The sequence below is a fragment of the Vibrio sp. D173a genome (assembly GCF_030248475.1).
Window position 1 is genome coordinate 1 of record NZ_JAHGAH010000070.1, and the last position, 52,455, is coordinate 52,455.

Genomic DNA, 52,455 nt, shown 5'->3' on the forward strand with positions numbered 1-52,455 from the left:
GTCCATCTGTGCAGCACCAGTGATCATGTCTTTAACGTAATCCGCGTGTCCTGGACAGTCTACGTGTGCGTAGTGACGAGTTGGAGTGTCGTACTCTACGTGAGAAGTAGCGATTGTGATACCGCGCTCACGCTCTTCTGGAGCGTTATCGATAGATGCGAAGTCACGAGCAGCACCGCCGTATACTTTAGCAAGTGTTGTACAGATAGCTGCAGTTAGAGTAGTTTTACCGTGGTCAACGTGGCCGATAGTACCAACGTTTACGTGCGGTTTTACACGTTCAAATTTTTCTTTAGACACAATCGTGTTCCTTCCTAGTTATGATTCGCCGTGATCATTATTGATCTCGACGCGCCAGAAATTGTTATTTTATGCGCCAACGCTTGTTAGCGCAATATTTGGACGCATTGATCTTTAAAAAAAGCTGGACTTTTTTTCAGCTCAAAGCGTTTTAATTAGTAACCACGGTCTGCAATGATTTTATCTGCGAAGTTTTTCGGTACTTCAGCGTACTCGTTAAACTCCATAGAGTAAGACGCACGGCCTTGAGTTGCAGAACGTAGGTCCGTTGCGTAACCAAACATCTCAGATAGTGGAACTTGAGCACGGATGATCTTAAGACCAGCCACACCTTCATCCATACCTTCGATCATACCGCGGCGACGGTTTAGGTCACCAACAACGTCACCCATCCAATCTTCCGGCGTAGTTACTTCAACATTCATCATTGGTTCTAGAATCACAGGTTGTGCTTCTAGTGCACCTTTCTTGAATGCCATCGAGCCAGCGATCTTGAACGCCATCTCGCTTGAGTCAACATCGTGGTAAGAACCGTCAAATAGTGTTGCTTTAATATCTAGAACAGGGTAACCCGCTAGAACACCACTATTCATTTGTTCTTCGATACCTTTCGATACCGAGCTGATGTATTCCTTAGGAACCACACCACCCACAATCTCGTCTACGAATACGAAACCTTCACCAGGCTCTGAAGGTTCAAGTGTGATCCATACGTGACCGTATTGACCGCGACCGCCAGATTGACGAACGAACTTGCCTTCAACTTCCGCTTTGCCACGAATGGTTTCACGGTAAGCAACCTGAGGTTTACCAACGTTACAGTCAACGCTGAATTCACGCTTCATACGGTCAACGATGATATCTAGGTGAAGCTCACCCATACCAGAGATCAGAGTCTGACCTGTTTCGTCATCCGTTTCCACGCGGAATGATGGGTCTTCCGCTGCCAGTTTACCTAGCGCGATACCCATTTTCTCTTGGTCTGCTTTAGAACGAGGTTCTACAGCGATCTGAATTACAGGCTCAGGGAACTCCATGCGCTCTAGAATCACTTTGTAGTTCTGGTCACATAGCGTGTCACCTGTTGTAACGTCTTTCAGACCGATAGCAGCTGCGATATCACCAGCGCGAACTTCTTTTACTTCTTCACGCTTGTTCGCATGCATCTGAACGATACGACCGAAACGCTCTTTCTTGTCTTTTACTGAGTTGTAAACAGCATCACCTGAGTTTACAACACCTGAGTAAACGCGCATGAAAGTTAGCGTGCCCACGAATGGGTCAGTCGCGATCTTGAATGCTAGTGCTGAGAACGGTTCGTTATCGTCTGCGTGACGTTCAACTTCGTTCTCTTTTTCGTCGATACCTTTAATTGCAGGAACATCAACTGGCGATGGCAAGAACTCGATCACTGCGTCTAGTACTGCTTGAACACCTTTGTTTTTGAACGCACTACCACAAGTAGCCAGTACGATTTCGTTGTTTAGTGTACGAGTACGTAGAGCTTGTTTGATTTCAGCTTCAGACAGTTCACCTTCTTCAAGGTACTTGTCCATTAGCTCTTCAGTTGCTTCTGCTGCCGCTTCAACTAGGTTGTTGCGCCACTCTTCAGCAAGCTCTTGCATGTCAGCTGGAATTTCGTCGTATGTAAACGACATGCCTTGGTCAGCTTCATTCCAGTTGATCATCTTCATCTTGATAAGGTCGATAACACCACGGAAATCATCTTCTGCACCAACGTTCAGTTGGATTGGAACAGGATTCGCACCAAGACGGTTTTTGATTTGGTCCACAACGCGTAGGAAGTCAGCGCCTGCACGGTCCATCTTGTTTACAAATACCATACGTGGAACGTGGTACTTGTCAGCTTGACGCCATACAGTTTCAGACTGAGGTTCAACACCAGATGAACCACAGAACACAACAACTGCACCATCAAGTACGCGTAGAGAACGCTCTACTTCGATAGTAAAGTCAACGTGTCCAGGAGTGTCGATGATGTTAACGCGGTGCTCTTGGAATTGTGCTTCCATACCACGCCAGAAGGTAGTAGTCGCCGCAGACGTGATTGTGATACCACGTTCTTGCTCCTGCTCCATCCAGTCCATGGTTGCTGCGCCATCGTGAACTTCACCGATTTTATGAGACAGACCAGTGTAGAACAGAATACGTTCAGTAGTGGTTGTTTTACCTGCATCTACGTGAGCACAGATACCGATGTTACGGTAGCGCTCAATAGGAGTTTTGCGAGCCACGATTGAATCCTCTTAACTTAGAGATAGGGACTATTGCTATAACTAAAAAATGCTATCCCCTAGATATAGCAATAGTTCCTAGCATAGGCATAGGAACTAAAGAAGTGCTGCAAGGAACCTTGCAGCACTGAAAAGGTATTACCAACGGTAATGAGCGAACGCTTTGTTTGCGTCAGCCATGCGGTGAACGTCTTCACGTTTCTTAACCGCAGTACCTTTGTTCTCAGACGCGTCTAGCATTTCAGCAGCTAGACGTTGAGCCATAGATTTTTCACCACGCTTACGCGCAGCTTCAACCAACCAACGCATAGCAAGTGCGTTACGGCGAACCGGACGTACTTCTACAGGTACTTGGTAAGTTGAACCACCTACACGGCGAGATTTAACTTCTACCGCTGGGCGAACATTTTCAAGAGCTTCTTCAAAAATAGCTAAGTGGTCTTTACCAGACTTTTCAGCCATAGAATCTAGTGCAGTGTAAACAATTTTTTCTGCAGTAGATTTTTTACCGTCAACCATTAGGATGTTAACGAATTTTGCCAGCAGTTCAGATTTGAACTTTGGATCTGGAAGGATCTTACGCTGACCAATGACGCGACGACGTGGCATGGATTTTCTCCGTTGTCTTCTTCAGGTTTTATCCAAAACTTTTCAGTTTTTTCAAAAAATTAAAAATAATTTAGTGTTTGGCCTTACTTAACGGAATCCATTAAGACTTAGGACGCTTCACACCGTACTTAGAACGACCTTGTTTACGGTCGTTAACGCCAGCACAGTCAAGTGCACCGCGAACAGTGTGGTAACGTACACCCGGAAGGTCTTTTACACGACCGCCACGGATTAGTACAACACTGTGCTCTTGAAGGTTGTGACCTTCACCGCCGATGTACGATGTAACTTCGAAGCCGTTTGTCAGACGTACACGACAAACTTTACGAAGTGCTGAGTTAGGTTTTTTAGGTGTAGTAGTGTAAACACGAGTACATACACCACGTTTTTGTGGGCACGCTTCTAGTGCAGGCACGTTGCTTTTAACAACTTGCTTTGCACGTGGCTTACGTACCAACTGGTTAATAGTTGCCATTAACTAGCTCCTGATTTACTTGAAAGTAAGCTTTGTGAAAAATCTATCCCTAACAGCGGTTGGCAGTTAGGGACGCAAAATTCTATGCAGCAGTGAGAGGTGTGTCAAGAAATATACGGATCTTTTTTGTTCAATTAGGACAATTAATCCGTAAAGCTCAATCGACAGGAAAGAAGGGTTAATCCCAAGTCAGAGATTTGGCTTGTTTTGCTGTTAGTTCAACAAAGCCAGTATAGCCAACCACTTCAATAGATGGGCTGATACGATTGCTCATGCCACGGGCTTCAATATCGCTTTGCAGCGCATACACTGATGGACCTTTTACCTTGCTGAACGCCTTATGCTGAGGGTTCGCAGCGTACACGGCATCTTCAATCAACAAGACATCATCTTGCTCACTGTACAGTGCCATTGCATCGTCTAATGCAGCTACGGATTTGATGATATGTAACATGGCTTCCTCAGAATGACAGCAGTTTGCCCGCTTGTTGCAGTTTAACTTTTAGTTGCTCAGTATTTAGAGCCTCTGCATCAATGACTAAATCGGCTTGAGCCAAGCCACGCTCGGCAAGCGAATCGGCACAAACAAATACTTGCTCAATGTCGTACAAGTCGAACAGCTTGAGCATTGGTGCGTAGTCTTTGCTTAAGATGCCATTAGGCTCTTGCCCAAGCAGCAATTGGTAAACACCATCACCAACAAATAGGACGGTGATGTCCTCACAGTACGCAGATGCCGCTAGCAGCGCATCCACACCTTCACGTCCTGCATTGCTACCATGCGGAGCACTACGAAATAGGTAAGTTAGCTGACTCAAAACTGCACCACTCTATCTTGGGTTAACATGGCTTCGGCTAAGCTCCCCAAACCGGCTTGCTCAAACCCTGTAGCTAGGTTGTTCTGCTCAAGACCATGTTGATTCGCCTCATCTTCGCTGACGATGCCGCGACGTAAAGCTGCTGCAACGCAGGTTTCCAAACGAACATCGTGTTGCTGTGCGAGTGATTGCCATGCTTTGGTTAGGTCAAACTCGTCGTTGGCAGGCACGCTCAAAGCCGTACCATTAGTGACGCCATCTTGGTAAAAGAACACACTCACCAGAGTATGCCCTTGTTCAATTACCGCTTGTGCGAATTGATATGCGCTGCGTGCCGATTGGCTGCCGTAAACCGGACCATTCACGACCAGTGTGTAAGTTAATCCACTCACGCTTATTCGTCCTCAGTTTTACGCTGACGAATGTATAGGTAAACGGTGTGCTTAGAGATGTTCAGACGATCTGCTACGCGGTTGATAGCGTCTTTGATATCGAAGATACCTTTGTCGTACAGCTCCATGACGATCTGACGGTTTTTGGTGTTATTCGATACCGATTTGTCAGCGTTGATCTCTTCAATCGTGCGCTCAACCGTTTGGTCTACGAGTTCTTCAACATCACTTGCAAAGTTAACGGATGACGCCGCTTCTTTCGCTTCTTGCGTTGGCATGAAAGATTGCAGCACTTGAGAGAAAGGCGCATCAAGATTGACGTTGATACAAAGCAAACCAATCACGCGGTTTTCGCCGTTACGAATCGCAACGGTGATCGACTTCATTAATACGCCGCCTTTTGCGCGGGTGAAATACGAACGTGAGAAGTTACGCTCAGAACCTTCGATGTCTTTCAGCATCTTAAGTGCTAAGTCAGTGATAGGAGAACCTACCTGACGACCGGTGTTCTCACCGTTAGCGATTTTGATTGCAGAGGTATTGAGGTCTTCCAGTGAGTGAAGAACGATCTCACAGAACGGACCAATAAGACTGGCAATGCCGTCAACGACCGCTTCGTAAGATCTCAAGATGATTTTATCGTGCTCGGTAAATGGCATCACGTTGACAGATTCCATTTCGAGCAACATTTCCGCATTTATTGTTTCTGTAGTTGTCATAAGCCTTCGAGCGAAAAATCAACAAATTGGTGTAAGTTTATCAGAAAATTTGAAAGGCAACCTAGCAAACTCACCAACTAGTGACCTAGAACAAAAAAGGCCCGTAAAACGGACCTTTTTTCATTGAGTTATCGCTAAAGATAATTATTGAGCAGCGTTATCGCTCTCAATTTTCAGTAGCTCAACTTCGAATACTAGCGTTGAGTTAGCAGGGATGCTTGGTGTGTCTTGGTCACCGTATGCTAGCTCTGGTGGGATAACGAATTTGAACTTAGAACCTACAGGCATTAGCTGAACACCTTCAGTCCAACCTGGTATTACGCGGTTTAGTGGGAACGTTGCTGGTTCGCCACGATCGTAAGAACTGTCGAACTGAGTACCATCGATCAGAGTACCTTTGTAGTGTACTTGAACTGTGTCAGTATCTTTTGGCTTCTCACCTTCAGTTGGCGTTTCAACTTTGTATAGAAGACCAGATTCTGTCTTCACTACGCCTTCTTGCTTCTCGAATTCAGCACGGAAATCATCGCCAGCTTTCTTCGCTTCAGCCGCTTTCTCAGCCGCTTGCTTTTGCATTGTTTCAGCAACACGCTTGTCTAGAGATTCTAGAGCTGCACGAGTTTCTTCTTCGTTAAGCGCTGCGTTGCCTTTGAATACGTCTTCAATACCTTTAAGAACCAGGTCTTTGTTTAGGTCGATGCCAATCTCGCTTGGTTTTTCAATGCTAGTGCTTAGGTAGTTAGCAAATGAAACACCGATCGCGTAAGCCGCTTTGTCATCGTCTGTTTTAAAGTGAACTGCTTTACCAGTTTCTGCTTGAACTTGCTCTGCTTGAGGTGCTGCTTCTGGTTTTGTTTCTTCTTTTTGACAACCTACCGCTAGCATTACTGTTGCAGCAAGTAGCGACACTTTTAAAACTGATTTCATTAAATTCTCCCAATAATGGCTTAGCCACTGGTTGTTGTGCACAAATCTTCTATGAGACTAGTGAAGACAATCGTTATACCAATATACTAGCTATATGTCTTAAGACACAAACCGGATTATTAGATGTGATGCAAAGAATTTCTCATTTATTCCTATATTTAATTGTCATCACCACGTTAAATGGATGCTTTTTTACCGATCGCGATGTTCAACGTTGGTCACTCGAACCACAAGGTTCCACCAGCTTTGCGCTCAGCCGAGATGGTCGATTTGCGCTGCTGTACTCCAAAGAGCACCAATTGGTTCTTTGGGATTTGGAGCAAAACAAACAACTCGCAAAGCTGGGTGAACTCGATCAAGCTGCCAATGTGGTCTCCCATATTCGCATTTCGGACAATGGTCGTTATGCAGTCACAGCTAGCCAAATGAACTTCGCTGTGTGGGATCTCGGGTGGACTCAAGCCGAAGGACTTTGGTCTATCGATGACGCGCTGATTCGAGACGTTGATATCACCAGTAACGGTGAACAGGTGTTACTTGGACTGTCCAACGGTAAAGCGATTCACGTCAATTTAGTCACTGGTCGTCGGCTAGAGTTCCTTGCGCACCAAGAAAAAGTCAATTCTGTCGCTATCTCGCCCAACGGTCGCTTCGCTCTCACAGGTGGCAACGACTACAAAGCGTATCTGTGGGATACCGAAACCGGGCTAGTATTGCGTACCTTTGAACACGACCAGCGCGTTGTTCGAGTCGCCTTGCAGAGAGATGGAAAACTGGCCATGACCTCAGACGGTGGCAACCAAGCCATCATCTGGAATTTAGAGACTGGCGAAGAAGCCACGCAACTGAGCAGTTGGTCTCGTCAGTTAATCTTCTCGACGGCGCGCTTCTCCGATGATGGCAACTGGTTAGTAACTGGCACGCCCTCCGGTCGCGTAATGGTGTGGGATACTCAAACTGGTAAACGCGTCGATGGATTTGAAGTTGAGCCGAAAAAAGATACTCGCCCTCCTCGTGCGGTCGTGTATGATGCAGCCTTTGATTCCAAGCAACGTGTAATTACTGCCACTTCTGCGGGCATTGCCCAAGCTTGGCAGCTAGAGAACGGATCATGACAGATAAAATCATTCAGCAATTGGAAGCTCGCATTAATGACTTAGAATGTCAGCTTGCGTTCCAAGAACAGACTATTGAAGATCTGAACGGCGCCTTGTCGCAGCAGCAACTGCAAATTACCAAGATGCTCGATCAGATGAAATATGTGGTAGGTAAAGTGAAAAATATGGACTCGTCGAATTTAGCCGATCCATCGGAAGAAACACCACCACCGCATTATTAAAGTGCAGGTAAAAATTGCATAAAGCCCAGAACGTGTTCTGGGCTTTGTTGTATTGGCGACTTCAAAATGCAGCTTAGGAATGAGGGGACGAAATTATTCGTCTGCGTAGATTTTCACGCTCAACTCACCTTGCGTATTGATGCCAGCTCGGTACATGCCAGAACTGTTCATCGCAAAGTGCAGCTCACCTTTAGCATCAATCGCAATCAAACCACCTTCGCCGCCCATTGCTTTTAAATCACCCTGAATAATGTGTTCGCACGCCGTGTGTACGTCTTCTTGCAAATAACGCATGCGTGCTGCAACGTCTTCGGCAACACGTTTACGAATAAAGAACTCACCAACACCCGTAGTGGAAACCGCAACAACACCATTCTCTGCCACTGTGCCGCACCCAATCAGAGCGGAGTCTCCCACTCGTCCGTATTTCTTGTTGGTCACGCCACCAGTACTGGTCGCAGCGGCTAAGTTACCGTGTTGATCCAATGCCACAGCGCCGACGGTACCGTGTTTACGATCATCTGGATAACGGGACTCGGAAAGAGCAAACATGCCTTTCTCACGCATAGAAATCAGTTGTTCATAGCGACGATCAGTGAAGAAGTAATCTTGCTCGGTGTACTCATGGCCTTGTTCGAAAGCAAACTTTTCTGCGTCCTCGCCCATCAACAATACATGGTTACTGTTTCGCATTACGTCACGAGCGAGCTCAATTGGGTTTCTGATATGACGAACCCCAGCGACTGCTCCTGCAGCTTGGTGTCGACCATCCATCACAGAAGCGTCCATTTCGACCATCTCGTTATGGGTCAGCACAGAGCCTTTACCCGCATTAAAGTTGGGAGAGTCTTCCAACACTTTCACCGCCACCACGACCGCATCTAAGGCTTCACCGCCTGTTGCTAGGATTTGATGCCCCGCTTTTACCGCAGCTTCTAAATCCGCCAAGATGGATTGTTGCAGTTCGTCACTCATCTGTTCACGCAAGATAGTGCCTGCACCGCCATGAATGGCAATCGAGAAAGGTTTCGTCATCGCTTTGTCCAACTGTTATTCCTTGTATGATTGGCACTACACCCCAGATAAACAAAAAGCGCAAGTTGAAACCTCAACTTGCGCTTTTTAAAGCTTTACTAGATAGCGTTATCTAGTGAAGAGCGTGCGATTAGTGAGAACCGCAACCGCCGCCACCACAACATTCGTGGTCGTCAGCTTTTTCTTCGCCGCCACAACAGCCACCACCTTGGTGGATGTGACCGTGTTCGATCTCTTCAGCTGTCGCTTCACGAGTAGCCATAACTTCTACTTCGAAAGTTAGTGTTTGACCAGCTAGCATGTGGTTACCGTCTACAACAACTTCGTCGCCGTCTACTTCAGTTACTTCTACAGGGATTGGACCTTGGTCAGTATCTGCTAGGAAACGCATGCCAACTTCGATTTGGTCAACGCCTTGGAATACGTCTGCAGGAACACGTTGCACTAGTGCATCGTTGTGGTCGCCGTACGCATCTTCAGGAGCTACTGTTACTGAGAACTTGTCGCCAGCCACTTTACCTTCTAGTTCTTTCTCAAGACCAGTGATTAGGTTGTTGTGACCGTGAAGGTAATCAAGAGGTGCTTCAGAAGTTGATTGATCAACAACAACACCGTCTTCCAACATTACTTTGTATGCAAGGCTTGCAACAACGTTCTTTTCAATTTTCATACTAACTCCAGGGAGATTAATTGACCTAACCAGAATGGGGTTAAGTACCGAGATGATAGTATTATGGGGATCAATTAACGAAGTTCAATTACTCAGGCTTAAAAATCCCGATCATTTCTTGTTCTGAGTGTTTATTTTTTTCTACAGATTGCGGTTTGCGCTGCTCGGTATAATCGCAGTCGACACACTCAACCAGCTCAATGTTGTTATCAATCCACCAGCGTAGAGTATCTTGCTGACTGCATTGCGGGCAGCTTGCACCCGCGATAAAACGTTTCTTGGCTTTCACTTTTGTTCCTTTTCCCGCTTGATACTGCGCGGGTACTACTTCCAATGATTTGGCGACTGTTGATCGCTTTCCATTTCACGACCGAAGATTTCTTCTAGTTCTTTACGTGCTTCTTTCGAGCGTTGAGCGAGTTCTTTGTCCTCATTGTGCTGAGGTAACAAGTCTTTGAGCATAGCATTATCTAGCTTGCGAAAATGTGCTTCTGCCCGCTTTGCTTGATACGGGTGCATGCCTAATTCTACGAGCGCTTGGCGACCTAGATCTAAAGCACCCAAAAAGGTTTCACGCGAGTAATTCTGCACGCCGTGGTTCATTAACTGGTAGGCTTCTACGCGGCTGCGAGCACGGGCAAGGATCTTCAATTTCGGAAAGTGCGCACGGCAAATGTCGACAATCGCCATCACCTCATCAGGTGAATCTGTACAGATCACCAAGGCTTCCGCTTTATCAGCCCCCGCGGCACGTAACAAATCAATCTGAGTCGCATCACCATAAAACACCTTATAACCGTATTTACGCAGCAAGTGGATTTGGCTCGCGTCACTTTCTAGTACTGTTACTTTGATCTTATTGGCGTACATCAAGCGTCCAACAATCTGACCAAAACGACCAAAGCCCGCGATGATCACTCGTGGTCGACGATCCACCACATTGGTCGTCACGCTCTCTTCTTCTTGGTTCAGCGTGTGCGCAAACCACTTCTTCTGCCCCATGAGCAACAGCGGCGTCGTCACCATCGACAAGCTCACCACCACCAACAAGAAGGCAACTTGGTCTTTGGTTAAGATACCTTCTTGGCTTGCCGCGGTGAAAATCACAAACGCAAATTCACCACCTTGGCTCAAAATCGCCGCCATACGACTACGCGACTTAGCACGAACTCGAGCAGTGCGAGCCAAGACATACAGCACCAAACCTTTGACTACAACAAGGGCAATCACGGCACTAATAATCGCAAACGGTTGAAGTGCTAATAAGCCCAAGTTCACTGCCATACCCACAGCAATAAAGAACAAGCCAAGCAGCAGACCTTTAAACGGTTCAATCGCGATTTCTAGCTCATGACGGTATTCACTTTCTGCCAGTAACACACCCGCTAAGAAAGTACCGAGTGCCATCGACAATCCCAGCTTTTGCATCGCAACAGAAATGCCAAGTACGACTAGGAGGGCAGCAACGGTGAAGAGTTCTCGCACGCCACTCATCACCACAAAACGGAACAGAGGACGTAAGAGGAAATGACCGCCAACTAATAGCGCAGCCACGCTGCCTAACACCCAAATAGCATCTAACCAATCACCGCCGCTTTGACCACCGGCGAGTAATGGCAGCATGGCGAGCATCGGGATCACGGCAATATCTTGGAACAGCAACACAGCGAAACCCGATTGTCCGGTTTCCGTGCCGGCTTGCCCCTGCTCTTCGATCACTTTTAGTGCAATCGCGGTGGACGAGAGTGCCAAGCCCATACCGATCACTAAGCTCACTTGCATGCTCAAACCAAATAGGCTGACGATGCTACCTATCACCGCAGTGGTGACAATAACTTGAGCTCCACCTAGACCGAGGATGGGTCCGCGCATCTGCCATAACTTTTTGGGGTTCAGTTCCAAACCAATTAAGAACAGCAGCAACACCACCCCGAGTTCGGCGAAGTGCAGAATCGCGTCCACATCACTGATCAACCCCAGCCCCCAAGGGCCAATTAGAACACCTGCAATCAGGTAGCCAAGCACAGACCCCAGACCCAGCCGCTGGGCAATCGGCACCGCAATAACGGCAGCAGAAAGGAATACCACACTACTTTGAAGAAACTCACTGGTTATCGCCATGTCGACCTCCTTGCTCATCCCACTCTCTCAGGGGGTTGTTCAGCCATTGACGATATTGTTCAGCATGCTGATAACGTTCGATATCCGATACATTACGCGACCAGTACAGCACTAAAGGTTCAATCCAATGCATCTGACACAAAGCTGCGGTCAGTTCGAACGGCTGGAGGATTTGTTCCAATGGGTATTTGTTGTACCCCATCGGGCTGAACGCATCCTCTTTACCACCAGTAGTGATTACACTGCGCCAGTACTTACCCGCTAATGCGCTACCATCACCAAATGCAAAGCCTTTGCCCAACACGCGATCCATCCACTCTTTCAACAATGCGGGACAGGAATACATATAGAGAGGATGATGAAAAACGATCACATCGTGCGTTATCAGCAGATCGTGTTCGTAGTTCACATCAATAAAGAAATCAGGGTACGCGCCATAAAGATCGTGCACGGTGACATGACCCAGTGATTCGATTTTTTTAATCATCACTTGGTTGGCAATGGAGTTTTGCGGTTCTGGGTGAGCATAAATAACCAGAACCCTCGGAGGAATGGGCGTAGCAACAGCCAAATGGTCGTCCTTGTGTTGATTTCTCAGGGAAAATTATCGTTATCAGTTTGTTATACTTTTTTGTATAGCATAATGCAATTAAAGCGCAGAGATCGACTTTTCCCGCCAATACCCCTACTATTCACCGCGAGATCAACGACCAAGAAACGCGCACTGCGCAAAGTGAATTAAAACTCTATGATTACCTTCTCTGATATTCAGTTACTGCGTGGCGGTAAACCTCTTTTAGACCAAGCATCTGCAACCATTCACCCGGGTGACAAAGTGGGTCTGGTTGGTAAAAACGGCTGTGGTAAATCAACTCTGTTTGCCCTACTAAAAGATGAACTGTCGATTGATGCAGGCTCATTTAGCCAACCTCAACATTGGGAATTGGCTTGGGTTGCACAGGAAACGCCAGCACTCGACCGTAGCGCACTGGAATACGTCATTGATGGTGATCGTGAGTTCCGCAATCTTGAAGCTCAACTGGCTGTCGCCGAAGAGAAAGACAACGGCACCCTAGTTGCGGAGATCCATGGCAAGATTGAAACCATTGGCGGTTACAGCATTCGCGCACGTGCTGCCGAGCTGCTTGATGGTCTGGGCTTTAGCCAGGAGCAAATGAGCTGGAACCTGACTCAGTTCTCGGGTGGTTGGCGTATGCGCCTTAACTTGGCTCAAGCGTTGTTGTGTCGTTCTGATCTATTGTTACTCGACGAACCAACCAACCACTTGGATTTGGACGCAGTAATGTGGCTAGAGCGCTGGCTACAAAACTACCCTGGCACACTGATTCTGATCTCGCACGACCGTGATTTCTTGGATCCGATCGTTGGTCGCATCATTCACATCGAGAACCAGCAGTTGAACGAATACACGGGTAACTACTCGTCATTCGAAAACCAACGCGCACAAAAGATGGTGCTGCAACAAGCGATGTTCGAGAAGCAACAGAAGCAGATGTCGCACATGCAAAGCTACATTGACCGCTTCCGTTACAAAGCATCAAAAGCGCGCCAAGCACAAAGCCGTATTAAAGCGCTGGAGCGTATGGAGAAGGTACTGCCAGCGCAGTTCGATAACCCATTTAGTTTCCAGTTCCGCGATCCTGCAGCGCTACCAAACCCAATCATGATGATGGATGAAGTCTCAGCAGGCTACGGTGACAACCTGATCCTAGAGAAGATCCGCCTTAACCTAGTGCCGGGTAGCCGTATTGGCCTACTTGGTCGTAACGGCGCAGGTAAATCAACCTTGATCAAATTGCTGTCTGGTGAGCTAAAAGCGCAAGGCGGCGATCTAACTTACTCGCAAGGCGTGAAGATCGGTTACTTCGCTCAGCACCAACTAGAAACACTGCACCCAGAAGAAACACCGCTTCAACACATGATGCAAATCGCGCCGGATCAAACCGAGCAGCAACTACGTGATTACCTAGGTAGCTTTGGTTTCCAAGGTGATAAAGCGCTTGAGAAAGTTGCACCGTTTTCTGGTGGTGAGAAAGCACGTTTGGTATTGGCATTAATTGTGTGGCAGAAACCGAACCTGTTGCTACTCGATGAACCGACCAACCACTTGGATTTGGACATGCGCCAAGCATTGACCATGGCACTGCAAACATTCGAAGGTGCCATGGTGATTGTTTCGCACGACCGCTACCTATTGCGTGCAACCACAGATGATTTGTACCTTGTGCACGATCGCCAAGTCGCACCATTCGACGGCGACTTGAACGATTACTACAAGTGGTTGACCGAGCAACAAAAAGCCGAGCGTAAAGAAGCACAAGCAGCTCAGCCAGTGAAAGATAACGCCAACAGTGCAGCGGCGAAAAAAGAGCAAAAGCGACGCGAAGCAGAATTTCGTAAGCAGACCGCACCAATTCGCAAAACGCTGACACAGTTGGAAAACAAAATGGATAAGTTAGGCGAAGCACTGGCGAAAGCAGAAGAACAGTTATCGGATAACTCTCTGTATGAAGCCGAAAACAAAGCTAAACTTAACGAAGTGTTGGCGCTTCAAGCTTCTAGCAAAGCAGATCTTGAAGAAGTAGAAATGGAATGGATGTCTGCCCAAGAAACACTTGAGCAGATGGAACTAGAGTTTAATCAATGACAAACGAGCACGCAGAATACACTCTCACCCTAGAACACCTTTGGCAGTTCAGTCTGCAATTTTATGGTGTGCGAGAAGTGAAGGAAGCGTGCCTATCATTGCAAAACAACTATCACGGAAACGTGAACCTATTACTGCTGCTCAGATGGCTCGATGAGCAGCAGGTAATTTTCCAAGAACAAGACTGGCACTTGGTGCAAGGCTGTCTTGGTCGAAGTGAAACCCTGCTCCACTCTTACCGTGAACTTCGTCGCCACCTCAAATCACAAGTTAATGATGCGCTTTATCGCGAAGCATTACAGTTCGAATTGCAGCTCGAAAAACAGCAACAGTCCGACCTAGTCGACTGCGTCAACTCACTCAAATTAGTCAAGAATGACGGCGAACCACTGACGCTGAGGTACTGTCGCCAGTTAGGTGGTGAACATTTACAACAGGCATTCTCCATGCCAGTTCCAAACATTCAATATCCATAAATCAGTCATAAACCAGTAAAATATCTATACTAAAGCTATAAAGGATTATATTAATAAGTTCTTCGGCGAACATTGAAGGACCATATAAGAGCAGTTAGGTATGACACAATTTTTCGCAGCCGCCGGGATTAAGAACCCGCATCTCCAGACGCTATTGCCGCGCTTTATCCGCAAGAAAGCGTTATTTACGCCTGTTTGGCAAACACTAGATACACCAGATGGTGACTTCCTTGATTTGGCTTGGTCACAACAGCCAGATTCTAAAGCCGCTCACAATAAACCAATCTTCGTCCTCTTTCATGGCTTGGAAGGCTGCTTCTATAGCCCGTATGCGAATGGTTTGATGAATGCCTTCTCTAAATCGGGTTGGCTGTCAGTGATGATGCACTTTCGTGGGTGCAGCGGTAAGCCAAACAAAAAAGCCCGCGCTTATCACTCCGGCGAAGTAACGGATTCTCGCTTCTTTCTTGAGCAGCTCAATCAGCAATTCCCTAACAACCCTAAAGTTGCGGTCGGCATTTCCCTTGGCGGTAACATGTTGGCGAACTACTTGGCTGAGTACAAAGACGATCCCATCTTAAGTGCCGCGACCATTGTCTCTGCACCACTGGACTTGGCAGCATGTGCAAATCGTATTGAGCAAGGCTTCTCGAAAGTTTACCGACGTTACTTGCTCTCCTCACTCAAGCGCAATGCGTTACAGAAGCACGATTTGATCCACGGAGAGTTAGCCCTGTCGTACAACTCGATCAAACGCGTCACTCGCTTGTATGAGTTTGATGACTTGATCACCGCGCCTCTGCATGGCTTTAAGGACGCGCAAGATTATTACGATCAATGTTCAGGTCTAAGCAAGCTGCAGCAGATCACCTTGCCAACCTTGATCATCCACGCCAAAGACGATCCGTTTATGACCGAAGAAGTGATCCCGAAATTCGTATTGCCAGACAACATCGATTACCGACTTTACGAACATGGTGGTCACGTGGGCTTCCTAACAGGTAGCGCATTAAAGCCGAAGTTCTGGCTAGAAGAAGCCCTTCCGGCTTACTACGAAAGTATCGCTGCTGAGTACCTTTCTGCTGTATCCGTGCCGCGAACACAGTAAACTACTTAGGCGCGCCAAACATCAACAACCTAAGAGGCGCGTTTAAACATCATAAAAGTTTGAGGTATTTATGATCATTCCATGGCAAGACATTGCGCCAGAGACACTAGAAAACCTGATCCGCGAATTCGTTCTTCGTGAAGGCACCGACTACGGCTCAGTTGAAGTTTCACTGCAGAGTAAAATCGATCAGGTCAAATCCCAATTAGAGAAAGGCGAAGCTGTCATCGTATTTTCTGAGCTTCATGAAACGGTTGATATCCAACTAAAAGCAAAGTTTTAGACCCTTCACATTTTACCGTATCCCACTCGATGACAAGGGCTTGTTACGTGCTATAGTGGGTTATCGACCGTGCAGCATACGCGTGCTGCACTTTACAGGTAAGTAATTTTCGACAAGGTTTGTCATGTCAGCGAAACACCCAATCATTGCGGTTACTGGTTCGTCCGGTGCCGGTACTACCACCACTTCTGAAGCCTTCCGCAAGATGTTCAATATGATGAACGTCAAACCAGCGTGGGTTGAAGGTGACAGCTTCCACCGTTTTACACGTCCAGAGATGGATGTCGAAATCCGTAAAGCGCGTGAGCAAGGCAAACACATTAGCTACTTTGGGCCACAAGCCAATGACTTTCCGGGACTAGAAGAGTTCTTTCGTCAGTTTGGTGAAGATGGCACCGGCAGCGTGCGCCGCTATCTGCACACCTTTGATGAAGCCGTTCCATACAACCAAATGCCGGGCACCTTTACACCTTGGCAAGATCTGCCTGAAAACAGCGATGTACTGTTCTACGAAGGTTTACACGGTGGCGTGGTGGATGGCGATGTTAATGTGGCGCGTCACGTTGACTTTCTGATTGGCATGGTGCCAATCGTGAACTTGGAATGGATTCAAAAGTTCGTTCGTGACACGCGCGATCGTGGCCACTCAAGAGAAGCGGTAATGGATTCGATCGTGCGCTCGATGGACGATTATCTGAACTACATTACCCCGCAATTTTCCCGCACACATATCAACTTCCAGCGTGTACCGACCGTTGATACTTCCAACCCACTTAACGCCAAAGGCATCCCTAGTTTGGATGAAAGCTTCGTGGTGATCCGCCTACGCGGTATCAAGAATGTCGACTTCCCGTATTTGCTGGCGATGATTGATGGCTCATTCATGTCTCGCCATAACACCATTGTGGTTCCAGGCGGTAAGATGAGCTTTGCAATGGAGCTCATAGTGAGGCCGATTCTGCAGCAACTCATCGAAACTGGGAAAATTGGCTAAAAACCTCGTAAATTGAGTGTTTACTTTTCATACCGTGATCATGTGCACAGTTTTGCTTACAAAATCTCAATCATGGCACGATTAAAATCAAGAAATCGTTTCCGAAAAAGGATACTATTTCTAACCGAAACACAAGAGAGCTTGCAGCATATAAAAAGTGCTCTTATCCTAGTAAGCCCATTCAGGCTTAGCTAAAATATGGATAGCGCAAGCGTACCCTGCAGAGGAAGTGAGATATTATGGTTCTAGGTAAACCTCAAACCGACCCAACATTAGAGTGGTTTCTTTCACACTGTCATATTCATAAGTACCCATCAAAGAGCACGCTAATTCACGCGGGCGAAAAAGCAGAGACTTTGTACTACATCGTTAAAGGTTCTGTTGCGGTTCTTATCAAAGACGAAGAAGGTAAGGAAATGATCCTTTCTTACCTAAACCAAGGCGACTTCATTGGTGAGCTTGGTCTATTCGAAGAAGACCAAGAGCGTACAGCTTGGGTTCGCGCTAAATCTCCTTGTGAAGTGGCAGAGATTTCTTTCAAGAAATTCCGTCAACTTATCCAAGTTAACCCAGACATCCTAATGCGCCTTTCTGCGCAAATGGCTCGTCGTCTACAAGTTACTAGCCAAAAAGTGGGTGACCTAGCGTTCCTAGACGTAACTGGTCGTATCGCTCAGACTCTTCTGAACCTTGCTAAACAGCCAGATGCGATGACGCACCCAGACGGCATGCAAATCAAGATCACTCGTCAAGAAATCGGTCAAATTGTTGGCTGTTCTCGTGAGACAGTAGGCCGTATCTTGAAGATGCTAGAAGAGCAGAACCTAATTTCTGCGCACGGTAAAACTATCGTTGTTTACGGGACTCGTTAATCTCGATTAACGTTTAAAAAATTTAAAAGCCACCAAATGCAAGTTTGGTGGCTTTTTCTTTTTTGGGAATCGGGAACCTGCATTCCGAGAGCGGACTTCGTCCTTCGGGATTAAGCCCTCTCAGATTCCGAGAGTGAGAACCTCCCGCAGCGAAGCGTTTCCGCATCTAGAGGGCGTAGCCCATTCTCGCCTCTTCTTTACCCGTTGGTGCTTTCGAAGATCTTATCTGCCGATGCAGCCACAAATCCTGGGTACAACTCACCGTTATCCATTGGGTAGCGCTTAGCAAACTCGTAGAAGCCTCCAGGAATCACCTCAACGCCTTCAGTAAAGGTCACTGGCACTTTGTCTGCCATGGTCGACGATTGCTCTAGTAGCACCTCTGGCGTGCCTTTTACTTCACCGCCATTCTCGTTGATGGTAAAGCCTGCTGTGCGCAGGTGGTCGTTCACTTGCTTCACTTCTTCATGCTGATTGAGTTGATTCACACTCACTGTGAAGTGGTTCGCTCCGTAACCATGCGCTGCAAGCCAAGAAGCGTATTCACTCTCTTTCGCCAAGGTTTGAAAGTCAGCATAGCTTAGGTCCCACAAGCGTCCGCCGTACAAGAAGTCACTGCCTGTCAGTTTAGAAGCATCAACCTGCTCCACCAGTTTACGAACGATGGCTTGTAGCTCTGGTGAGCACTCATCCACTTTCAATTCACTGATGAAGACTTTTGGTTGTTTCGGATCTGGGTGCTCAAAATGTTTTGCCACCAGCTTTTTGCTTTCAAATACGTAGTCACCACAGGCTTTGTAACCCACCGCCAAGAATGGCTTCGCTAACGTTTCAATGCCTAGGGGAGCGACATTAAACGTACGTAGCGCAATATGGTCATTAATCAGAGGCTCATCTTCTTGAAGAAGTTGATGGACTTTAGCAGCAGAAGGGCACAGACGTTGAATGTAGTCTTGCCATAGCGATTCAAATAACACATCGGGCGTCATAACGACTCCTTGTTATGAAATGTAGAGTTAGGGGTAAGAAGAAGTTGACCGCTCGTTCACAGCCCGTGGGCTGTCCAGAATCACGAACGAGCGGTCATCAACCTGTGACGGTATGTGCGGCATAAGTGCCAGTCAGTCAACACGCGCTGGAGAGTCTTAAGCTCGCCTTTGGCGTTTGCCAGCGCGCTTACCAGAATCCTAACTTGGTAAATAGCTCCGGCAGAGAGAAGCGGCGATACTTTGTCACCGCTTCGTATTTCTCTATTACAGGCTTACACCTGGGCTCAATGTTGCAGGTAAGACCGTCTCTTGTCCTTCCATTGATGCCATTGGGTACGCACAGTAGTCTGCCGCGTAGTAAGCACTTGGACGTAGGTTACCTGAGGCACCCGGACCACCAAATGGCGCATCACCACTTGCACCCGTTAACTGACGGTTGCGGTTCACGATGCCGGCACGAATGTGGTCCACGAAGTATTCCCACTCTTGGTCGTCGGTTGAAACCAGACCTGCCGATAGACCAAAGCGCGTATCGTTCGCCAGTTCTACTGCTTTCTCTAGCCCTTCGTAGCGTACTACTTGCAGAAGTGGACCGAAGTACTCTTCATCTGGTAATTCGGCAATGTTCGTCACATCGATGATACCTGGAGAAACAAACGCCGCCTCGCCCGCTTTCGCTTCAATCAAGCTTTCGCCACCCAGTGATTGCAAGTTCGCTTGTGCATCAAGAATGAACTTGGCTGCCGCTACCGAAATTTGCGGTCCCATGAATGGCGCAGGCTCTGCAAATGGTTGGTCTACGCGAATATTGCGTGTCGCTTCCACCAGCTTAGTAATGACTGCATCACCCTTGTCGCCAAATGGAATGTACAGACGACGAGCACAGGTACAGCGTTGTCCTGCACTGATGAAAGCAGATTGGATAATGGTGTAAACCGTCGCATCTAGGTCGCCGTAGTTATCCGAGATAACCATCGGGTTGTTGCCACCCATTTCAAGCGCCAGCATCTTACCCGGCTGACCAGCAAATTGACGATGCAGAACATGACCTGTGTTCGCACTACCAGTAAACAGCACGCCATCAATGCCTTTCGCATCCGCCAGCGCAATGCCTGTCTCTTTCGCACCTTGGACTAAGTTAATCACACCTTTTGGTAGACCAACCTCTTCCCACAACTTCATAGCAAGTTCACCCGTCCATGGCGTTTGCTCAGACGGTTTGAAAACCACGGTGTTACCAGCCAGTAGTGCTGGCACGATGTGACCATTTGGTAAGTGACCCGGGAAGTTGTAAGGACCGAAGACCGCCATTACACCCAATGGGCGATGACGCAATACAATTTGGTTTCCTGCGGCTTCACGTGTCGCTTCACCAGTACGGTCGTGGTAAGCACGAATAGAAATAGCAATTTTACCTGCCATCGCTGCCGCTTCGGTACGTGTCTCCCAGATTGGCTTGCCCGTTTCTTTGGCAATCACTTCAGCGATTTTTTCGCTGTTCTCTTTTACTTTCTCAGCAAAAGCCAACACGATCGCCTCACGCTCTGCAAATGGGCGCTTCTTCCAATCAACAAACGCTTCACGCGCCGCAGATACCGCTTGGTTAACCTGCTCTGCTGTTGCGCCGTTGCCTTGCCAGATCACTTCTTGGTTGTAAGGCGACAGAGACGTAAATGCTTCACCCTGACCTTGTACCCATTCACCTGCAATCCAATGTGTCATTGTTTCTATCCTTAAATTCTGTCGTCAGTTACTGCGGAAGAAGGCGAACAAAATCCCCTTCCTCAACCAAGAGTGCATCCGCCAATTCAGGTGCGAGCACTACACTTTGCGTTTCCGCGTCATACGCCGCTTTCGCTGCTGCGGCACGGAAATTCTCGAATGACGAATTACACATCAAGAAGTCTTTTGTGCTGGTGTGCTCCGAGATTTTGACTTGCGCGCGGAATGAGTGGCGTACCGATTCGATATTGCGTAGGTCACACTCCACCGTTGGGCCACCATCGAAAATGTCAACGTAGCCACGGTTGGTAAAGCCTTCACGCTCAAGCAGCTTCAATGCTGGACGCGTGTTATCGTGCACTTTGCCAATCACGGCTTGTGCCTCTGGGCTCAGTAGGTTGATGTAGATTGGCAACTTCGGCATCAAGTCGGCGATAAAGCCTTTCTTGCCGATACCTGTTAGGTAATCCGCAAGCGTAAAATCGATAGAGAAGAAATGCTCTTGAAGCCACTGCCAGAATGGTGAATTACCTTCCTCGTCTGAAACACCACGCATTTCAGCAAAGATGGTTTCCGAGAAACGTTCTGGGTGCTCTGCCATCATTAAGAAACGACACTTGGACATCAGACGCCCGTTCAAGCCACCACGGAATTTCTCACGTAGGAACAAGGTACAGATTTCGCTGTTACCCGTGTAGTTATTACCAAACGTCAGCAGCTTCACCACGTTGTTTACGCCAAGCTTTGGTGACGAGTGCACCACTTTGCTGATGTGGTAAGAATAAAAAGGCACATCCCAGCCGATCGAAGCTTCAATACCTGTGGTACCTGCGACTTCACCAGTTTCAGATTCAAAGCCCACCATTAGGTAGCCTTCATCACCGGCTTCGTTCACGTCAGGTTTGCCAAAACTGTATTCTGAGTGCTTGATTCGATTGGTTAACAGTTCTTCGTTAACCGGTAGAGATGTAAATCCATGACCTGACTCAACCGCACAGGTGTGCAGCGCGTCATAATCCGACATTGCGATAGGGCGAACTACTAGCATCAATACTCCCTCCAGATGCAAGAAGATCCTAACTATATTGTAGGAACAATACCCCCATCAGAGATCCTTGATGGGGGTTTCTAGGTTGACGATAAGCGGAGATCGCGCTTAAACCAGCGTAGCGATCGCTTTATCCAGCTTAGCCAAACCTTCTTCGATTTCTTGTTGTGTGATAACGAGTGATGGTGTGAAACGTACGACATTGGCACCCGCAACCAATACCATGAGACCTTGTTTACCTGCAGCAACCAGTACGTCACGCGCACGACCTTGCCACTCTTCATTCAGTGCTGCACCAAGCAGTAGACCTTTACCACGCACTTCAGAGAAGATGTTGTATTTCGCGTTAATCTTCTCCAGACCTTCACGGAACATAGCTTCACGCTCTAGTACGCCAGCCAATACTTCTGGTTTTGTCACTTCATCAACAACCGCTTCTGCAACCGCACACGCTAGTGGGTTACCGCCGTAAGTTGAACCATGCGTGCCCACTTTCATGTGCTCAGCCAGTTTTGCCGTCGTTAGCATGGCACCGATAGGGAAACCACCACCCAGTGATTTCGCTGTGCTTAGAATGTCTGGCGTGATACCTAGACCTTGGTATGCATAGAAGTGACCCGTACGACCGTTACCAGTTTGCACTTCATCGAAGATCAACAGTGCGTTGTGCTTGTCACACAGCTCGCGAACCGCTTGAGCGAATTCAGGTGTTGGTGGAATGATGCCACCCTCACCTTGTAGAGGCTCCATCATTACCGCACAAGTGCGATCAGACATGTGTGCTTGTAGTGCTTCGATATCGTTGTAAGGAAGGTGTGTCACATCGCCCGGCTTAGGACCGAAACCGTCTGAGTAAGCCGCTTGACCGCCTACCGTTACCGTGAAGAAAGTACGACCATGGAAACCTTGTTTGAATGCGATGATTTCAGACTTCTCAGTACCATGAACGTCTGCTGCGTAACGACGAGCTAGCTTTAGTGCCGCTTCGTTTGCTTCTGCGCCAGAGTTAGCGAAGAACACGCGCTCAGCAAAGCTGACTTCTGTTAGCTTCTTCGCCAATCGCAGTGCAGGCTCATTAGTCATAACATTACTTAGGTGCCAAAGCTTGCTACCTTGCTCAGTCAATGCGTTCACCATAACTGGGTGACAATGGCCAAGACAGCTCACCGCAATACCACCAGCAAAGTCGATGTATTCATTTCCGTTCTGATCCCAAATGCGTGAACCTTCACCTTTTACAGGGATCATTTCCATCGGGTTATAGCAAGGTACCATTACCTCATCGAATAAACCGCGCTCTACTTTGTTTTCCGTTGTCATTGCACATTCCTTATTGATACCGCATGCCTAGCAGATAAGCGAATTTAACCGGCACTCTTTGCCAGCAAATAATGTTTTGCATTTAAGCTAATACGGCATTGTATTTACATTTGATTAACCATTTCAATAGTGATTTATTCTTTTCGCATCCAAGCGCAACACCTCATACTCACTATCTATGATTATTTATGCACCAAGAAACGCAAATAGAGAAGCAATTTTTTATAAAAACCATGTATGACAATGGCTAGAAAGAAATGAGAAAAATGAATAGACCTCACCTAATTGGCAGAACGCATAGTTTTGCATTCGTCTTCTCAGATGGAAAATATGAAGAATTTGTTAAGAAAGGTGATCGCGATCAGATCGTTTTACGCGCGAGAAAGTTTGCGAGTAGTTCGTGGCCTTGTTCTGTCTTAATTGACTCAGGATGAAACTGTACCGCGTCAATTGGCAGGGTTTTATGCTGGTAGCCCATGATTTCATCCATGGTTCCGTCAGTCAGCTCTGTCCAAGCGGTCAATTCAAACACATCAGGTAACGTGCCGTTTTTCACCACCAGAGAGTGGTAACGGGTTACCGTCAATGGGTTGTTAAGGTTTTTAAACACACTGCGACCGTTGTGACGAATTGGTGATGTCTTGCCGTGCATCACTTGTCGAGCACGTACTACTTCCCCTCCAAACACCTGTGCAATCGCCTGATGACCAAGGCAAACGCCCAAGATTGGTAACTTACCGACAAAGTGCTCAATGGCTTGTAGAGAGATACCCGCTTCGTTAGGGGTACATGGCCCTGGAGAGATCACCAAATGAGTTGGGTTGAGCGCCTCAATGCCTTGGATATCGATTTCATCGTTACGCACCACCTTTACGTCTGCACCAAGCTCGCAGAAGTATTGGTAAAGGTTGTAGGTAAAAGAGTCGTAGTTATCGATGATCAACAACATAAAAGGTCGGTTGCTCCAATCCGTTTTGGCAATGCTTACGTAGTGAATCGCCACGTTCGTGACAATCAAGGGCGGTATTTTGCTATACCAAGCAAGAAAGGCAAGTTTTTGCTGAATAAAAAGGCCAGCATAGGCTGGCCTTTGGTCTTTACAGCTATGTAGGAACTGTTTGTCAGGAAATAAATTCGTTTAGCGGCGACGACGGAATAAGCCTAGACCTAGCAGCGCAATTAGCGCGCCAAAGCCAAATGAACCACCATCATCATCGTCTGATGGGTTCGTGCTCGACGGCTCCAGCGTAACATCGCGAGAGTCGCTGAACTTAACCGTGTTACCCGTAGAGTCTGTCACTTTCTCTTCTAGAACGTACTGACCTTCTGTTGGTGCTTTGTCGAACTCCACACTCACGCTACGAGCATCAATGTCCGCCTGTGTCAGAGTTGTACTCGCTTCGTAACCATCAGCATCAGAGGTTGACGACGCTGCTTGAGTTGCTTCCGTTAGGCTTACTGTCACGATGTCACCCACCACTGCGTTTGGCGGCAGACGTACTTCTACAGCCAGGTTGTCACCTGAACTTGGTAGTGTGATGTCCGTATCTGGGAAATCAATCGCGATGATCACTGGATCATGGTCAGACGCTGAGAATGCATCTTTGTACTTCGGCATATCACCTGTGTACTTGCTGCTGTATTCAAACAAGTTACTTTCTAGTGAGTTGATGTGCCAGTCTTCAATCGCCACCACTTTTTGCGCCAAGCTGTTGCTTGCTAATGCGTGGTCTAGGTTACCTAGCTCACCAGAGTAAGTGTATGAGAAAGTATCAGCACCATGCAGCACGGTATTCAGGTTGTGGTAACCGTAGCCTTTTTCAATTTTGGTCTTCTCTACTTGAAGTTCACCACCACCAATGGTTGTGTAAGCTGCAGTGTAGATATCACGGCCGTATTTCTCTTTCGAGTAATCAGTCAGTGTAAGCAGAGGATCTTCCATGCCGTAGGCGTTTAGGTCACCCATTACTAGCACATCACCTTCAATGCCTTTCAGAGCGTCACCCACAACGTTAGCAGCAGAAACACGGAAGTTGTTACAGTTACCTTGCAGATCCGCTGGCTCAGAGTCTTCTACGCCTGCGATCCACTCTTCAATACATTCAGAACCTTTCGATTTGAAGTGGTTAACAACAACAGATAGATCTTTACCTTTCTCTTTCACCGTGAAGGTTTGTAGCAAGCTATGACGTTGGTATTTGTCGTAAGCTGGGTTGCCTTCTGCATCGTCACCACGTGTAATGGTGTTTTCTTCGATGTGTTGCTCTGGCGTCACAATCACTTTCGCAGCTTCTTTTGGCGTCACTTCGTTTGCACGGTATAGGATCGCCACCATGATCGCATCACTACCAAAGTACTCATCTTGGTATTTGTCTTGATCCGCGATTTCAACATAAGTGTAATGATCTTCTGTGTCTTCGATTTCAGCATTCAATGCATCCACCAAGTTCTTCACAGCACTGCTGTCACCAAAGCCGTTGTTCTCGACTTCCATCAGACCAATGATGTCAGCGTCCATCTTGTTCATTGCCGCAACGATTTTCGCTTGTTGGATCAGGAACTCGTCTAGGTTAGTCGCACCACGGTTTTGTCCAGTTGGGTTTTCATGGCCACTGTCAGCCACAGAGTTGAAGTAGTTCAAGACGTTGAAGCTAGCGATACGCAAATCTGAATCCGCAATCGCAGGGGCATCTTTACGAGCCACGTCGAAACCTTCACCTGTAGTGACGAAGTTAGTGTTATCGACTTCATTAGTCGCAATCAGGCGGTACTCGTTGTAGCTATAAGCTACCACGCCCTGCAGACCTTCTACTCGCGAACCAAGGCGAATATGCTGTTCAGAAGAGCCATCTTGGTCTGCATCTTTAGCAAAATCTGGGTAGTAAGGAATTTGGCCGTTTGGTGCTTTGCCATCAGATTCTAGGTATACGCGGTTCGCTGCGTTGTCTTTTGCTAGCTCAACGGCTGCATCGCTCTCTGCTGCGTGTAATTGAGTCGGCTTAAACAATGGCGCTTCATGAGACAACATCATGTTGTTACGGCGAGAGTCGTAGTCGTAAGAGAAGTTACGAGTTACAAACAAGTCACTTGCCGAGGTTAGTTCAACTTGCATACCTTCATGACGCTCTAGCGCCTCACGCAGTGTCTCACCTTCTTTGATAACAAGATCGGTAACTCGAGTAATATCCGATGTGCCTGTTTTCACATAGCTGTTAGCATCAGAAGCTAGCTGAGTACTACTGTAGTACTCTTGAACTTTACCTTTCACACAAACAACGTCACCAGCTTTTAGTTCCGTGTCTGCCGCGTCGGTATGAATGAACAAGCCTTCTGAAGTCTTATCGTTGTTGTCACTTTCTAGTGCTTGTAGGTAGAAACCTTTGGTTAGGCCAGTGGTAACAGCAGTCACGACGCCCGTTACGAAATGATCTTCGTCAGTGATGTATGGGTAACCATCAATGAATGGAGACGTATCGCCTTCACCTTGAATATCTTGGATGGTAGTGAAGTTAGGTTGCTGACCGTCGACTTCACAAGCGAATGGTGCTGGTGGCTCAGTCGCATTTAGCTCACCAAGACCGTCAATGTTGTCTTTCTCAAATGCTGTCCACTGAGATGCATCATAGGTAGCAGAAGGGGTTAGTGCATCACTGTTACGAACCAATGTGGTGTCTTTACCAAAATCTACGTCCCCCATCACACCGATGATGTCGTGCACTTCACCATCTTTAAGCAGCGCGATCGGGTCGTCACCATTAAAGTTCGCTACGCTTTTATCTGTGATATCCGCGACAGCTTTGATGGCATCGCTCGCGTCACCATGCGCCAGTACATACACTTGGTTCGCTTGTAGCGTCACTTGGCTAAGATCGAGTGTGCTGCCCCAAGTACCGCCACCGTTTGATGATTTTGCCAGTTCATAGCCAGTTAGCGTTACCGCTGCATCACCCGTATTCGCGATTTCCACCGCCTTGTTGTAGGAACCGCCTTCAACATACTGGGAGAGAATAATTTCTGCGTTAGCGTTGGCACTAAGCGCGCTGGCAATCGTCAGTGCAAGTAAAGAGGGTTTGATTAACGTATCCATTGTCGTACCTGATATTTATTTAAATGCAAACTAAGCCCTGAGCAGAGCCCACCATTTGTGCCTACTATCAGGTTTATTTATGAAATAAATAAGAAACACCAGCAAAAGCCGTGAAATATATCACACGTGAATACGCAAAATTATGCCAGGGCTGCCCCTTTAAACAGCTTTTGTAACAAATACAGCAACTAAGGATATAAATATCAATAATTAGACTTATTACTCGGTTTTATAACACTCAATATGTTATGTGGATGTATATACCCAAGTAACCTCGAGATGCTAGGTTCAGCGAGAATGACTTGGTTTGTAGACGCGGCGGCGATTTAAAGATCTAGTCACTCTAAATCAAGAATCGACAACAAAGTATACAAGCCAAGACAGCTCGCCCTTCGGGAGCGTGTCATTGCCCCGATCTCTGCGTCAAACAACTTGGAAAGAGCTGGCTATTACGCGGCGTCGTTTTCCTTGACCTCGAATCAATGACAACGCTCTGAATCCTGCATCTTGAAGTCACTTGGGTATATACTATTTCTCTTACTATAGCGGTTGTGCACAGTTATAACCGCTCTTTAGCGATAACCTTCGTCTAGTATAAATAACAGGGCTGCGCCGCTTCGGTGACTGCCCCGTTTGTATTTCTGGCGTTAAACCACACGGAAGGATTGTAGTATTGACTTACGATGGTAAAATGTCGCCACTTTTATCCTTGACATTACAACGAGAGCCCTCTCGTTGCTCATTATCCCTAAGGAACTCAAATGACGGTTAAAACTCGTTTTGCTCCTAGCCCAACTGGCTACCTACACGTTGGTGGTGCTCGTACTGCACTTTACTCTTGGCTATACGCTAAAAACCAAGGTGGTGAATTCGTTCTACGTATCGAAGATACTGACCTTGAGCGTAACTCTCAGGAAGCGGTTGATGCGATCCTAGAAGGTATGGAATGGCTAGGTCTTGAGTGGAATGAAGGTCCTTACTTCCAAACTCAACGTTTTGATCGTTACAACGAGATGGTTGATAAGCTTCTAGAAGAAGACAAAGCATACAAATGTTACGCATCTAAAGAGCTGCTAGACGAAGTTCGTGCAGAGCAAGAAGCAAACAAAGAAATGCCTCGTTACGATGCTAACCATCCAAAGATCAAAGCGGCAAACGAAGCGGCAAAAGATGGCGATCCATGTGTTATCCGTTTCCGTAACCCGAAAGAAGGCAGCGTAGTATTTGATGACCAAATCCGTGGCCGTATCGAAATCAGCAACACACAAATGGATGATCTGATCATCCGTCGTACTGACGGTTCTCCAACGTACAACTTCTGTGTAGTGGTTGACGACTGGGATATGGGTATTACTCACGTTGTTCGTGGTGAAGACCACATCAACAACACGCCTCGTCAGATCAACATCTACGAAGCTCTGGGTGCGCCAGTACCAACATTCGCACACTGTGCAATGATCCTAGGTGATGACGGTGCGAAACTGTCTAAGCGTCACGGCGCTGTATCAGTAATGCAATACCGTGATATGGGCTACCTACCAGCTGCACTAAACAACTACCTAGTGCGTCTTGGTTGGTCTCATGGTGACCAAGAGATCTTCACTCAAGAAGAGATGATCAACCTATTTAGTCTAAACGCAGTTTCTAAGTCTGCGTCAGCATTCAACACTGACAAACTGCAATGGTTGAACAACCACTACATCAAGAACTCAGATCCAGCGTACGTTGCAGAGCACCTACAATGGCACCTAGATCAACAAAAACTAGACGTAACAAACGGCCCTGCTATCACTGAAGTGATCACGCTAGTGGGTGAGCGTTGCAACACGCTAGTTGAGCTAGCTGAGCAAATCCGTTACTTCTACGAAGACTTCGCTGAGTTTGAAGCGGGCGCGGCGAAGAAACACCTACGCGGCGTGGCTAAAGAGCCTCTAGAGCTTGCTCTAGCGAAAGCAGAAGCACTGACTGAGTGGACGACAGCGAACATCAAAGATGGCGTTATCGCAGCTGTATGTGAAGAGCTAGAGATCGGCATGGGCAAAATCGGTATGCCACTACGTGTAGCAGTAACAGGTGGCGGCCAGTCTCCTTCTGTAGATGCAGTAATGGAACTGATTGGCAAAGAGCGTTGTGTTGCACGCATCAAGATGGCACTTGAGTTCATCGCCGAGCGTGAAGCGAACGCATAATTGCTTGAATAATTAGTCAAAAAACCGCGGAAAATTCCGCGGTTTTTTGTATTTCATTCTGGAATAAAGAGGTAATTCGACATCATTTTTCCTTTCTTTGGGGAACTTTTTCATCAAAATGCTCAAAAATTGATAAGTTTTACTTATCCAAATATAACTTCTGCAAATGCATTTCTGCTTTTCCTATATGAAATATCTCTCTGAATTTAAAGCACAATCCATAAAGTTCCGTGATTGTTGTCTCATTAATGAGAAGTTGATTTGCTTTACCTATTCTTTTTTGAAACATCACGCAAACGTTTGCGTGTTTGTTGCTGCTCGCTTTAAGGTGCTCTAGATCACATTAAATCATGCTTTTCGATGACACTAAATTGACAATTTTGGGATTTGTCTCGGGATTTCTTGGAGTTATAGTGCTCGTCGTCAGTGAGGGAGCGATATGCACCACTGACCAGGAGACATACCGAAGTGACTTTTATGCAGATATGCAAACAGTCGGAAGTCACTTCGGTATCAAGCTCAAGGGAACTGAATAAAAGAATTGAAATACAACGTCAGTCAGTCGGGCGGCGCATTTCGTTACGAACAAGAGAACTTCTTTTAGAGGAATCAATAATGAAAAAACTAGCAGCGGTAATTTCAGCTTCTTTACTTATGGCTTCAGCAGCGCACGCAGAAGTATACGTGGGCGGTAAGATGGGTAAGTCTTGGATGGAAGACGCTTGTGTAGCTGGTCAAGCTTGTGACAAAGATGGCTCTACTCTAGGTGCTTTTGTTGGTTACGAAATGAATGACTACTTCTCAGTAGAAGCTGGTTTCGACAACCTAGGTGACTTTGACCAAACTTCTTTCGGTGGTCACGTAGAAGCAATCACTCTTGCTCCTAAGTTCAGCCTACCAATCACTGAAGACATCGCACTTTACGGTAAAGTGGGTGGTGCTTACCTAATGATGAACGACGGTAAAGACGACTACTCTTACCTAGGTGCTGCAGGTGTTGAATTCAACGTTAGCGAAAACGTAACAGCACGTGCGGAATACCAAACAATCACTGACATCAGCAACGATTCAGTTAAAGCAATGGGCAACTCTGCAACGCTAGGTGTTGCATTCAAGTTCGGCGGCAACGATGAAGTTGTTGTAGAAGAAGAGCCAATCGTTGAAGAAGTGGTTGTAGAAGAAGTTGCTCCAGTAGTAGTAACTAAGACTTTCGAAACTCAAACAATCGGTACTGGTAGCTTCGCACTAAACAGCACAACTCTTAAACCAGAGAGCGCTGCTAAACTAGACGACCTAGTAGCATTCCTAAACGAGTACCCACAAGCGAACGTTGATGTAATTGGTTACACAGATACTTCAGGCCCAGCAGCTTACAACCAAAAAGTTTCTGAAAAACGTGCTGAATCTGTAGCTCACGCTCTTGTAGAGAAAGGCATCGACGCAGATCGTATTCACGCTCGTGGCGAAGGTGAAAACAACCCAATCGCTTCAAACGAGACTCGTGAAGGCCGTGAACAGAACCGTCGTGTAGAAGTTGTTGTTCCTGAGTTTGAATACCAAGTTCAGCAATAAGCTCCTATCTGACCGTTAGAAGCCTTAAGCGCTGAATGCCCCAAAGAGTTCGCTCTTTGGGGCTTTTTTATATCTGTATTAGAAGTTTTAAAAAAGAATCAACATACATGCTATTTACAGTTTTGTATTTTATTACTTTAATTATCTATGAGTTTTGCTTACCCTTTTGGCTATTAATAAAACTATTATTTAGCACTATGTCTAAGAGCAATTTAATTACAAATACTGGACACCGCTTCATCTCAAAAGGCAAGACTGCCTTTAAGATCCATATTCATACACCGGACGATACGGTATTGCATCGCTCCGTGGGTTTTGTTCGCATTGGGGAAAAGAAAGGGATTAAGAAGGCCATCAAACTGCGTAACGAGCTTGGGCGAGAGATGTGGGGCAAGTTTTGGCGTCGTCTACTGAAAGACCCGTACCTGATGACAAGGCTGCCACACAGCGTTGAGCCTAAAATAGTCCATAAGCCAAATCCAACATTGGAAGACCCAGACAACCGCGACACCTGCTATATCGCAAAATGGCGTGAGTTTAATGACGCGGGCGAATACAAGTACAAAACGGTCGTGCGGTCTATCAACAAGTACGGCAAGCTTGCCGCTTATATGCAAACCAAAAAAGCCTTGCTTGATGCGCACAAAGACAACCTCGAAATCTTGACTTTTATGGGGCGTCTCAACAGCATTGATCTTAAGTAGTTTTGTTCAGGCGCTTTTAGCAAGCGCGCTTTACCTAAATAGCAGACATAAAAAAGCCTTAGCTAATTTTTTAGCTAAGGCTTTGATTTATATGGCGCCCCCAGTAGGATTCGAACCTACGACCTGTCCCTTAGGAGGGGACTGCGCTATCCAGCTGTGCCATGGGGGCGTAATCAAATAAGATGCGTTACCTATGATATTCAAAAGTAGGCATATCGCAAGGCATTATACGCATTGCTAAAGCATCTTGTTCATTACGTCGCCAATCTGCACGCTAGACGCTAGATTTGGCTGTTCAATCGTCAGTTCCGCTTCGTGTTCGTAGACACGAGTCACCCTCAGGGTAATATCGCTCTGAGAGACCTTATTACGTGGTAGGCCGTTTTGGTCAATGAATGACGCGGTGTGCCACAATTGCAGCTGGTCACCCTCTTGTACGCCGTGCATACGGCCAAGATCCATGGTCACCGTGTTACCAAACACCGCCACCACTTCTGGCAGGGTGATTTTACAAGACAGTTCCGATTCCAAATCCAACATAATATTGCGGCTAACGCGCAGCATCATCTCACCGTAAGTTGATGCCCAGAAGCGTGCACTGCGGGTATCAACTTGGCTGGTTTTAGCAAAAGGCCAACGCGCCACTTCGCGGTAGTTCTTGTGGTAAACCTCGTGCCCCGTTTTGCCGTCAAAGACCTTCATCTCCATGGCAAACTGGCGGTTAATAACGTCGTCTTTCAATAATTTCGCATCAATGGTAGCGGTTAAGTCGGTGATGACACCACCGATGATGTACTGCGCGCCATTGTCTTGCGCAATCATCTTAGTGCGCTCTGGGTAATTGGCGCTGATGGAGTAGTCTGTGGTGCCGACCGAGACAAAACTGCGCGAGGTTTGATCTAATTGGCGATTGACCACGTGGCTAAAGTCATCACCCACACTGTAGATCTGGCCCATAACCGCTTGTTGAGGAGAGGCGACATCGATATTACCGACCAATACGGTCTTCTTGTATTGATCCACGTGGCAACCCGTTGCCGATGGATAAATGTCCACTCGGATCCTCATTTCCATTTTGCCGCTGCGTTTACGCTCTGACTCGACCAAGATGTAACGCACTTCGTGGTTCGTGAACTGGTACTCTTTGCGGTTTTCTTCCAGCAAAGGCATCAAGTTGCTGATGCTGCCGATGTCAGCGCCCGAAAAGTTGACGGCCTTGAAGAGTGCGTCTTCTAACGCGTGCAGCCTTGCCGCTTCTTCTGAGGAAACGATCGTGGCAACGCCTGTCACTTCATACCAAGATGCAACTGCTCGAAATGGCATCATCAATATAAAAGTGACTGATATTAGGCTAAAAAATATTTTTTTCATTGTTAGTAACCGTTCGGGTATAAATATTGCTTTACCAATTTCAGTGAAGTTTGGTGGGCTTTTATTTCGTTCGACAAACAGAAGAAAAGCAAGGACTGTTCCAAGATTACGTTTTATTGAAATGAAGTCGCGAAAGAGCAGTCACACCTAAGATTATCTGGAGAATCAAACCATGAAAAGATGGCTTGTTGCCGCATCGATGATGACGCTTTTAACATCGTGCGCCTACTCACCAATTTACAATGGTAAAGAACCGTATTCAGGCAGCCAATTCATGCTGATGGACAGCCCTCGTCATACGATGGACTATTTCATTGAGAGCATGACGGAAGAGCTGATGGTTTCGAACGTTGCAGTATCGTCGCGTACACCGATTGCGATTACTTCTTTTGTCGATCTGCAAAACATGGATGCAACCAACTGGCTTGGTAACTCGGTATCGGAAGGGTTTATTCACCAATTCCAACGCCGTGGCTTTAAAGTCGTGGATTTCAAAACCACAGGTTCAATCCAAGTGACTCAGCAAGGCGATTTCGCACTGAGCCGTGATTGGCAAGATCTGGCACAAGAGCAAGAAATCCAGTACGTGCTGACAGGCACTATGCTTCGCCAAGAGGGTGGTGTGTTAGTGAATGCACGCGTAGTCGGTATGCAAAGCCGCATCGTCGTTGCAACGGCACAAGGCTTCTTGCCTGCGGACCGCATTGGCCGTGATTTAGATACGCTAAACAGTATCCGTACCCAGGATGGTGTGCTTATTCGTTCTGACCCAACTATTCGTCAGCCTTACACTGTGATTCTCCGCCCGTAGGAAACCGACATGAAGAAGTTATTATTTATTATCGCGACATTGGTGCTGGTGGGTTGTCAGCCTTTGCAGCAGATGCGCCAAGATGAGATTTTGGTGGCGGTGGGTTACGCAAGCGTGAGTGAGCAAACTGGCCGTACTGTTGAAGAGAAGCGCGTTCGTGCGATGCGTGCATCTAAGATTGATGCGTACCGTGAACTTGCTGAGCAAGTGTATGGTATGCGAGTGAGCGGCCGTGCGGAACTTGCCGACCAGCGCTTAGGCATTGAAAGTACAACAGGTGCCGTTGACGGTGTGATTCGTGGCGCTGAGGTTGTGCGCAGTTACTTAGTCGAAGACAGCTATGTCACTGAGTTACGTTTGGATATCCGTAAGATGGATAAACTGCGTGATTACGGTGAAGTGCAACAGGTGCCTGAGAAGCGTCAGCAGACCTTGTTCTAATACAACTTCACAAACAGATAATCGACTTGAGCGGCGGATTGGCAACAATCGGTCGCTTTTTTATGTGCGTTAGTTTTACGTGTGTCAGCTATTGGATGCTGTTTGGCTATGCTTAGAGGAATAGAAGCTCAGAGGAATAGAGCAGTTGGCTACAAGATAACGTCGATAGGGTAGTCGTGGGATTGATTCAAAGAGTTAGGCTTTGATGTTAGTGCCTAGCGTTGAAATGGTATGAGTTTTGCCGCCGGCATTGTAGGTCATGCCGACCTTACCGTGGGTACGCTGAAGCATGTTGTTAAGTTTATTGAAGCTGGATTGGGCACGATTGAGCGACTCACCGTTCATTTGGTTTACTTGCTGACAATCGAGAATGATGGATTGGATCTGTGCGACAACCTGACTTAGGCTTTCGTCTTCGGTAAGTTGATTGACGTGCGGGTGAGAGGCGATTCGCTGGTCAGTGGTTCTCAATTGACCAATGAGTGTCATCTTTTCTTTGGCAAGTTTCTCGATCTCAGTAGATACACGTGCGCTGATCGCCTGTGTTTCTTGACGTAACACTCCAGAAAGTGCTTTTGCATTTTCTAGCTGGAAGTTAACAAGATCGACTAATGCTGCCATGAATTCTTACCTTGGGCCTAAGTCAGTTAGCTTTTGCCTTGCAATTCGTTTTCAAACTTGATCATGTTGTCCGCCAGTTTCTCTGGATCAACTTTGTATGAACCGTTTGCAATTGCTTCTTTGATTGCCGCCACTTTTGCGCTGTCATAAGCCGGAGAAGCTGCCATATCCTTCTGGAGTTTGCTGACTGCTTTGCCTTGTTGGCTTAGTGATACCGCGTCTTGTTGTGCTGGCGCTTTTTTCGATTCTGTAGTGCTAGTAGCACTAGAATCCGTTCGTGCAGGTGCGCGACTTGTCGTCGTCATCATCTGACCTGAACGTATATTATCTATACCTGCCATGTTTCAACCTTAAACTCGTATCGTAATACTGGTATCCAGACTATCGACCAAGGGCAAAATAACTTTAGTGATTTTTTGCATTTTTATTGATCGATTTGCCGTGCATCAACCGACCCTAGAAGGTGATGGTGATTTCCGCAATGCCTGTCACAATTCCTTCTATTATACGTTGGGACTTATCATTTTTCACTCTTACTTGATCTCCAGCGGATCCATCCTGTAATGCCGTGCCCTGCGTGGTGATCGTCATACCAGATTTTACTGCTTTGATCGTGACTTTCTCATTGCGGCATACCACGCAGACATCATTGCGTTCTACAACATCACCAAGGCGAACGTTACGTTTTAGCTTTGAACCGATCACTTGATCAATATTGCTAAAACCATCTTTACGAAAGCGCTGTAATTCGATCATTGAAGTCGTCACATCAGAAGCGCTGATGATCTCACCACGGCCGAGTTGACGTGTTGAAACGATCATCGGAACCGATGCTGAGATCCTCACAGGAACATAAACCTTCCAGTCATCGACGGGGCATTCAACCAATACGTTGATGTTACTGCGTGTGCTACTGGTTGAAGATGCAGCTGTATCAAGGGGCTCTGGGCAATCGGTGGCTTTGATACGTGGATCAATATTTGCCGCATTGACGGACAAATTTCCTCCCGCTGGTTGCTCTACCGTGCTAAGAATGTGCTGCTCGGCGGCGGTTCGGATTTGCTCGATCTGACTTTCCGTTGCTGAATGAACAAAAAAGCTAAACATACTGAGCAAAATGCCGATAGACTTAGCGTACTTTGTAAATAACGCTCTACATATTGTCATAGTAAATGGTGTTGAATTCATATTATGATGCGCCATACTGTTTCTCTGGTATTATGCCTGCCAGTCGTAGAGTATCATTTAAAAACAAAAAGTTTGAGATGGAGATGAGCATATGACGGGGATTCTTGACTCGGTGAATCAGCGTACGCAACTCGTCGGCCAAAACCGATTGGAACTACTCACTTTTCGGTTGATGGGACGACAGCGCTACGGCATTAACGTATTCAAAGTAAAAGAAGTACTACAGTGCCCTAAGCTGACTTCGATGCCAAACCTACACCCGCTAGTGAAAGGTGTCGCTCATATCCGTGGCCATACCGTGTCAGTGATTGACTTAAGTTTGGCAATCGGTGGCCGTCCAACGACAGATATCGATAAATGTTTTGTTGTGATTGCTGAATTCAACCGTACTATCCAAGCGTTTTTGGTGTCTTCGGTTGAGCGCATTATTAACATGCACTGGGAAGCGATTTTGCCGCCGCCTGATGGTGCTGGTAAAGCGCACTACCTAACAGCGGTAACAAACATCGACAACGAGCTAGTGGAAATTCTGGACGTTGAGAAAATCTTGGCAGAGATTGCACCAGTAGACGAAACCATGGATTCAAGCATCGGCGAAGAGATCGCTGTTGCTGAACAAGAGAAGCCAATCGTGCGTCGCGTATTGATCGCAGATGACTCGACGGTAGCGCGTAAACAGGTTGAGCGTGCAATTACTTCAATCGGTTTTGAAGTTGTCTCTGTGAAAGATGGTAAAGAAGCGTACAATAAGCTGCTTGAAATGGCACAAGAAGGTAGCATCTACGATCAGATCTCTTTGGTCATTTCAGATATCGAAATGCCAGAGATGGATGGCTACACACTAACGGCCGAAATTCGCCGAAATGCAGATTTGAAGAACCTTTATGTTATCCTGCACTCCTCATTGAGTGGCGTCTTCAACCAAGCAATGGTTGAGCGCGTAGGTGCAAACACCTTCATTGCGAAATTTAACCCAGATGAATTGGGTAACGCGGTTAAATCTGCATTAACACAATAAAAGAGACATTAATGACTGCTATTACAATCAGTGATCAAGAGTATCGTGACTTTAGCCGTTTTCTAGAATCACAATGTGGCATCGTATTAGGTGACAGTAAACAATACCTAGTGCGCAGCCGACTGAGCCCGCTTGTGACAAAGTTCAAGCTGGCGTCGCTGTCGGATTTGCTACGTGATGTCGTGACTGGCCGCAATCGTGAACTACGCATTGCCGCTGTTGATGCGATGACGACTAACGAAACATTGTGGTTCCGAGATACTTATCCGTTCACGGTATTAGCTGACAAACTGTTGCCGGAGATGGCGGCAAACAAGCGACCAATCAAAATTTGGTCGGCTGCGAGCTCTTCAGGCCAAGAACCTTACTCAATGGCAATGACCATTCTGGAAACGCAGCAGCGTAAGCCAGGTCTATTGCCAAGCGTGTCGATCACCGCGACGGATATTTCAGCAAGTATGTTGGATATGTGCCGTGCGGGTGTTTACGATAATCTTGCCTTGGGTCGTGGTCTTTCGCCTGAGCGTCGTCGCACTTTCTTTGAAGATGCAGGCGATGGCCGCATGAAAGTGAAAGACAACGTAAAACGCCTAGTGAACTTCCGTCCACAAAACCTGATGGAGAGCTACGCGTTAATGGGTAAGTTCGACATCATTTTCTGTCGTAACGTACTGATTTACTTCTCACCAGAGATGAAGTCGAAAGTACTGAACCAAATGGCAAACAGCCTAAACCCAGGCGGTTACCTACTGCTGGGTGCGTCAGAATCACTGACGGGTTTGACAGACAAATTTGAAATGGTGCGCTGCAACCCAGGTATTATTTACAAGTTAAAGTAGCGACAAGCTAAAATAGCGGACTCTTTTAACCACTTCAAAAGCCTGACCTTTGTGTCAGGCTTTTCTTTTTTCTCCCACTTTTCTCGTTTCATTCTTGCTTCCTTTTTCTCCCTCTCTGCTGTAAAAGCCAGCGTCATTTTTGCCTATGGGCAGGCATCGGGTGTATATTTTTTAGTGAGCCGAGCTGATTACTTGGCTCGATATGACATTTCATCAATCACTTTGGCTTGCTTATTGCAATCCATTACCTCGATAACTGAAGCGGCAAAACGGCATGTTCTATTTTTGGCACGCTAATTGCTCTTTAGTTATTAATAACGGTCAGTTCTTAATGTAGAGGCAAACATGGCTATATCTTTTGACAACGCACTAGGCATCCACCAATACACGGTGGGCGTACGTGAGCGCAACGCGGAGGTGATTTCCACCAACATCGCGCAAGCTAACACGCCTGGCTACAAATCAAGAGGTTTAGACTTTGCTAAGGAATTGCAGGCGGCAACATCCGGGGCAAGCATTGGTCTTAGCCGCACAGATGGTCGGCACATTCCTGCCACTACAACCTTGGTCGGGGACAAGCTATATCGTCTTCCTACGCAACCAGATACGGGTGATGGCAACACGGTAGATTTGGATTTAGAGCGTAACTTGTTTATGCAAAACCAAATCAGACACCAAGCATCACTCGACTTTCTAGGCAGCAAATTCAAGAACTTAACCAAAGCAATCAAAGGGGAATAATTTAGATGAGCTTATTTAACGTTTTCAATGTGACAGGTTCCGCAATGAGCGCTGAATCCGTTCGTCTGAATACTACCTCAAGCAACTTGGCGAACGCCGACAGTGTCAGCAGCTCTGCGAAAGACACTTACAAAGCGCGTCATGCTGTATTTGGTGCTGAGTTAAGTAACGCCATGCGTGGCGGTGATACGGTGCCAGTGAAAGTGATGGGTATTGTAGAAAGCGATAAACCGCTGAATGCGGAGTACAACCCAGACCATCCCCTTGCAAACGACGAAGGCTACATCTACAAGCCTAACGTGAATGTAATGGAAGAAATGGCAAACATGATTTCGGCTTCTCGCGCATACCAAACCAATGTGCAAGTAGCGGATTCTAGTAAACAAATGCTGCTGCGTACGCTGCAGATGGGTCAATAAGGATAAGGGGGTAGCGTATGGCCGGAATTAACAACGTTGGTCAAAGCGGCTTGTCCTATATCGACCAGCTTAAAAGCCTACAAGAGAACAAGAAGACTGAAGAGAGCACGGGTAAGCAGGACCTGAAACAGGAAGACTTCCTATCTTTGCTCACCAAGCAATTGTCTCAGCAGGACCCTTTTAAGCCGGTAGGTAATGACCAGATGATTGCGCAAATGGCGTCATTTGCGACCGTAGATGGCATCGGCAAGATGAACTCTCAGTTCGAGAGTTTGAACTCGTCAATGACATCAAACCAAGCGTTACAAGCTTCCTCTTTGGTTGGTCGTGACGTATTGGTCCCAGGCGCGGCGGGTGTAAAGCAAGACAATGCAACAATGGCGGCAATGGTTAAGCTTGCACAACCTCTCGACAACCTGTTTGTTCGAGTGGAAAACGAAGCGGGCCAATTGGTGCGTACTTTTGAGGTAGGTGCGAAACCAGCCGGCGACACTCGTGTGCTTTGGGACGGTAATGATGAAAACGGAAATCCAATGCCTGCTGGCAAATACAATGTGAAAGCGTCTGGCTTGGTAGATGGGGAGTCGCAAGAGTTCCCAGTGTCTACTTACGCAAACGTGAACAGTGTATTGCTAGGTAAGGGCGACGGAAACGTATTACTCAATCTGGCAGGTTTTGAATCGCCAGTTCGACTTGCAGAAGTATTGGAAGTCGGCAAAGCGTAATTCAATAGCGCGTCAGGTTAGGAGATTTTGGAATGTCATATGTATCTTTAAGCGGTTTGTCCTCCGCTCAACTGGATTTGAACACCACCAGTAACAACATTGCGAACGCCAACACGTACGGCTTTAAAGAGTCTCGTGCGGAATTCAGCGATGTGTACTCAAACTCTTTGTTCACTAACGCAAAAACCACTCCGGGTGGCGGTGCACAAGCGAACCAAGTGGCGCAACAGTTTCACGAAGGTTCAAGCATTTACACCAACAACCCAATGGACTTGCGTGTGTCGGGTACAGGTTTCTTCGCAGTAGCGAAAGATCGCCTTATCCCACAGCAAAATGAAATGACACGTAACGGTGCGTTCCATTTGAACAAAGAAAGCTACATGGTAACAGCGAACGATGAGTTCCTACTTGGTTACCAAGTAAACCCTGAGTCTGGTGAGGTTTCGTCTTACGAGCCACAACCAATCAATATCCCTGCAGAATTTGGTAAGCCAAAGCAAACAGCGAACATTGAAGTGGGTGTGAACTTACCGGCTAATGGTGATTTGAAAGATCCAACTCAGTTTGATTTCTCAGATCCAGATACATACAACCGTTCGACTTCTTCAACGATTTATGACTCGATGGGTCAGTCTTACAAGCTAACGACTTACTACTTGAAAGACCAAACTCAGCCGAACACGTGGCAAACTTACTACACAGTGACAGACAAAGGCGGCGAGAAGCCATTGAACGTTGCTAACGGTGATGCAGCAACGCCAACGGGTCACGTTGGTCACACGATGAAGTTCAACAACGATGGTACGTTGGCAAGCCTAAACAACGGTCAGCCAATCACATCGGTAGCGTTGGGCGATCCTGCGACAAACACTAGCCCAGTGGATTTAAACGGCGCGGATCCTGCGCAAACACTTAACTTTGGTTTAGGCTCAGCGACTCAGTTTGCTGCACCATTTGAACTGACTAAGTTCGATGAAGATGGCGCAACAACGGGTTTCCTGACTAAAGTAGACTTTGATGAAAACGGCAGCGTACTGGGTACTTACTCAAACGGTGAAAACGTAACATTGGGTCGTGTGGCGCTAGTGCGTGTTCCAAACGAGCAAGGTCTGGATAAGAAAGGCGGCACTCAATGGGATTCAACTCAGTTCTCTGGTGACAAGATTTGGGGTGAATCAAACAAAGGCTCTTTCGGTACTATCAACAACGGTATGCTAGAGCAATCAAACATTGATATGACTCAGGAGCTGGTGGATCTGATCTCTGCTCAGCGTAACTTCCAAGCGAACTCACGTGCGCTAGAAGTACACAACCAGCTACAACAAAATATCCTGCAGATTCGCTAGAGCGCTGGTTAGATACCTCTCTCATCTGCTTAATCAAACGCTGCATGCACTTGCCGTATCGTTTGATGACATCATGACATTCATCTGGTGCTCAACCTGAAAATACCTCAGTTCAGGTTGGGCATGCTTTGATCTCTGGCTTGCCGCTGTTGCCGCTAGGCGGATCAAAACATTGCCTCTCTCTTGGCTGATTCATCCTGAATTGCCATCTGAAAACTCTCAATTTATATTCAAGGTTTTGATTAATAACATTATTTTAATGTTGGCATAACTATTGCTTTTGCTCCCTTGTACAGAGAACTTTTGGAGTAATTTATGGATCGCGCACTGTTTCTCGCAATGAGCGGCGCCAAGCAAAATATGCAGGCCCTGCAATTGCGTGCCAACAACCTGGCAAACGTGAGTACAACTGGCTTCCGTGCTGATTTAGCACAAGCTCGCTCTATGCAAGCTTATGGTGAAGGTTTGCCTTCACGTGTATTTAGCATGACGGAACGTCCAGGACATAACTTTGCGCAAGGTAGTGTGATCACAACCGGTCGTGACCTCGATATTACGGTAGAAGGCAGCGGCTGGATTTCTGTTATGGACCAAACTGGCAAAGAAGGTTTGACGCGTAACGGTAACCTAAAAGTGGATCAAAACGGCTTGCTAACGAATGCAAGCGGTCATGTGGTGTTGGGCGAAAATGATGCGCCAATCACCTTGCCAATCCCAGTATCCAAAATCGAAATCGGTCGTGACGGCACCATCTCTGTACTGCCTCAAGGTGCGCCGGCTGAAGAATTAGAAGTGGTTGATCGTATCAAGCTTGTACGTACAGACGATCAAAACTTGTTTAAAGATACCAATGGCTTATTTCGCCATAAAACTCCAAACCAGCCTTACGAAGCAGACGGCTCTATCAGCATCCAAACCGGTGCTATTGAAGGTAGTAACGTGAATGCCGTAGGTGAAATGACCGCTTTGATTGACCTTCAACGTCAGTTTGAAATGCAGGTCAAAATGATGAGCACCGCTGAAGAGATGGACAAGTCTTCAGATTCATTGCTTCGTATGAGTTAACAGAGTTAGAGGTTCACAATGCATCCAGCACTATGGGTAAGTAAAACAGGTCTAGACGCCCAACAGACCAACATCGCAACGATTTCGAACAACTTGGCGAACGCCTCAACCGTTGGTTACAAAAAGAGCCGTGCGGTATTTGAAGATTTGTTCTACCAAAACATCAACCAGCCAGGCGGCCAATCTTCTCAGAACACAGAACTGCCAAGTGGTTTGATGCTGGGTGCCGGCTCTAAAGTGGTTGCGACGCAAAAAGTGCACACGCACGGTAACGCGCAAACCACCACTAACGCACTCGATATGATGGTGGAAGGCGATGGCTTCTTCCAAGTAACTTTGCCAGACGGCAACATCGGTTACACCCGTAACGGTCAGTTCACGTTGGATGGTGAAGGTACGTTAGTGACTTCTGGCTCTGGCTACCCTGTAGAGCCGGAGATTGTGATTCCTGAAGACGCAATTTCTATCACGGTTGGCACAGACGGTGAAGTCTCAGTGCGTATTCGTGGTGAACAAAACAACGTTGTGGTTGGTCAGCTAACTATTACTGATTTTGTAAACCCTGGTGGTCTTGAGCCAATCGGTCAGAACCTTTACTTACCAACTGGCGCAAGCGGTGACCCACAAGAAGGTGTCCCTGGTCTTGATGGTTTGGGCGAAATTCGTCAATCCATGCTTGAAGCATCTAACGTGAACGTAACGGAAGAGCTGGTCAACATGATCGAAGCTCAGCGCGTGTACGAAATGAACTCAAAAGTAATCTCATCGGTCGACAAGATGATGAGCTTCGTTAACCAGCAGTTGTAATCACTAAGATCGGGATTTAGGGAGCCAATGATGAAACGTATTTGTCTACTTGTACTTATCACGACCATGTCTGGTTGTGCGATGCTAGAGCCGATTGAAACCGACGAAGTCAGCCAAGCGACAACGGTGGTGGATGCGGTTGAAGGCGATAAGTCGAAAGAAGAGAGCAGCGGCATCATTGATACTTTGCGCGGCAGAACCGATCCGGTGGCAGGCGATCCGGCATGGGCACCGATTCACCCTAAGCAAAAACCAGAGCACTATGCGGCAGCAACGGGCTCTTTGTTTAGCACCGAGCACATTACCGACCTATACGATGACTCTAAACCACGTGGCATCGGCGACATCATTACCGTAACACTCGACGAAACCACTCGTGCGACTAAGAGTGCCAACGCCGATCTATCAAAAACCAACGATGCGAAGATGGAACCTCTGTCTGTCGGTGGTCAAGAGCTGCAAATTGGCGGCAAATACAATTTCTCGTACGATCTGAACAACACCAACACCTTTGCCGGCGACTCTTCGGCTAAGCAAAGCAACAGCATCAGCGGTTACATCACGGTAGAAGTGATTGAGGTGCTGGCAAACGGCAACCTAGTGATCCGTGGTGAGAAGTGGATGACGCTGAATACGGGTGATGAGTACATTCGTCTAAGTGGCACAATTCGCCCTGATGATATCAATTTCGACAATACTATTGCGTCAAATCGCGTATCTAACGCAAGAATCCAATACTCTGGCACAGGCTCGCCACAAGATATGCAAGAGCCAGGTTTCTTGGCACGATTCTTTAATGTAGCCCTGTAAGACGTCGAAATGACGGCAAATTGACTGCACGAGATTAAGTAAGCATGAAAAGAATCCTATTAGCACTGTTGAGCGTTGCACTGTTCGCAACCACAGCCCAAGCTGCACGTATCAAAGACGTCGCGCAGGTGGCTGGTGTGCGTAGTAACCAACTCGTGGGTTATGGCTTGGTTTCGGGCTTACCAGGAACGGGTGAATCCAATCCGTTTACAGAACAAAGCTTCGCGGCAATGCTGCAAAACTTCGGCATTCAGATGCCGCCGGGCACAAAGCCAAAGATCAAAAACGTTGCCGCAGTAATGGTAACGGCTGAACTACCTGCGTTTTCGAAACCGGGTCAGCAAGTTGACGTGACGGTTTCTTCAATCGGTAGCGCGAAAAGTTTACGTGGCGGTACCTTGTTACAAACTTTCCTAAAAGGTCTAGATGGACAAGTTTATGCCGTTGCTCAAGGTAATCTTGTTGTCAGTGGTTTCAGTGCAGAAGGTGCCGACGGCTCAAAAATCGTTGGTAACAACCCGACGGTCGGTCTTATCTCTAGCGGTGCAACAGTAGAGCGTGAAATCCCAAACCCATTTGGGCGTGGCGACTACATCACATTTAACCTACTGGATTCTGATTTCACGACTGCGCAGCGTATGGCTGATGCGGTAAACAACTTCCTTGGACCTCAAATGGCCAATGCGGTTGACGCGACGTCTGTTCGTGTCCGTGCTCCACGTGATGTGAGCCAACGTGTTGCCTTCTTATCAGCAATCGAAAACCTAGAGTTCGACCCTGCAGATGGCGCGGCGAAAATCATTGTGAATTCTCGTACCGGTACGATTGTGGTCGGCAAGCATGTTCGCCTGAAACCTGCGGCAGTGACTCACGGTGGTATGACCGTAGCAATCAAAGAAAACCTTAATGTGAGCCAACCAAACGGCTTCTCTGGTGGCCAAACTGTGGTTGTGCCGGACTCTGATATCGAAGTGAATGAAGAGAAAGGCAAGATGTTCAAGTTCGAACCGGGTTTGACACTGGATGATCTTGTCCGAGCGGTGAATGAAGTCGGTGCTGCACCGTCGGATTTGATGGCGATTTTGCAAGCATTGAAACAAGCTGGTGCCATTGAAGGCCAGCTGATCATCATCTAATCGATTAGGAGAGAAACCATGGTCAACAATCCTAACGATATCGGCTTTATTCATGACATCAGCTCCCTCGATACTCTTCGTCAGAAAGCGGTGAAAGAGGGCAAAGATGGTGAGCATGAAGCATTGCAAGCGGCTGCTCGTCAGTTTGAATCGATCTTTACCTCGATGATGCTGAAGTCGATGCGCGAAGCGAACGAAGGCTTTGAGTCAAACTTAATGAACAGCCAAAACGAAAAGTTCTACCGTCAAATGCTGGACGAGCAAATGGCGAGTAACTTAAGTGCATCGGGTTCGATGGGTTTGGCTGACATGATTGTTAAGCAGTTGACGGTTGGGCAAGGCGACGACAAGGCTGAAACAGCAATGCGCGATGCAGCAAACAATGCTGTGGAATACCACCGTGTGGATCCGAAGAAAGCGCGTGAAATCGAGCAGCGCTTAATTGAATCAGGTCAGCTATCACGACCGGGTTCAGAGCCATCACGTTTTGATTCGCCAGAGTCTTTTGTTAATTCGATGAAGCCATACGCAGATCGTGCAGCGAAAGCCTTGGGTGTTGAACCTTCATTGCTATTGGCCCAAGCCGCGCTAGAAACAGGCTGGGGGCAAAAAGTCGTTAAGAACGCACGTGGCAGCAGCAACAACCTGTTTAACATTAAAGCTGACCGTAGTTGGCAGGGTGATAAAGTGACGACTCAAACACTAGAGTTCCACGATAACACGCCTGTGAAAGAGACGGCGGCATTCCGTTCTTACTCGAACTACCAAGATAGCTTTAACGACTACGTCCGCTTCTTGAATGAGAACCCGCGCTACGAGACTGCTCTTCAGCAAGGTGGTGATTCTGAATCCTTCATTCGTGGAATTCACAGCGCAGGGTACGCAACTGACCCAAGCTATGCAGACAAAGTGCTGCAAGTGAAACAAAAAATCGAGAACATGTAACTCAACCCGATTACGAATGCTTGATGTACATTTTGAGAAGGCTTGCCACAGTGCAAGCCTTTCTTTTTTCGTGCTTTCTCTTTCTTTCCTAAACTGGCACACCTTTTGCTAATTGCTAACTAGGTGATCGGTCAATACCGATTTTATTTCGTTTTTGGGGGCATGTATGGCGTCAGATTTGTTGAATGTAGGTACACAAAGTGTGCTTACCGCTCAGCGACAGTTGAATACGACTGGTCATAACATTTCTAATGCAAATACAGAGGGTTACAGCCGTCAGTCTGTTATCCAAGGCACCAACGATCCGCGTCAATTTGGTGGGTCAACTTACGGCATGGGCGTGCATGTGGAAAATGTTCGCCGCTCTTGGGATGAGTTTGCCGTTAAAGAGCTGAACCTCTCCACAACCAACTATGCCAACAAACTCGATAACGAGAAGAACCTTGATTTGCTTTCTAGCATGTTGTCTTCAGTGGCATCGAAAAAGATCCCAGAGAACATGAACGAGTGGTTCGATGCGTTGAAAACCATGGCGGATACCCCAAATGACATGGGCGCGCGCAAAGTGGTGCTGGAAAAAGCCAAATTACTCAGCGATACCCTCAACGAATTCCATGAAACCGTGCGTCAGCAATCGGACGTGACGAATAAGTCACTGGATATGGGCATTGAACGCGTGAATCAACTTGCCGTTGAAATCCGCGATGTTCATCGATTGATGATGCGTACCCCAGGTCCTCATAATGACTTGATGGACCAACATGAAAAACTAATAAAAGAGCTGTCTGAATACACTAAGGTGACGGTGACCCCGCGCAAAAATTCAGAAGGCTTCAATGTTCATACCGGTAATGGTCATACGCTAGTTTCGGGAACCGAAGCGAGCCAATTGAAAATGATTGATGGCTCACCAGATGTTCATCAACGTCGCCTGGCTATGGTTGAAGGTGGCGGCATTAAAGCCATCAAATCGGACGATATTGACGGCAAAATTGGCGCGTTACTTAAGATGCGTGACGAGCACATACCACAAGTGATGGATGAGCTTGGCCGCTTAGCGACGGCGTTTTCTAGTGAGGTAAACCACCTGCAATCGCAAGGTTTGGATCACTACGGTAATGTGGGTGACCCATTGTTTACCGATGTGAACTCAGAGCGACTAGCCAAATCTCGTGTCGTTGCAGGCCCTCAATCGACGGCTGATATGGCGGTTTACATCAATGATATCAGTGCACTGAAAGGTGGTGAGTACTCGTTGCGTTACGATGGTGACAGCTATGCGGTGACTAAGCCAAATGGCGAGACCGTCAAACTTAATACCGATGCAGGCAATGCGTTCTACATCGACGGAATGCGTGTTGAAGTTCGCAATGAACCAAAGGTCGGCGAGCACGTGTTACTTCGTCCTACGCGTAGCAGCGCAGCACAAATGAAAGTCGAAACAACTGATCCAAAAGCGATCGCCGCGCAAAGTTACGAAGCATCGACCACTTTTGCTCAAGGTAATGCGAAGTTTGAAATCCTTGATGCGGGTGACTTGCGTGAATTTGAAGTGGTGGTGTCTCCTACAGGTGACCAATTCGCAGTGACAGATACCAAAGGCAATGTGCTTATGGCTCCGCAGCCATATCCACCGACTGGGCCGGTCTCAGTCAGCCTTCCAAGTAATCACCCTGCTTATAGCAACGGCGGCGCAACCGTATTTGAGCTAAGTGCAGGCGCATTGGCGAACGATAAGTTTACCGCCAACTTAGTGCCCTCTGAGGGTGATAATGGCAACTTGCGTAAGATGCAAAACATCCAAACTGACAAGAAGATGAATGGCAATGAGTCGACCATCATGAGCTTGTACTTCAACTTGAACACTGATGTGGGTTTGAAAACATCAACTGCAAGTCGATTAGCGGATGTTGCTCAGTTAGAAAGCGAGGCAGCACAAGAGCGCGTGGCGTCGATATCGGGCGTAAACCTCGATGAAGAAGCGGCAAATATGATGAAGTTCCAACAGGCGTATATGGCCTCTTCTCGTGTGATGCAGGCAGCCAATGACACCTTCAACACCATCTTGCAGTTGCGCTAAAGGAGGCCTTAGATGTTAACGCGAATTTCTAGCTTCCATAACTACCAGTCAGTGCAGAACGACCTGCGCCGTCAGGAAAATAAGGTTCACCATAATCAGGAGCAATTGGCTTCTGGTAAACAGTTGACCAAGCCGAGTGATGATCCACTTGCGACGCACTATATTCAGAGTATTGGTCAACAAGAAGAGCAGTTAAGGCAGTACCTAGATGCGATTGTTCTGGTTCGTAACCGTCTAGAAAACCAAGAAGTGGCTGTGGCTAATGCAGAGCAATTTGTTGATGAGTCGAAGCGCCTTTCGATGGAAATGATCAACGGTGCCTTCTCTCCAGAAGACCGTGCAGCGAAAAAGCGCGAACTGGAAGAAATTGCCAACAACTTCATGGCGCTTGCGAACTCTCAAGATGAGTCGGGTAACTACGTTTTTGCTGGCACGAAGCCAAAAACGCAGCCCTTTTTCCGTGATTCTGATGGCAGTGTGGTTTATACCGGTGACGATTATCAACGCAAGATGAAGATCGCTAGCAACATTGAGATGGGTATCAACTATCCGGGTAATAAAGTGTTCTCGGAGATCTCAAATCCTTTTGGTGATTTTGAACCGCAATACGACCTACAAGAGGGCTCTGAGCTGTTGCTTGGACAAGCGACCGATGAATCTAAAAGTGACTCAAATTACAAAGTGACCTTTGTGGACATGAGTAATGGCAAGTTTGGTTACCAACTGGAAAAAGATGGCGGCATTGTTCAGGTCGATGACTATTCGCCAATTGACGGCATCCAATATGAAGGCGTCAATATTCAGCTGAAAGGACAAGTATCCGCAGGGGATAGCATCACGCTAGAGCCGCGCCAAACCTTCAGTGTTTTTGATGCATTCAAAGAAACCATGCAGTGGTCAGAGAGCTCAGTATCTGACGCATCGGCGACGGCAAAGCTGCATCAAATGACGGAAGAATTCCAAGCGGCATTTGTTCACATGAACAAAGTGAGAACCGATGTGGGTGCTAAGTTGAGCACGCTCGATATTCAAGAGCAAAACCACGAAGATTTTAATTTGTCTCTGGCGAAAGCGAAGAGCAATTTTGAGGACTTGGATTACTCCAAGGCAGTGATTGAGTTCAGTGAGAATTCACGTGCACTGCAAGCCTCACAACAGGCATTTGGCAAAACCAAAGACCTGACGTTGTTTAACTATATTTAACGCGCCTATCGTCTATGCAGTGCGTTCGGTGCTCGAAACGTTCGATTTTAATGCCTTATGTGCCAAGCCTTAAGTGCGAGAAATCAACGAAAAGCACCGAGTAATGCGAGCCAAGCGGCATGATTTGACCGAAAGCGGCAATCAAGCCAACGGTAATTTGAGCGGAAATAGAGAAACAGCAACTCGGCAACACAACAAAATATGAGCAAGACAAGGCTCGTGCCCCATATGCGCTATAACTTGTTGTTTATTTGTTTATTATTAAAAGAACAAATAGTTTGAAACAAGTTGGCACACAAATTGTATTGATGTTGTCAGAACAGACTTACGAGATCCTAAATCTTGCCATATAAGCAGATTTAGCAACGAATTTTTTACGGTCAGTGCTTATCCAAATGAGAGTAAAGCTGGCCGCTTCGCAAAAGCTTGCGAACTCAACAGGAGAGCATAATGGCTGTAACAGTTAGTACTAACGTCTCCGCGATGACCGCGCAGCGTTACTTAAACAAGGCGACCAACGAACTTAACACTTCAATGGAGCGTCTATCATCTGGTCACAAGATTAACAGTGCAAAAGACGATGCGGCAGGTCTACAGATCTCTAACCGTCTTACTGCGCAGTCTCGTGGTCTTGATGTGGCGATGCGTAACGCGAACGACGGTATCTCGATTGCCCAAACGGCAGAAGGTGCGATGAACGAAGCGACGTCAGTCATGCAACGTATGCGTGACTTGGCGATTCAATCTGCAAACGGTACTAACTCTCCAGCGGAGCGCCAAGCGATTAATGAAGAATCATCTGCGTTGACGGATGAACTAAACCGTATCGCAGAAACAACATCATTTGGTGGTCGTCGTCTATTGAACGGTTCGTTCGGTGAAGCGGCATTCCAAATCGGTTCAAGCTCTGGTGAAGCGATGATCATGGCACTAACGAGCATCCGCGCGGATGACCAGCGTATGGGCGGTGTGACTTTCTTCTCTGAGAATGGCAAAGACAAAGACTGGGGCGTCGATCCTACTAAAGCGGATCTAAAAATCACCCTTCCAGGCATGGGTGAAGATGAAGACGGCAATCCAGATGACCTAGAGATCAACATCAACGCAAAAACAGGCGACGATATTGAAGAGTTGGCAACGTACATCAACGGCCAATCTGATATGATCAACGCATCGGTGAGCGAAGATGGTAAACTGCAAGTATTCGTCGCGCACCCGAACGTGCAAGGCGATATTTCAATCTCTGGTGGTCTAGCATCGGATTTAGGTCTAAGTGATGAAGCAGTGCGCACATCAGTGCAAGACATCGATATGACAACTGTGCAAGGTTCTCAAAACGCGATTTCTGTACTGGATTCAGCGCTTAAGTACGTGGATTCACAACGTGCTGACCTAGGTGCAAAACAAAACCGTCTGAGCCACAGCATCAATAACTTGGCGAACATTCAAGAAAACGTTGATGCGTCAAACAGCCGAATTAAAGATACGGACTTTGCGAAAGAAACCACGCAAATGACCAAAGCTCAAATTTTGCAACAAGCAGGTACTTCGATTCTTGCTCAAGCGAAACAGTTGCCAAACTCTGCAATGTCACTATTGCAGTAGTTTACCTAGCCTGTATTCAATACATTCAGACGTGGATGGGAATGCAGGCTTATGGCAAGCAACGTTATAATTGAATGTGCGGCTCTCTCATCTCTCACCTGCCAATCATTTTCAATGTAAGGTTGCACCCGGTGTGCCGGTTATGTGTTCATTTCTCTTGATCTCCACATAGGCTCTGGCTACCAACCTAGCCCCAGTTCTCTCAAAGGAAAAGGGGCTTTTTCTTTTCTATCGTCCAGATAAAACCTTCCTGAATCTCATCTAACCCACTGCTTTTTATTGGCTTTTGGTTGTTCTTTATTCAATTTACAGCGCTCGGCTTAAGCTTTAGAAACTTGAGGCCTTTTTTCTACTTTTCTTCAATTTTTCTAGCCAAATCTCGCAAATTCACTTTTTTTGATTTTTTTCTAAAGCTTCTGAAAACCGAGTCGTTAATAGAAGTAACTTTGAGAGAACTACTTGGTTTTCCGAGACGTCGGAAACCGTTACATCGGAAAATCAATTGGAGAAATCACCATGGCAGTGAATGTAAACACAAACGTATCAGCGATGACCGCTCAGCGTTACCTAAACAACGCAAACTCAGCACAACAAACTTCTATGGAGCGTTTGTCTTCAGGTTTCAAAATCAACAGCGCGAAAGATGACGCTGCGGGTCTTCAAATCTCGAACCGCTTGAACGTACAAAGCCGTGGCCTGGATGTGGCTGTTCGTAACGCGAACGACGGTATCTCTATTGCACAAACTGCTGAAGGTGCAATGAACGAGACCACTAACATCCTACAACGTATGCGTGACCTGTCTCTTCAATCAGCAAACGGTTCTAACTCAAAAGCAGAACGTGTTGCGATTCAAGAAGAAGTAACAGCACTGAACGATGAACTAAACCGTATCGCTGAAACGACTTCTTTCGGTGGTAACAAGCTTCTAAACGGTACCTACGGTACTCAGTCTTTCCAAATCGGTGCGGACAACGGCGAAGCGGTAATGCTGAACCTAAAAGACATGCGCTCTGACAACCAAATGATGGGCGGCGTGAGCTACCAAGCTGACAACGGTAAAGACAAAAACTGGAACGTTGAAGCGGGCAAAAACGACCTGAAAATCAGCCTGACTGACAGCTTTGGTCAAGAGCAAGAAATCAACATCAGCGCGAAAGCGGGTGACGATATCGAAGAGCTAGCGACGTACATCAATGGTCAAACTGACCTAGTAAAAGCGTCAGTAGACCAAGACGGCAAACTGCAAGTGTTTGCGGGCAACAACAAAGTTGAAGGTGACGTTGAATTCTCTGGCGGCCTATCTGGTGAGCTAGGTCTAAGCGACGGCAATAACGTAACGGTTGATACTATCGACGTGACTTCTGTAGGTGGCGCGCAAGAATCTGTTGCTATCATCGATGCGGCACTGAAATACGTAGACAGCCACCGTGCAGAGCTGGGTGCTTTCCAAAACCGTTTCAACCACGCAATCAGCAACTTGGATAACATCAACGAGAACGTGAACGCGTCGAAGAGCCGTATTAAAGATACAGACTTCGCGAAAGAAACGACTCAAATGACTAAGTCACAAATTCTATCGCAAGCGTCAAG

Annotated in this window: 52 protein-coding genes and 1 tRNA gene; 28 read left to right on the top strand and 25 right to left on the bottom strand. The window is 47.0% G+C overall.

Features of this window, described 5'->3' with window-relative positions:
• The 9 genes from KIV40_RS08010 to fkpA form a co-directional block, all read right to left on the bottom strand.
• The coding region (locus KIV40_RS08010) for a GTP-binding protein (protein WP_285348630.1) at window positions 1–300 on the bottom strand (300 nt) is incomplete at its 3' end.
• A 155-nt stretch (window positions 301–455) separates the two neighbouring features.
• The gene (gene fusA / locus KIV40_RS08015; protein WP_285348631.1) at window positions 456–2,555 is read right to left on the bottom strand and encodes an elongation factor G; all 2,100 of its coding nucleotides are present in this window, start codon (window positions 2,553–2,555) and stop codon (window positions 456–458) included.
• A 138-nt stretch (window positions 2,556–2,693) separates the two neighbouring features.
• A complete protein-coding gene (rpsG, locus tag KIV40_RS08020) occupies window positions 2,694–3,164 on the bottom strand; it encodes a 30S ribosomal protein S7 (protein ID WP_005438390.1) in 471 nt (156 codons plus the stop codon).
• Between the two features lie 100 nt (window positions 3,165–3,264).
• Window positions 3,265–3,639 (bottom strand): 30S ribosomal protein S12, encoded by a 375-nt coding sequence (gene rpsL, locus KIV40_RS08025; protein ID WP_004399892.1) that lies wholly within the window; start codon window positions 3,637–3,639, stop codon window positions 3,265–3,267.
• Window positions 3,640–3,817: 178 nt separating this feature from the next.
• Entirely contained in the window at window positions 3,818–4,093 is a 276-nt protein-coding gene (gene tusB / locus KIV40_RS08030) for a sulfurtransferase complex subunit TusB (RefSeq protein WP_012126451.1), read from the bottom strand.
• Window positions 4,094–4,100: 7 nt separating this feature from the next.
• Entirely contained in the window at window positions 4,101–4,457 is a 357-nt protein-coding gene (tusC, locus tag KIV40_RS08035; protein ID WP_012126452.1) for a sulfurtransferase complex subunit TusC, read from the bottom strand.
• Window positions 4,454–4,849, bottom strand: a complete 396-nt coding sequence (gene tusD / locus KIV40_RS08040) for a sulfurtransferase complex subunit TusD (protein WP_038892615.1) — start codon at window positions 4,847–4,849, stop codon at window positions 4,454–4,456. Before tusD ends, tusC begins: the two co-directional genes overlap by 4 nt.
• A 2-nt stretch (window positions 4,850–4,851) precedes the next feature.
• Complete coding sequence (locus KIV40_RS08045) at window positions 4,852–5,568, bottom strand: transcriptional regulator (protein ID WP_005438378.1); 717 nt, start codon at window positions 5,566–5,568, stop codon at window positions 4,852–4,854.
• 144 nt (window positions 5,569–5,712) lie between these two features.
• Window positions 5,713–6,495: an FKBP-type peptidyl-prolyl cis-trans isomerase gene (gene fkpA / locus KIV40_RS08050; RefSeq protein ID WP_012126454.1), complete on the bottom strand. Its 783-nt coding sequence runs from the start codon at window positions 6,493–6,495 to the stop codon at window positions 5,713–5,715.
• Window positions 6,496–6,623: 128 nt separating this feature from the next.
• Between fkpA and KIV40_RS08055 the strand changes: the two genes are divergently transcribed.
• Window positions 6,624–7,610 carry a WD40 repeat domain-containing protein gene (locus tag KIV40_RS08055; protein WP_134978056.1) on the top strand — a complete coding sequence of 329 codons (987 nt, stop codon included), beginning with the start codon at window positions 6,624–6,626 and terminating at the stop codon, window positions 7,608–7,610.
• Window positions 7,607–7,834: a SlyX family protein gene (locus tag KIV40_RS08060; protein ID WP_005451463.1), complete on the top strand. Its 228-nt coding sequence runs from the start codon at window positions 7,607–7,609 to the stop codon at window positions 7,832–7,834. Before KIV40_RS08055 ends, KIV40_RS08060 begins: the two co-directional genes overlap by 4 nt.
• A gap of 93 nt (window positions 7,835–7,927) precedes the next feature.
• Here the strand turns inward: KIV40_RS08060 and KIV40_RS08065 are convergent, their stop codons facing one another.
• From KIV40_RS08065 to kefG, 5 genes are all read right to left on the bottom strand, one after another.
• Complete coding sequence (locus tag KIV40_RS08065; protein ID WP_285348633.1) at window positions 7,928–8,869, bottom strand: isoaspartyl peptidase/L-asparaginase; 942 nt, start codon at window positions 8,867–8,869, stop codon at window positions 7,928–7,930.
• Between the two features lie 130 nt (window positions 8,870–8,999).
• Window positions 9,000–9,539 carry a peptidylprolyl isomerase gene (slyD, locus tag KIV40_RS08070; RefSeq protein ID WP_005532197.1) on the bottom strand — a complete coding sequence of 180 codons (540 nt, stop codon included), beginning with the start codon at window positions 9,537–9,539 and terminating at the stop codon, window positions 9,000–9,002.
• Window positions 9,540–9,627: 88 nt separating this feature from the next.
• The gene (locus KIV40_RS08075) at window positions 9,628–9,828 is read right to left on the bottom strand and encodes a YheV family putative zinc ribbon protein (protein WP_005432753.1); all 201 of its coding nucleotides are present in this window, start codon (window positions 9,826–9,828) and stop codon (window positions 9,628–9,630) included.
• 35 nt (window positions 9,829–9,863) lie between these two features.
• Entirely contained in the window at window positions 9,864–11,660 is a 1,797-nt protein-coding gene (kefB, locus tag KIV40_RS08080) for a glutathione-regulated potassium-efflux system protein KefB (RefSeq protein WP_005432747.1), read from the bottom strand.
• Window positions 11,644–12,231: a glutathione-regulated potassium-efflux system ancillary protein KefG gene (gene kefG, locus KIV40_RS08085; protein ID WP_012126458.1), complete on the bottom strand. Its 588-nt coding sequence runs from the start codon at window positions 12,229–12,231 to the stop codon at window positions 11,644–11,646. Before kefG ends, kefB begins: the two co-directional genes overlap by 17 nt.
• 177 nt (window positions 12,232–12,408) lie before the next feature.
• On the opposite strand from kefG, the gene KIV40_RS08090 reads away from it, so the two are divergent.
• From KIV40_RS08090 to crp, 6 genes are all read left to right on the top strand, one after another.
• Window positions 12,409–14,328 (top strand): ABC transporter ATP-binding protein, encoded by a 1,920-nt coding sequence (locus KIV40_RS08090; RefSeq protein WP_012126459.1) that lies wholly within the window; start codon window positions 12,409–12,411, stop codon window positions 14,326–14,328.
• Window positions 14,325–14,804 carry a TIGR02444 family protein gene (locus KIV40_RS08095; protein WP_005432772.1) on the top strand — a complete coding sequence of 160 codons (480 nt, stop codon included), beginning with the start codon at window positions 14,325–14,327 and terminating at the stop codon, window positions 14,802–14,804. The genes KIV40_RS08090 and KIV40_RS08095 overlap by 4 nt, the downstream gene beginning before the upstream one ends.
• Window positions 14,805–14,904: 100 nt before the next feature.
• A complete protein-coding gene (locus tag KIV40_RS08100; protein WP_285348637.1) occupies window positions 14,905–15,912 on the top strand; it encodes a hydrolase in 1,008 nt (335 codons plus the stop codon).
• 70 nt (window positions 15,913–15,982) lie between these two features.
• Window positions 15,983–16,195 carry a YheU family protein gene (locus KIV40_RS08105; protein ID WP_005432763.1) on the top strand — a complete coding sequence of 71 codons (213 nt, stop codon included), beginning with the start codon at window positions 15,983–15,985 and terminating at the stop codon, window positions 16,193–16,195.
• Window positions 16,196–16,319: 124 nt separating this feature from the next.
• Window positions 16,320–17,189, top strand: coding sequence for a phosphoribulokinase (locus KIV40_RS08110; RefSeq protein WP_005432770.1), 870 nt, complete (start codon window positions 16,320–16,322; stop codon window positions 17,187–17,189).
• Window positions 17,190–17,428: 239 nt separating this feature from the next.
• Window positions 17,429–18,061 (top strand): cAMP-activated global transcriptional regulator CRP, encoded by a 633-nt coding sequence (gene crp, locus KIV40_RS08115; RefSeq protein ID WP_005381432.1) that lies wholly within the window; start codon window positions 17,429–17,431, stop codon window positions 18,059–18,061.
• Between the two features lie 197 nt (window positions 18,062–18,258).
• Here the strand turns inward: crp and KIV40_RS08120 are convergent, their stop codons facing one another.
• From KIV40_RS08120 to KIV40_RS08145, 6 genes are all read right to left on the bottom strand, one after another.
• On the bottom strand, window positions 18,259–19,050 hold the full coding sequence (locus KIV40_RS08120) for a DUF1338 domain-containing protein (protein ID WP_012126462.1): 792 nt from the start codon (window positions 19,048–19,050) through the stop codon (window positions 18,259–18,261).
• A 264-nt stretch (window positions 19,051–19,314) separates the two neighbouring features.
• Window positions 19,315–20,772: a succinylglutamate-semialdehyde dehydrogenase gene (gene astD / locus KIV40_RS08125; protein WP_005432762.1), complete on the bottom strand. Its 1,458-nt coding sequence runs from the start codon at window positions 20,770–20,772 to the stop codon at window positions 19,315–19,317.
• 28 nt (window positions 20,773–20,800) lie between these two features.
• Window positions 20,801–21,820, bottom strand: a complete 1,020-nt coding sequence (astA, locus tag KIV40_RS08130) for an arginine N-succinyltransferase (RefSeq protein ID WP_012126464.1) — start codon at window positions 21,818–21,820, stop codon at window positions 20,801–20,803.
• Window positions 21,821–21,928: 108 nt separating this feature from the next.
• Complete coding sequence (locus tag KIV40_RS08135; RefSeq protein WP_012126465.1) at window positions 21,929–23,140, bottom strand: aspartate aminotransferase family protein; 1,212 nt, start codon at window positions 23,138–23,140, stop codon at window positions 21,929–21,931.
• Between the two features lie 361 nt (window positions 23,141–23,501).
• Window positions 23,502–24,089, bottom strand: coding sequence for an aminodeoxychorismate/anthranilate synthase component II (locus KIV40_RS08140; protein ID WP_012126466.1), 588 nt, complete (start codon window positions 24,087–24,089; stop codon window positions 23,502–23,504).
• Between the two features lie 189 nt (window positions 24,090–24,278).
• Window positions 24,279–27,227 carry an ExeM/NucH family extracellular endonuclease gene (locus KIV40_RS08145; protein ID WP_285348639.1) on the bottom strand — a complete coding sequence of 983 codons (2,949 nt, stop codon included), beginning with the start codon at window positions 27,225–27,227 and terminating at the stop codon, window positions 24,279–24,281.
• 761 nt (window positions 27,228–27,988) lie between these two features.
• On the opposite strand from KIV40_RS08145, the gene gltX reads away from it, so the two are divergent.
• The 3 genes from gltX to KIV40_RS08160 all read left to right on the top strand — a co-directional run bounded on the left by gltX (window position 27,989) and on the right by KIV40_RS08160 (window position 31,692).
• On the top strand, window positions 27,989–29,416 hold the full coding sequence (gltX, locus tag KIV40_RS08150) for a glutamate--tRNA ligase (RefSeq protein WP_045377576.1): 1,428 nt from the start codon (window positions 27,989–27,991) through the stop codon (window positions 29,414–29,416).
• Between the two features lie 615 nt (window positions 29,417–30,031).
• Complete coding sequence (locus KIV40_RS08155; protein WP_103413490.1) at window positions 30,032–30,988, top strand: OmpA family protein; 957 nt, start codon at window positions 30,032–30,034, stop codon at window positions 30,986–30,988.
• Window positions 30,989–31,185: 197 nt separating this feature from the next.
• Window positions 31,186–31,692: a Fe3+-citrate ABC transporter substrate-binding protein gene (locus KIV40_RS08160; RefSeq protein ID WP_181145857.1), complete on the top strand. Its 507-nt coding sequence runs from the start codon at window positions 31,186–31,188 to the stop codon at window positions 31,690–31,692.
• A gap of 92 nt (window positions 31,693–31,784) precedes the next feature.
• Here the strand turns inward: KIV40_RS08160 and KIV40_RS08165 are convergent.
• Both KIV40_RS08165 and KIV40_RS08170 read right to left on the bottom strand, forming a co-directional pair.
• Window positions 31,785–31,861: transfer RNA gene (locus tag KIV40_RS08165), tRNA-Arg, on the bottom strand.
• Window positions 31,862–31,929: 68 nt separating this feature from the next.
• Window positions 31,930–33,063: a flagellar assembly protein FlgT gene (locus KIV40_RS08170; protein ID WP_005425597.1), complete on the bottom strand. Its 1,134-nt coding sequence runs from the start codon at window positions 33,061–33,063 to the stop codon at window positions 31,930–31,932.
• Window positions 33,064–33,235: 172 nt separating this feature from the next.
• On the opposite strand from KIV40_RS08170, the gene KIV40_RS08175 reads away from it, so the two are divergent.
• Window positions 33,236–33,874: a FlgO family outer membrane protein gene (locus KIV40_RS08175; RefSeq protein WP_005425606.1), complete on the top strand. Its 639-nt coding sequence runs from the start codon at window positions 33,236–33,238 to the stop codon at window positions 33,872–33,874.
• Between the two features lie 9 nt (window positions 33,875–33,883).
• Complete coding sequence (gene flgP / locus KIV40_RS08180) at window positions 33,884–34,315, top strand: flagellar assembly lipoprotein FlgP (protein WP_005425609.1); 432 nt, start codon at window positions 33,884–33,886, stop codon at window positions 34,313–34,315.
• A 195-nt stretch (window positions 34,316–34,510) separates the two neighbouring features.
• On the opposite strand, the gene KIV40_RS08185 is transcribed toward flgP, so the two are convergent.
• The 3 genes from KIV40_RS08185 to flgA all read right to left on the bottom strand — a co-directional run bounded on the left by KIV40_RS08185 (window position 34,511) and on the right by flgA (window position 36,139).
• A complete protein-coding gene (locus KIV40_RS08185; protein ID WP_005425634.1) occupies window positions 34,511–34,936 on the bottom strand; it encodes a flagella synthesis protein FlgN in 426 nt (141 codons plus the stop codon).
• 26 nt (window positions 34,937–34,962) lie between these two features.
• The gene (gene flgM / locus KIV40_RS08190; RefSeq protein WP_005425628.1) at window positions 34,963–35,277 is read right to left on the bottom strand and encodes a flagellar biosynthesis anti-sigma factor FlgM; all 315 of its coding nucleotides are present in this window, start codon (window positions 35,275–35,277) and stop codon (window positions 34,963–34,965) included.
• A 115-nt stretch (window positions 35,278–35,392) separates the two neighbouring features.
• Window positions 35,393–36,139 carry a flagellar basal body P-ring formation chaperone FlgA gene (flgA, locus tag KIV40_RS08195; protein WP_285348641.1) on the bottom strand — a complete coding sequence of 249 codons (747 nt, stop codon included), beginning with the start codon at window positions 36,137–36,139 and terminating at the stop codon, window positions 35,393–35,395.
• Between the two features lie 76 nt (window positions 36,140–36,215).
• On the opposite strand from flgA, the gene KIV40_RS08200 reads away from it, so the two are divergent.
• The 15 genes from KIV40_RS08200 to KIV40_RS08270 all read left to right on the top strand — a co-directional run.
• On the top strand, window positions 36,216–37,142 hold the full coding sequence (locus tag KIV40_RS08200; RefSeq protein WP_005425637.1) for a chemotaxis protein CheV: 927 nt from the start codon (window positions 36,216–36,218) through the stop codon (window positions 37,140–37,142).
• An 11-nt stretch (window positions 37,143–37,153) separates the two neighbouring features.
• Window positions 37,154–37,981, top strand: coding sequence for a protein-glutamate O-methyltransferase (locus KIV40_RS08205; RefSeq protein WP_005438646.1), 828 nt, complete (start codon window positions 37,154–37,156; stop codon window positions 37,979–37,981).
• A 345-nt stretch (window positions 37,982–38,326) separates the two neighbouring features.
• On the top strand, window positions 38,327–38,722 hold the full coding sequence (gene flgB / locus KIV40_RS08210) for a flagellar basal body rod protein FlgB (RefSeq protein ID WP_005425594.1): 396 nt from the start codon (window positions 38,327–38,329) through the stop codon (window positions 38,720–38,722).
• 5 nt (window positions 38,723–38,727) lie between these two features.
• Window positions 38,728–39,141: a flagellar basal body rod protein FlgC gene (gene flgC, locus KIV40_RS08215; protein ID WP_005425613.1), complete on the top strand. Its 414-nt coding sequence runs from the start codon at window positions 38,728–38,730 to the stop codon at window positions 39,139–39,141.
• 17 nt (window positions 39,142–39,158) lie between these two features.
• Window positions 39,159–39,866 (top strand): flagellar hook assembly protein FlgD, encoded by a 708-nt coding sequence (flgD, locus tag KIV40_RS08220; protein WP_005425626.1) that lies wholly within the window; start codon window positions 39,159–39,161, stop codon window positions 39,864–39,866.
• 32 nt (window positions 39,867–39,898) lie between these two features.
• Complete coding sequence (flgE, locus tag KIV40_RS08225; RefSeq protein WP_285348642.1) at window positions 39,899–41,212, top strand: flagellar hook protein FlgE; 1,314 nt, start codon at window positions 39,899–39,901, stop codon at window positions 41,210–41,212.
• A gap of 315 nt (window positions 41,213–41,527) precedes the next feature.
• Entirely contained in the window at window positions 41,528–42,277 is a 750-nt protein-coding gene (locus KIV40_RS08230) for a flagellar basal body rod protein FlgF (protein ID WP_005425588.1), read from the top strand.
• Between the two features lie 18 nt (window positions 42,278–42,295).
• Entirely contained in the window at window positions 42,296–43,084 is a 789-nt protein-coding gene (flgG, locus tag KIV40_RS08235; RefSeq protein ID WP_005425600.1) for a flagellar basal-body rod protein FlgG, read from the top strand.
• Window positions 43,085–43,114: 30 nt separating this feature from the next.
• Window positions 43,115–43,894, top strand: coding sequence for a flagellar basal body L-ring protein FlgH (gene flgH, locus KIV40_RS08240; protein ID WP_285348652.1), 780 nt, complete (start codon window positions 43,115–43,117; stop codon window positions 43,892–43,894).
• A 44-nt stretch (window positions 43,895–43,938) separates the two neighbouring features.
• The gene (locus tag KIV40_RS08245; RefSeq protein ID WP_285348645.1) at window positions 43,939–45,030 is read left to right on the top strand and encodes a flagellar basal body P-ring protein FlgI; all 1,092 of its coding nucleotides are present in this window, start codon (window positions 43,939–43,941) and stop codon (window positions 45,028–45,030) included.
• Between the two features lie 18 nt (window positions 45,031–45,048).
• Window positions 45,049–45,975 (top strand): flagellar assembly peptidoglycan hydrolase FlgJ, encoded by a 927-nt coding sequence (gene flgJ, locus KIV40_RS08250; protein WP_285348646.1) that lies wholly within the window; start codon window positions 45,049–45,051, stop codon window positions 45,973–45,975.
• Window positions 45,976–46,141: 166 nt separating this feature from the next.
• Complete coding sequence (flgK, locus tag KIV40_RS08255) at window positions 46,142–48,055, top strand: flagellar hook-associated protein FlgK (RefSeq protein WP_285348647.1); 1,914 nt, start codon at window positions 46,142–46,144, stop codon at window positions 48,053–48,055.
• 12 nt (window positions 48,056–48,067) lie between these two features.
• Window positions 48,068–49,258: a flagellar hook-associated protein FlgL gene (gene flgL, locus KIV40_RS08260; protein WP_103413487.1), complete on the top strand. Its 1,191-nt coding sequence runs from the start codon at window positions 48,068–48,070 to the stop codon at window positions 49,256–49,258.
• Window positions 49,259–49,708: 450 nt separating this feature from the next.
• A complete protein-coding gene (locus tag KIV40_RS08265) occupies window positions 49,709–50,863 on the top strand; it encodes a flagellin (protein WP_005425620.1) in 1,155 nt (384 codons plus the stop codon).
• A gap of 516 nt (window positions 50,864–51,379) precedes the next feature.
• Window positions 51,380–52,455 (top strand): flagellin (locus tag KIV40_RS08270; RefSeq protein ID WP_285348651.1); only part of this gene is annotated, 1,076 nt, incomplete at its 3' end.

What these genes read in the sequence shown, in the direction of transcription:
- KIV40_RS08120 (WP_012126462.1), bottom strand. Translation starts at nt 19,050, where the DNA reads ATGACGCCCGATGTGTTATTTGAATCGCTATGGCAAGACTACATTCAA.
- KIV40_RS08045 (WP_005438378.1), bottom strand. Translation starts at nt 5,568, where the DNA reads ATGACAACTACAGAAACAATAAATGCGGAAATGTTGCTCGAAATGGAA.
- gltX (WP_045377576.1), top strand. Translation starts at nt 27,989, where the DNA reads ATGACGGTTAAAACTCGTTTTGCTCCTAGCCCAACTGGCTACCTACAC.
- fkpA (WP_012126454.1), bottom strand. Translation starts at nt 6,495, where the DNA reads ATGAAATCAGTTTTAAAAGTGTCGCTACTTGCTGCAACAGTAATGCTA.
- KIV40_RS08155 (WP_103413490.1), top strand. Translation starts at nt 30,032, where the DNA reads ATGAAAAAACTAGCAGCGGTAATTTCAGCTTCTTTACTTATGGCTTCA.
- KIV40_RS08265 (WP_005425620.1), top strand. Translation starts at nt 49,709, where the DNA reads ATGGCTGTAACAGTTAGTACTAACGTCTCCGCGATGACCGCGCAGCGT.
- KIV40_RS08060 (WP_005451463.1), top strand. Translation starts at nt 7,607, where the DNA reads ATGACAGATAAAATCATTCAGCAATTGGAAGCTCGCATTAATGACTTA.
- flgB (WP_005425594.1), top strand. Translation starts at nt 38,327, where the DNA reads ATGGCTATATCTTTTGACAACGCACTAGGCATCCACCAATACACGGTG.
- KIV40_RS08055 (WP_134978056.1), top strand. Translation starts at nt 6,624, where the DNA reads ATGCAAAGAATTTCTCATTTATTCCTATATTTAATTGTCATCACCACG.
- flgK (WP_285348647.1), top strand. Translation starts at nt 46,142, where the DNA reads ATGGCGTCAGATTTGTTGAATGTAGGTACACAAAGTGTGCTTACCGCT.
- flgM (WP_005425628.1), bottom strand. Translation starts at nt 35,277, where the DNA reads ATGGCAGGTATAGATAATATACGTTCAGGTCAGATGATGACGACGACA.
- KIV40_RS08170 (WP_005425597.1), bottom strand. Translation starts at nt 33,063, where the DNA reads ATGAAAAAAATATTTTTTAGCCTAATATCAGTCACTTTTATATTGATG.
- flgH (WP_285348652.1), top strand. Translation starts at nt 43,115, where the DNA reads ATGAAACGTATTTGTCTACTTGTACTTATCACGACCATGTCTGGTTGT.
- flgL (WP_103413487.1), top strand. Translation starts at nt 48,068, where the DNA reads ATGTTAACGCGAATTTCTAGCTTCCATAACTACCAGTCAGTGCAGAAC.
- KIV40_RS08140 (WP_012126466.1), bottom strand. Translation starts at nt 24,089, where the DNA reads ATGTTGTTGATCATCGATAACTACGACTCTTTTACCTACAACCTTTAC.
- KIV40_RS08095 (WP_005432772.1), top strand. Translation starts at nt 14,325, where the DNA reads ATGACAAACGAGCACGCAGAATACACTCTCACCCTAGAACACCTTTGG.
- KIV40_RS08245 (WP_285348645.1), top strand. Translation starts at nt 43,939, where the DNA reads ATGAAAAGAATCCTATTAGCACTGTTGAGCGTTGCACTGTTCGCAACC.
- astD (WP_005432762.1), bottom strand. Translation starts at nt 20,772, where the DNA reads ATGACACATTGGATTGCAGGTGAATGGGTACAAGGTCAGGGTGAAGCA.
- flgA (WP_285348641.1), bottom strand. Translation starts at nt 36,139, where the DNA reads ATGGCGCATCATAATATGAATTCAACACCATTTACTATGACAATATGT.
- KIV40_RS08205 (WP_005438646.1), top strand. Translation starts at nt 37,154, where the DNA reads ATGACTGCTATTACAATCAGTGATCAAGAGTATCGTGACTTTAGCCGT.
- KIV40_RS08110 (WP_005432770.1), top strand. Translation starts at nt 16,320, where the DNA reads ATGTCAGCGAAACACCCAATCATTGCGGTTACTGGTTCGTCCGGTGCC.
- KIV40_RS08105 (WP_005432763.1), top strand. Translation starts at nt 15,983, where the DNA reads ATGATCATTCCATGGCAAGACATTGCGCCAGAGACACTAGAAAACCTG.
- astA (WP_012126464.1), bottom strand. Translation starts at nt 21,820, where the DNA reads ATGCTAGTAGTTCGCCCTATCGCAATGTCGGATTATGACGCGCTGCAC.
- flgP (WP_005425609.1), top strand. Translation starts at nt 33,884, where the DNA reads ATGAAGAAGTTATTATTTATTATCGCGACATTGGTGCTGGTGGGTTGT.
- slyD (WP_005532197.1), bottom strand. Translation starts at nt 9,539, where the DNA reads ATGAAAATTGAAAAGAACGTTGTTGCAAGCCTTGCATACAAAGTAATG.
- KIV40_RS08230 (WP_005425588.1), top strand. Translation starts at nt 41,528, where the DNA reads ATGGATCGCGCACTGTTTCTCGCAATGAGCGGCGCCAAGCAAAATATG.
- tusB (WP_012126451.1), bottom strand. Translation starts at nt 4,093, where the DNA reads ATGTTACATATCATCAAATCCGTAGCTGCATTAGACGATGCAATGGCA.
- flgC (WP_005425613.1), top strand. Translation starts at nt 38,728, where the DNA reads ATGAGCTTATTTAACGTTTTCAATGTGACAGGTTCCGCAATGAGCGCT.
- KIV40_RS08090 (WP_012126459.1), top strand. Translation starts at nt 12,409, where the DNA reads ATGATTACCTTCTCTGATATTCAGTTACTGCGTGGCGGTAAACCTCTT.
- KIV40_RS08100 (WP_285348637.1), top strand. Translation starts at nt 14,905, where the DNA reads ATGACACAATTTTTCGCAGCCGCCGGGATTAAGAACCCGCATCTCCAG.
- kefB (WP_005432747.1), bottom strand. Translation starts at nt 11,660, where the DNA reads ATGGCGATAACCAGTGAGTTTCTTCAAAGTAGTGTGGTATTCCTTTCT.
- KIV40_RS08065 (WP_285348633.1), bottom strand. Translation starts at nt 8,869, where the DNA reads ATGACGAAACCTTTCTCGATTGCCATTCATGGCGGTGCAGGCACTATC.
- flgG (WP_005425600.1), top strand. Translation starts at nt 42,296, where the DNA reads ATGCATCCAGCACTATGGGTAAGTAAAACAGGTCTAGACGCCCAACAG.
- KIV40_RS08185 (WP_005425634.1), bottom strand. Translation starts at nt 34,936, where the DNA reads ATGGCAGCATTAGTCGATCTTGTTAACTTCCAGCTAGAAAATGCAAAA.
- flgE (WP_285348642.1), top strand. Translation starts at nt 39,899, where the DNA reads ATGTCATATGTATCTTTAAGCGGTTTGTCCTCCGCTCAACTGGATTTG.
- KIV40_RS08160 (WP_181145857.1), top strand. Translation starts at nt 31,186, where the DNA reads ATGTCTAAGAGCAATTTAATTACAAATACTGGACACCGCTTCATCTCA.
- crp (WP_005381432.1), top strand. Translation starts at nt 17,429, where the DNA reads ATGGTTCTAGGTAAACCTCAAACCGACCCAACATTAGAGTGGTTTCTT.
- KIV40_RS08135 (WP_012126465.1), bottom strand. Translation starts at nt 23,140, where the DNA reads ATGACAACGGAAAACAAAGTAGAGCGCGGTTTATTCGATGAGGTAATG.
- rpsG (WP_005438390.1), bottom strand. Translation starts at nt 3,164, where the DNA reads ATGCCACGTCGTCGCGTCATTGGTCAGCGTAAGATCCTTCCAGATCCA.
- flgD (WP_005425626.1), top strand. Translation starts at nt 39,159, where the DNA reads ATGGCCGGAATTAACAACGTTGGTCAAAGCGGCTTGTCCTATATCGAC.
- KIV40_RS08175 (WP_005425606.1), top strand. Translation starts at nt 33,236, where the DNA reads ATGAAAAGATGGCTTGTTGCCGCATCGATGATGACGCTTTTAACATCG.
- flgJ (WP_285348646.1), top strand. Translation starts at nt 45,049, where the DNA reads ATGGTCAACAATCCTAACGATATCGGCTTTATTCATGACATCAGCTCC.
- KIV40_RS08145 (WP_285348639.1), bottom strand. Translation starts at nt 27,227, where the DNA reads ATGGATACGTTAATCAAACCCTCTTTACTTGCACTGACGATTGCCAGC.
- rpsL (WP_004399892.1), bottom strand. Translation starts at nt 3,639, where the DNA reads ATGGCAACTATTAACCAGTTGGTACGTAAGCCACGTGCAAAGCAAGTT.
- KIV40_RS08200 (WP_005425637.1), top strand. Translation starts at nt 36,216, where the DNA reads ATGACGGGGATTCTTGACTCGGTGAATCAGCGTACGCAACTCGTCGGC.